Here is a 43,337-nt window from a genome sequence, read left to right as displayed (position 1 = left end):
TTGTGGGGCCTAGTGTGAGGCTCTCGAAGTGTCTAGGAAAGAAGGGGCGATTCAAAGTCCATTCGACGATTTGTGCGATAGCGCTGGCATTCCAGAAGACAAACGTGACAAAATTTTCTGCGAATTGGTGAAAGGCGGTGTTTACCCTGGTGAAGCTGCTTATACAACCCGCCACGGGGCGCAGAACGCCATTGCAAACACGATTCGAAAAATTGAAGAAAAATTAGTCGCCGTCGGATACCCTATTAAACGAGGATAATTTAGGCTTGTCGGCGCGATGCGTCACCGAGCTTTCAGGCTACACCCAGTGTCGAATTTGCTGTCACGGCGATCCGGCATCAATCCTTCGCGCTTGTGACGCTGCGCGCTACCGCTCATGACGATAAAGCACCCTGCCGTAGGGAGCCGGCGCAGGATTTCTATGTCGTGGCTTGCTGCGGCAGGTTGTACCAACGCGTGTCACCTTCGACGATAGCGGTTAAGCGCAACCACGTCACGAAGGACAGGTCACGTACACGTCGCCTGACATTGCTATGGAACATCCGCACTACCTGCCTGCTCCCCAACAATACGTCGGGGGAAGTGACCTGTCGATAGGGATAGCATCGCCCTCCTGCTAGGTGGATTTTTCCTCGTTTTCAAGTCTCCCGCTTGCGGGGAACAGTAAACACTATTTATCGGCCAAATACTGAACCCTGCCTTTTATCTCCTCAATTAAGAATTTCAAAACAGTTTTGAAGCTCTTTCCAGCATCGACGAGAGTGGATTTCCTTGTCTTTGCAAAAAACACCCCATCCACGAAAAAAAATAAGGTCTCCCCATCTTCGCTAACGAAGCCATTGGTTTTGTCAATACCAATAATTCCTCCAATCTCCCATTGTTGCTCCAAGGGGCATGACTGATAATTTCCATTGATGGATTTAAATTCCAGGTTGGATTTTATTTCATTGAAATCAGTTTCTGAAATTTCCCTCAAGAAGCCATCCTTAATGAATATTGATTTATAGTTTTCTATTTCAAAGAATGAGTAGATTCTTTTTTCATTAGGGTCTTTGAATTCCTCTATTCGTTGCATTACGTAAGGGATCGCGTTGTGTTTAAGGCAATTATTTAAATCGATGTAAATGCTAAACTTTATCCCGGAGCTTTTGCAAGGGTTGCAATAAAGAAATTCCATGTAGTGATGATATTCCATTATCGCACTGCAAAATTCCAGACTACTTTCATGGGGATCAAAAACCAACGAAGCTCTTTTGCTCCCTAAAACACCGTATTCACAAAGTGTTTTTGATATAGCATCTGATAGATAGCCAATCCAATAATAATAACGATTGACATCTTCTGCCTTAATGTCGCACTCTGCCAACAATCTCTCTTCGAATCTTTTATGAAAAATATCTAGCGAATATTTTTCTTTTTCTTCTTTTGTTAAGCGACTGCTTTCTATTAATAATTTTTTCCCAATGGAGCGGTATTGAACTTTCTTTATTTTATCTGCACCCACCCCTATTTTAATCATGCAATAAATACAGTAATAATCTATCAGTGATGCCATTGAGTTCAGAATTGCATCACCCAATGCCTGATTTAGAATATTAAGGTTTTTGTCATTGTCCGGTTGGCCGGGACGAAGGAAACATTCAGTGCACCGGTTGTGTATTTGCTCTTTTTGAGTTACTAGGGCATGGATGCCATCTATTTTATTTAATATGTCTGATTTTATTTTTTCAGAGAGATAAAATTTTTCCATTTTTCCATTTTTCCATTTTTCCATTTTTCCTTCTCGGAATGGATGTGTGGTTTTGTTTTGGCACAAATCAGGTGAATAAGGAATTCATCTATCAAAGACTTGTCTGTTTCAATAAGTGGGTGATTCGTAGGCTCAGATGCATTACCTCCCTTTTCATAAGGATGGTGTGCATCAAGTTACTGAATTAGGGTGCTTTGGATAAATTTTCAACCCATTGACATAATGGCATGCGCCATGCATGTCGGCGGATGCCGAGATAAGGCGGCTTGCTTGTAAGTAGCTGCCAATGCAATGAGACATGGCATGCGGCTGCATTGGTCGACAAGCCGAAGTCTGCGTTCTTACCGGGATGTAGCTGTTTTATGGACGGCTACCGCCCCTGAACATGACAAAGGCCCTGCAGATACAGGGCCTTTTCTTTGAGCAAAGCAAGATTTCATGCTTTGAATATCGGAAATTTCAAACTTTGGCTACAAAATTTCAAGCTTTCCGATTTCTGACAAGTTAAATCAATCCCAGCTCAACGCCCCGCCAGTCTGATACTCCGTCACGCGGGTCTCAAAGAAGTTCTTCTCCTTCTTCAAGTCAATCATCTCGCTCATCCACGGGAAGGGGTTGTTCACACCCGGGAACAACTGATCCAGGCCAATCTGCTGCATGCGACGGTTGGCGATGAAGCGCAGGTATTCCTTGAACATGCTGGCGTTCAGGCCCAGCACGCCACGCGGCATGGTGTCTTCGGCGTAGGCGTATTCCAGTTCCACGGCTTGTTTGAACAGCTCGACGATTTCGGCCTTGAAGCTTTCGGTCCACAGCTGTGGGTTTTCCAGCTTGATGGTGTTGATCAGGTCGATGCCGAAATTGCAGTGGCTGGATTCGTCACGCAGGATGTACTGGTACTGCTCGGCTGCGCCGGTCATTTTGTTTTGACGGCCCAGTGCCAGGATTTGTACAAAGCCGACGTAGAAGAACAGGCCTTCCATGATGCAGGCAAACACAATCAGCGAGCACAGCAGTTTCTGGTCGGTTTCCAGGGTGCCGGTTTTGAAGGCCGGGTCGCACAGTACGTCGATAAACGGAATCAGGAATTCGTCCTTGTCACGGATGGATTTGATTTCGTTGTAGGCGTTGAATACTTCGCCTTCGTCCAGGCCCAGGCTTTCCACGATGTATTGGTAGGCGTGGGTGTGGATGGCTTCGTCAAAGGCCTGACGCAGCAGGTATTGGCGGCATTCCGGGCTGGTGATCTGGCGATAGGTGCCCAGCACGATGTTGTTGGCAGCCAGGCTGTCGGCGGTAACAAAGAAGCCCAGGTTGCGCTTGACGATGCGCATTTCGTCTTCGGACAGTTGGCCGGTTTTCCATTGTTCGATGTCGCGCTGCATGTTTACTTCTTGCGGCATCCAGTGGTTGGCGCATTGGGCGAGGTATTTCTCCCAGGCCCATTTGTGTTTGAACGGTACCAGCTGGTTGACGTCGGTGGTGCCGTTGATGACTTTCTTGTCCACGGCGTTAACGCGGCCTGCGTTGTTGCTGTCGGTGGGGGCTACGGCCGGTTTTTGTGCCGGGGTGTCGTCAAAGCTCAACATGTATTGGATTCTCCGTGTTTATTTGCCGGCCACGCCCATGGGGGTGGTCAGCTGGATGGTTTGGCCCGCGCCCGGCATGCGGTGCATGCTGGTTTCTGCGGCGGGCTGGCATGGGGGCTGTTCCAGCAGCATGGCGCTTTGGCGCATGATGCGGATGGCAGTGCGGGGCGTGGCCGGTGTATCTCGCAGCGCGAGCGGCAGGTCTACCAGTACCAGGCCCAGCTTGCGAAAGCGGTCTTGCTCCGGGTGCTGCGCTGCACGGCTGGCGGTGCAGAATAGGGTGGTGCTCATGCCTGTCTCCCCGTTGCTGTTGCGGTTTGCTTCCGAAGCCGGCTGTGGCCAACCGGCTTGAGAAGCTTGTGCGGCTTAGTGGGCTTGTTGCCCGTGTTCTTCAAATTGCGCCAGGCCGTAAATGCGCCATTCGCGGTTTTCCCGTATCAGGTGATAGGCGGTGGAGAACACCCACGGCTCGCCCTGATGGCGTTGTGCTGTCCAGCGCACCTTGACGGTGGCCAGGTCGTTGCCAAAGGGCAGTACTTCAGTAATGTGGCAGTTGGCGCTGCTTACACCCTGGACGCGGTAATACTCCAATATGCCCACGGTGGCCTGGTAGAGCGCTTCGGTTTCATTGCTGCCGAAGGTGGCGATCTGGCCATGGTGTACCGCAGTAAACGGGCGGGTGAACATGGCGTAGACCGCACGCGCATCCAGGGCCGCGTAGGCCTGGCTGTAGCGGTTGAAAAATTCCTGAAGTGTCATATGCATCTCTGATTGTTTACGCCTTATCGGCTGTTTCAGATAAGGGCTGGCCATGCCGGCTGCGCCTTTGTTTGCTTTTACACTTCCCCATTCGGAAACCGCCTGCGGGCAAGCGGTTTGGAAATGGGCTGACCGGGTGAGCGGTCAGCTATTTGCGGTTGTGTTGCTGGCAGTCTTCGCCAGCTTTTCAAGCTGCCCTGTCGTGGGACGACAGGGGTCCGGGTTGTCGCTTCGCGTCAATCCATCCTGCTCGCTTGCCTTACTGGCAAGCTTCGCAGTCTGGGTTGTCAATGCTGCAGAACTTGGCGTCGGTGGCCGGGGTGTTGTCCACTTCGGCTGCCGGTGCGCTTTGTTCGGCGGCGGCGTTGTAAGCCGGGTTCAGGCCACTGGCCACTGCGTTCAGCTCGCCGCCCTTGCCGGTGGATTTCTCGGCACTGGAGGCTGCCAGGGTGCGCAGGTAGTAGGTGGTCTTCACGCCGCGAATCCACGCCAGCTTGTACAGGTCGTCCAGCTTTTTGCCTGATGCACCGGCCATGTACAGGTTGAGCGACTGGGCTTGGTCGATCCATTTCTGGCGGCGGGATGCGGCTTCCACCAGCCATTTCGGGTCGATTTCAAACGCGGTGGCGTAGATGGCTTTCAGCTCGGCCGGAATGCGGTCGATGCGGCCCAGGCTGCCGTCAAAGTACTTGAGGTCGGCCACCATCACTTCGTCCCACAGGCCGGCTTTTTTCAGGTCGCGCACCAGGTATTCGTTGGTAACGGTGAATTCGCCGGACAGGTTGGATTTGACGAACAGGTTCTGGTAGGTCGGCTCGATGCTGGCAGACACGCCAATGATGTTGGCGATGGTGGCAGTCGGGGCGATGGCCAGGGTGTTGGAGTTGCGCATGCCGTGTTGCTTGATGCGTTCACGCAGGGCGTTCCAGTCCAGGCGTTCGGTGCGGTCCATTTCCAGATAGCCGCCGCGTTCGGCTGCCAGCAGGTTGATGCTGTCTTGCGGCAGCAGGCCACGGTCCCACAGGCTGCCCTTGTACGACGGGTAGCGGCCACGTTCTTCGGCCAGTTCGGTGCCAGCCCAGTAGGCGTGGTAGGCCACCAGCTCCATGGCTTCGTCGGCAAATTCCACGGCTTCCTGCGAGGCGTACGGTACGCGCTTCATGTGCAGGCAGTCCTGGAAGCCCATGATGCCCATGCCCACCGGACGGTGTTTCAGGTTGGAATTGCGCGCCTTCTTCACCGGGTAGAAGTTGATGTCGATCACGTTGTCCAGCATGCGCAGGGCGATGCGGATGGTGCGTTGCAGCTTGTCGGCATCCAGCTTGCCATCGGCACCCATGTGGGCGGCCAGGTTGACCGAGCCCAGGTTGCACACCGCGATTTCGTCGTCGTTGGTGTTGAGGGTGATTTCGGTGCACAGGTTGGAGCTGTGTACCACGCCCATGTGCTGCTGCGGGCTGCGGATGTTGCACGGGTCCTTGAAGGTAACCCACGGGTGACCGGTTTCAAACAGCATGGTCAGCATCTTGCGCCACAGGCTGAGGGCCGGAATGCGCTTGTACACCTTCATTTCGCCGCGTTCGCCCATGGCTTCGTAGTGCTGATAGCGCTTTTCGAAGGCAGAGCCGTACAGATCGTGCAGATCCGGCACTTCCGACGGCGAGAACAGGCTCCATTCCGCGCCTTCCATCACGCGCTTCATGAACAGGTCCGGAATCCAGTTGGCGGTGTTCATGTCGTGGGTGCGGCGGCGGTCGTCGCCGGTGTTCTTGCGCAGCTCCAGAAACTCTTCCACGTCGGCGTGCCAGGTTTCCAGGTAGGCACATACCGCGCCCTTGCGCTTGCCGCCCTGGTTTACCGCCACGGCGGTGTCGTTTACCACTTTCAGGAAGGGAACAATACCTTGCGACTTGCCGTTGGTGCCCTTGATGTGGCTGCCCATGGCGCGCACCGGGGTCCAGTCGTTGCCCAGGCCGCCAGCAAACTTGGACAGCAGGGCGTTTTCTTTCAGGCCTTCGTAAATGCCATCCAGATCGTCGGCAATGGTGGTCAGGTAGCAGCTGGACAGCTGGCTGCGACGGGTGCCGGAGTTAAACAGCGTCGGGGTGGACGACATGAAGTCGAAGCTGGACAGTACGTTGTAGAACTCGATGGCGCGGGCTTCGCGGTTCACTTCGTTCAGTGCCAGGCCCATGGCCACACGCATGTAGAAAGCCTGCGGCATTTCAATGCGGGTGCCGTCGATGTGCAGGAAGTAGCGGTCAAACAGGGTTTGCAGGCCCAGGTAGCCAAACTTCAGGTCGCGCTTGGCGTCCAGTGCGGCACCCAGTTTTTTCAGGTCGAACTCGGCCAGACGTTCGTCCAGCAGTTCGGCTTGAATGCCTTTTTTGATGAATTGCGGGAAGTATTCCGCATAGCGCTCGGCCATTTCTTCCTGGCTGACCGATTCATCCAGAATTTCCAGACGGATGCTGTCCATCAGCAGGCGGGCGGTAACGTAGTCGTAGGCCGGGTCCTGCTCAATCATGGAGCGGGCAGCCAGAATGGCCGATTTATTGACTTCGTCCAGCGGCACGCCGTCGTAAATGTTTTTCAGGGTTTCCGACAGGATGGCGTCGATGTCGATGCCAGCCAGACCCTGGGCGGCGGATTCAATGCCGGCGCGCAGGCGGGCAATGTCCAGCGGCTGCTTGCGGCCATCCTTGCGGATGACGTTGATTTGAATCTGGGTCAGTGCCTCGCCACGGGCAGCGCGTTCTTGCGAACGTTGTTCGCGGTACAGCACGTAGGCGCGGGCCACGTCGTGTTCGCCAAAGCGCATCAGGCTCAGTTCTACCTGGTCCTGAATGTCTTCAATGTGAATGGCGCCGCCTTCCGGTTTGCGACGCATCAGGGCGTTGACCACCAGTTCGGTCAGCTGGGCTACCTTGTCACGAATGCTGGCGGAGGTGGCGCCTTGATGCCCCATCACGGCCAGGAATGCCTTGGTCATGGCGATGGAGATCTTGACCGGCTCGAAAGCCACGACGGCACCATTACGGCGAATGGTCTTGTAGTGGCTGAAGTCGGCCTGGGGGGCGGCGGCACGGCCGAGCTCGGCGGCAGTTTGCCCTTCAAAGGTGGTCAGTTGCATGGGGCCCTCTTTGGGTGGTTTGCGTCTTGGCCGATGTGGCCGGCAGGCGGCTGGACATGGGCTGTGGACAAGTCTGTTGAAAAGCTGTGTGTGCCTTGTGAATAAACACAATATATATGTTTGTACTGCACAGAAGACGCAAATTCTAGTGTTCTGTGCGCGATGGGGCAAGTCTTGACAGTGCGCCGGAAAATGTGAAATCCACGCCAGATAAGGCTTGCAGAGGCATAGGATTTTTTTGAGGCAGGGCTGCCTGCATTTGGTGCGGGCAATAAACCCTGCAAAGACAAGCTTTTGGCTGCTGATGCAGGGACGCCACAATATTTGGTATTTGGCTTTTGTTGCGCAGCCGCTACGCCTTTGGCATGAAAAATTAATGACACTTCATCTTTTTCAGCCGCGCCTTGCGCCGGGCAGGGTGGTAATCAGCACAAAAAACGGCAGCCGACACCATGCGGTGTGGGCTGCCGTGGATAGGTGATGGCTTAGTCTTGCGGCTGTAGCCAGATCAGGCTGGCCATGCGCCCGGTTACCTTGTCACGGCGGTAGGAGAAGAAGCGCTCGCGGTCGATGACGGTGCAGAAATCGCCACCAAATACCCGGTCAACCCCCAGCGTTGCCAGGCGCTGGCGCGCTAGCAGATAGATATCGGCCAGGTATTTGTCTTCGCCAATGGCAACGAAAGCGTGGTCGGCGGCGGGGTCGGCTGCCATAAAGGCGGCGCGCACTTCTGCGCCCACTTCGAAGGCATCCGGGCCAATGGCCGGGCCTAGCCAGGCCATCAGGCTGGCGGGGTCTGCGCCGGTGGCGGCCACGCTGGCTTCCAGCACGCCGTCGCATAGCCCGCGCCAGCCGGCATGGGCGGCGGCAACAACCGTGCCTTCATCATTGCATAGCAGTACCGGCAGGCAGTCTGCCGTCATTACCACGCAGACCTTGCCAGGCTGGTTGGCAACGCTGGCATCGGCATCCAGCAGGCTGTCGCCCACTTCGGCGGCATTCACCACATGGGTGCCATGCACCTGGTTCAGCCAGGCCGGTTCGCTTGGCAGCTGGGTGCGCAGCAGCTCGCGGTTGGTGGCAACAGCCTCGGCATCATCCCCGACATGGGTGCCAAGGTTGAAGCTGTTGAATGGCGGCAAGCTGCAGCCACCCTGGCGGGTGGTGATGAGGGTGCGCACATTGGCCGGTGCAGGCCAGTCGGCCTGCAGCCAATGGCTGGCGGGATCAGTCACGGACATAGATCACCTCGATGTCGCCATCGTCGTCGTCATCTTCATCTTCTTCGTCCCACTCTTCGCCGTCTTCCTCCTGGATGGCGGCTGCCTGCTCCATGCGCTCGCCAGCTTCACCGCGCAGGGTGTTGAGCAGATGCATGAAGTCCTCCGGCATGGGGGCCTGCCAGCTGCGCTCCTCACCGGTGCCGGGGTGTACCAGCGCCAGCTTGTAGGCATGCAGCGCCTGGCGGCCCAGCAGCCTGACCGCGTCGGCCACGTACTCGTCCATTTTGTGGCGCGGGTTGCCGTATACGGCGTCTCCGGCCAGCGGATGGCGGGCTTCTTTCATGTGGACGCGAATCTGGTGGGTGCGGCCGGTTTCCAGCTTGCATTCAACATAGGAATGGCTGTCAAAGCGCTCCAGCACCCGTACATGGGTGATGGCCGGTTTGCCGCCAAACTTCAGCACCGCCATTTTCAGACGGTTGTGCGGGTCGCGGCCAATCTGGGTGCTGATGGTGCCGTCAAACGGCACCACGCCATCAGCAATCGCACGGTAGATGCGTTTTACCGTACGCGCCTGCAGTTGGCGTACCAGTTCGGTCTGGGCCGGGATGGTTTTGGCCACCACCATCAGGCCACTGGTGTCCTTGTCCAGCCGATGCACGATGCCTGAGCGCGGCACGTGGGCCAGGGCAGGGCAGTGGTGCAGCAGGCCGTTGAGCAAGGTGCCAGTCCAGTTGCCGCTGGCCGGATGCACCACCAGGCCGGCCGGTTTATTGACCACCAGGATGTGTTCATCTTCGTAAACAATGGGCAAATCCATGGCTTCAGGATGGAAAGCCATTTCTTCATTTGACTGAACAATGGTAACGTCCAGCTTTTCGCCACCCAGCAGTCGGGTTTTCGGGGGGACGACTTTACCGTCCACCAGTACATGGCCATCCTTGATCCATTGGGTCAGGCGGCTGCGGGAGTAATCGGGGAGGAGTTTGGCAAGAGCTGCATCCAGGCGTTCGCTACCCATGGATAGCGGAACCTCCAGCTGTTGTCGAGCAGATACCTCGTTTTCCGAGATATCGCTATAATCCTCCGAGTCAAAGTAAGGATCGGTCATGAAAAGATACGTTGTAGCAGCAATGTTGGTGATGGGGCTTGCCGGTTGTGCAACCACGGAAACCTACGACGAAACGCGCGGCTGGACCGTGGAAAAGCTCTACTCGGAAGCTCGGGATGAACTGAACAGCGGTAATTATACCCGTGCTGTCAAGCTGTACGAAACGCTGGAAGCGCGCTACCCCTATGGCCGCTATGCCCAGCAGGCCGAAATGGACCTGGCCTATACCCATTACAAGGATAACGAGCCGGAGCAAGCCATTGCCGCTGCCGACCGCTTCATCAAGCTGCATCCGGCCCACCCTAATGTGGACTACGTGTACTACCTGAAGGGTTTGGTCTACTACAACGACGATCAGGGCATGCTGTCCAAGTGGGCCGGTCAGGACATGAGCGAGCGCGATCCGAAAGCCGCCCGCGAATCCTTCCTTGCCTTCCGCGAGCTGACCACGCGCTTCCCGAACAGCAAGTATAGTGCGGATGCGCTGGAAAAGATGAATCGTCTGGTGGATGCACTGGGTGGCGGCGAAATGCACGTGGCGCGTTACTACATGAAGCGCGGTGCTTACCTGGCAGCAGCCAACCGTGCGCAGAACGTGGTGAAGGAATACTCCAATACCAAGTATCCGGAAGAAGCACTGGCGCTGATGTCGGCAGCCTACGACAAGCTGGGCATGACGCAGCTTGGTGGCGACGCCAAGCGCGTGCTGGCGCTGAACTATCCCAACAGCAAATATCTGGCGCAGCCGTGGCAAGTGGAAGAAATGCCGTGGTGGAAGGTGTGGAAGTAATCGACTCGCCACGATTGAGTGCAAAAAAGGCCGCATAAGCGGCCTTTTTCATGCAGCTGGCAGCAGGCGGGATGCGGCCAGCTGTTGATCAGATGGCGTCTTCGTTGGTTTCACCGGTACGGATGCGCACTACCTGCTCGACGGCGGTGACAAAGATCTTGCCGTCACCAATCTTGCCGGTACGGGCAGCCGCCACGATGGCTTCGATAGCGCGGTCTACCAGGTCGTCAGCCAGAATCACTTCCACCTTTACCTTGGGCAGGAAATCAACCACGTATTCTGCGCCGCGATACAGCTCGGTGTGGCCTTTCTGGCGGCCAAAACCCTTGACCTCGGTGACGGTCAGGCCGTTGATGCCAAGGTCGGACAGGGCCTCGCGCACCTCGTCCAGCTTGAAGGGTTTGATCACGGCTTCGATTTTTTTCATGCTCAGGTGCTCCTTGCGGTGACTTTATTGTTCCGTAAATGCGCTGTGGACGATTGATAGCCCGACATTCGCCGCAGAATGGCCTTAATGTATGGCCTGTTTTGCTGTATTATGACGCGCTTTCCTGATACTTGTCGCGAGTGTTGCATGTCGACCATTCTCAAGCTGCGGGGCGGTGCCGCCCTGTCCCAGTTTCGTCTTGAAAAACTTCTCGCTGCCGCCAAAGAAGCCGGCCTGCCCGAGATTAGCCTGAAAGCCGAATTCTGGCATTTTGCCGAGAGCGAAAGCGAACTCTCGACCGAACAGCAAGGCATTCTGGGCAAGCTGCTCAACTACGGCGAGGCTCCGTATGCCGAAGTGCCGCAGGGCGAATTGTTCCTGGTGACGCCACGACTGGGTACGCTGTCTCCCTGGGCCTCCAAGGCTACCGATATTGCCCGTCACTGCGGGCTGGAACAAGTGCTGCGGATCGAGCGCGGCACCGCTTACTGGGTAAGCACCGCCGGTGTATCTTTAAGTGAAGAGGCTCGTCAGATTCTGGCGGGCCTCTTGCACGATCGCATGACCGAAACCGTTTTGCCAGCGCTGGATGATGCTGACAAGCTGTTCGTGCACATGGACCCGCAGCCGCTGACCAGCGTGGATATCCTGGCTGGCGGTCGTGCCGCACTGGAAGAGGCCAACCGCGCGCTGGGCCTGGCGCTGTCCGAAGACGAAATCGTCTACCTGGTGGAAAACTTCACCCGCATGGGCCGCAACCCCACCGACGTTGAGCTGATGATGTTTGCCCAGGCCAACTCGGAACATTGCCGTCACAAGATTTTCAATGCGCAGTTCGTGATTGATGGCGTAGAGCAGGGCAAGTCCTTGTTCCGCATGATTCGTGACACGCACGATGCTCATCCGGAAGGCACGCTGATGGCCTACAAGGATAATGCCTCGGTGATTGAAGGTGCCTTCATCGACCGCTTCTATCCGGCACCGGAATCGGCTGAGTACGGCTTCACCACCGAGCCCACCGACATCCTGATGAAGGTGGAAACCCACAACCACCCGACCGCCATTTCCCCGTTCCCGGGTGCGTCCACCGGCTCCGGTGGCGAAATCCGCGACGAAGGCGCTACCGGTCGTGGTTCGCGCCCCAAGGCCGGCCTGACCGGCTTTACCGTATCCAACCTGAACATTCCGGGCTTTGTGCAGCCGTGGGAAGTGTACAGCGAAGACAAAGCCGAATACGGCCGTCCGGGCCGCATTGCCTCCGCCCTGCAAATCATGCTGGATGGGCCGATTGGCGGCGCTGCCTTCAATAACGAATTTGGCCGTCCTAACCTGACCGGCTACTTCCGTACCTTTGAAGAAGTTGTCGATGGCGAAGTGCGCGGCTACCACAAGCCGATCATGATTGCCGGTGGTCTGGGCAGCATTCAGCAGCAACAGATTCACAAGAACGAAATCCCGGAAGGCGCGTTGCTGATCCAGCTGGGTGGCCCCAGCCTGCTGATCGGCCTGGGTGGTGGCGCGGCGTCCTCGATGGATACCGGTGCCAACAGCGAAAACCTGGACTTCGACTCGGTACAGCGCGGCAACCCGGAAATCGAACGCCGCTGCCAGGAAGTGATTGACCGTTGCTGGCAGTACGGCAGCAACAACCCCATCGTGTCGATTCACGACGTGGGTGCCGGTGGTCTGTCCAATGCCTTCCCGGAACTGGTGAACGACGCCGGTCGCGGTGCCATCTTCCACCTGCGCAAGGTGCATCTGGAAGAAAAGGGCATGACCCCGATGCAGATCTGGTCCAACGAATCGCAAGAGCGTTACGTGCTGGCCATCCTGCCGCAGGATCTGGAACGTTTCACCGCCATTTGCGAACGCGAGCGCTGCCCGTTTGCCGTATTGGGCGTGGCTACCGATGACGGCCACCTGCAAGTACGCGACGACCACTTCAATAACAATCCGGTGGACATGCCGCTGGAAGTGTTGCTGGGCAAGCCGCCGCGCATGACCCGCGACGTGAAGACCGTGCCGCTGGAATTCCGCGTATTCGATGCCTCGCGCTTCCCGCTGAAGGAAACCGCCTACCGCGTGCTGCGTAATCCGGCCGTGGCTGACAAGTCCTTCCTGATCACCATCGGCGACCGTTCGGTAGGCGGCATGACCGCCCGCGACCAGATGGTTGGCCCGTGGCAGGTGCCGGTGGCCGACGTAGCCGTCACCACCATGGGCTTTAACAGCCATCGTGGCGAAGCCATGGCCATGGGCGAGCGCACCCCGACCGCCTTGTTCAATGCTGCTGCATCCGGCCGCATGGCTATTGGTGAATCGCTCACCAATATTGCCGCCAGCTTTGTCAGCCACATCGGCAATATCAAGCTGTCCGCCAACTGGATGGCCGCTGCCGGTCACCCGGGTGAAGAAGCCCGCCTGTACCAAACCGTGGAAGCGGTATCGCAGCTGAGCCAGGATCTGGGCGTCAGCATTCCGGTGGGCAAGGACTCGCTGTCGATGAAAACCGTGTGGGAAGAACAGGGCGAGAAGAAGTCGGTGACTGCACCGGTTTCGCTGATCGTAACCGCCTTCTCGCCGGTGGAAGACGTACGCAAGACGGTAACCCCGCAACTGCGTGACGAAAAAGACACCGACATCATTCTGGTGGACCTGGGTTATGGTCGCTGCCGTCTGGGCGGCTCCATCTATGGCCAGGTATGGAAGGCGATGGAAGGCCGTGCGCCGGACGTGGAAAGCCCGGCCCAACTGGCTGCCTTCTTCAATACCGTGCAAAGCCTGCTGCGTGACGACATGCTGCTGGCCTATCACGACCGTTCCGATGGCGGCTTGTTTGCCACTCTGGCGGAAATGATGTTTGCCGGCCATGTGGGCCTGACGGTTGATCTGCAGGAACTGGTGATCGAACGCAAGAACACCCAACGCTTCATCGATGACTTTGTACAGCCGACAGTCGAAGCCGCCACCCATGGCCGCATCATGCGTGTGCTGTTCAATGAAGAACTGGGTGCCGTCCTGCAGGTGAAGAAGGCGCACACGTCCGAAGTGATTTCCCGCTTCATGGCTGCTGGCATTGGCCGCGAGCTGTTTGTGCTGGGCAAGATCAACAACAAGGACCGCCTGATCATCAATCATCATGGCGAAGAGCTGTTCAACGAAAGCCGTATCGATCTGCACAAGGCGTGGAGCGAAACCAGCTACCGCCTGCAGCGCATGCGCGACAACCCGGCCTGCGCCGACAGCGAGCACCTGCTGCTGTCTGACGCCAAGGCCCTGGGCCTGTCGGCCAAGCTGTCCTTCGATACCGAAGAAAACCCGGCAGCACCGTTCATTGCTACCGGCGCGCGTCCGCGCATGGCCATCCTGCGTGAGCAGGGTGTGAATGGCCAGCTGGAAATGGGTGCTGCTTTTGATCGCGCCGGTTTCCAGGCGGTTGACGTGCACATGAGCGACATCATCAGCGGGCGCGTTTCGCTGGCAGACTTCAAGGGCCTGGCGGCCTGCGGTGGCTTCAGCTATGGCGACGTGCTGGGTGCTGGTGAAGGCTGGGCCAAGAGCGTGTTGTTCAACCCGCGTGCCCGCGAGCAGTTTGAAGCCTTCTTCCAGCGCGGTGATACCTTCGCGCTGGGCGTGTGCAATGGCTGCCAGATGATGTCCAATCTGTCCGGCATCATTCCGGGTGCCCAGCACTGGCCGAAGTTCCAGCGCAACGCCTCCGAGCAGTTTGAAGCGCGCTTCACCATGGTGGAAGTCACCGAATCGCCATCCATCTTCCTGGCCGACATGGTGGGCAGCCAGCTGCCGGTCGTGGTCAGCCACGGTGAAGGCCGTGCGGTGTTTGCGCCGGGTGCGCAGGATGGCGTGATTACCGCGCTGCGCTATGTGGACTTCAACGGCAAGCCGACCGAAACCTATCCGCTGAACCCGAACGGCTCTCCGGCAGGTATTACCGGTGTCACCACCGCCGATGGTCGCTTTACCATCATGATGCCGCACCCGGAACGTGTATTCCGTACCGTGCAAAACAGCTGGCATCCGGAAGGTTGGGGCGAAAACGGTGCCTGGTTCCGCATGTTTGCCTCGGCACGCCGCTGGGTGGGTTAAGCAGACTGCGCTACACAGCGCAAAACAAAACGGAAGCCTGAGGGCTTCCGTTTTTTTATGTACCCAGCACAGCTGGCCGGTAGTACTGGCACCGGCGGCAACTAGCTGTCGCTGCTGGCATCACTCAGGTTTTTCGGGCCAAAAGCGTGGGGCAGCAAAACATCCAGCGTAGTGTCGATGCGTTCACTGCCATCGCAGATGCAGCGTACCAGCATGCCGGGGCCAAATTCGTTTAGCACCTGACGACACGCGCCGCAGGGCGAAGTCGGGGTGGCGGTGGGGGTGTAGACGCAGACCGCCACAATCTCCTGCAGCGCGTGCAGTACCCGTGCGGAATAGATGGCAGTGCGCTCGGCGCAGTTGGTCAGGCCATAGCTGGCGTTTTCCACATTGCAGCCGGGGTGTATCAGGCCCTTGTCATCCAGAATGGCGGCACCAACGGCAAAGCGGCTATACGGGACATAGGCCTGAGTGGCTGCGGCGCGGGCTGCTTGTTCGAGCGCGGCCCACTGGGCCGGGGTGGGAGTGTGCTGCGGCATGTTTTCTGAATCCTGAAGCAGGGCGCGTGATCTTGCTCTTGCGGCTGACAGCTGTCAACGCTCGGGCCGTTGCTGGCGCAACACCTGCCGCGCCCAGTTGAGCAGGGCGGCACTCAGGTCTGCGGCCAGTGAGGACTCCACTCGCCAGTGATGCCAATACAGCGGCAGGTCGACATACTGCCCGGGTAGCAAATCCTGCAAGCGGCCACTTTCCAGGTCATCGTCTATCATCAGCTCCGGCAGCAGGCTGTAAGCCAGCCCCAGCCGGGTTGCCTGCACGAAGCCCTGCGGCGTGGGCAGGGTGAGATGGGGTGTGCTGCCGTCATAGCTGGCTACCTGGCGCAGAAACTGGCTGTGCAGATCGTCCTTGCCGCTGAAAATGATGGCCGGTGCTTGCGCCAGGGCCGCGTGGGTAAACCCATCGGCAAAATAGCGGGCGGCAAAGTCTGGCGTGGCCAGACACAGATAGCGCATGCAGCCGAGAAAATGGCACTCGCCACCCTGTATCGGCGTGTCGCGGGTGCCGATACAGCCAGCCACATGGCCACTGCGCATCAGCTCGTGCGTATAGTCCTGATCATCCATCATCACGTCAAACAGCAAGCGGCGGCGCTGCATGAGTTCTTGCACGGCGGGCAGAAACCAGGTGGCCAGGCTGTCGGCATTCACACCGACAGACAGCGTGGTGAAGTCGCTTTGCTCTCCATCCGGCAGCAGGGTATTGAGCAGTTCGCCTTCCATCAGGCTGAGCTGACGGAAGTGTTGCAGCAGCAGGCGGCCTGCTGTGGTGGGGGCCGGTGGGCTGGTGCGGGTGAGCACTGGTTGCCCCAGGTGCTCTTCCAGCTGGCGTATGCGCTGGGAAATGGCCGACTGGGTCAAAAACAGCTTGCGTGCCGCCTTGTCGAAGCCGCCGCTGTCCACCACGGCAGACAGGGCTTCCAGTTGTTTCGGGTCGAGCACGGCAGGCTCCGGCAATGACAGAAGAAAGCCATGCTAATGGCTGCGTGGCCGCATGGCAAACAGCATGGCGGCAAGCAGGGCACCTGCCAGAAACAGCCAGCGTGCCACGCTCCAGTCGGTGGAGCCTGCCACCATGGCTGCCAGCAACAAGGGGCCGAGCAATTGGCCGACATTGGCCAGTTGCACAAAGTAGCCTTGCAAAATAGCCAGCCGCACCGGGCCGCGACTCAGCCCATGCGCAGAAGACAGGGCCGCCGGCGGTACGGCACCACCACAGAAGGAAAGCACCAGGCACAGCAAATAGGCAGCATCCGGCGACAGACCGGGCCAGAAGGCAAGCAGGCCGCTCAGCCCCATCAGCCCTAGTGCGGTGCAAATCAGCGTATCGCGCCCCATGCCTCGACGCAGCAACCAGGCTCCGACGAGATTGCCGGGAATATTGGCTACCACGGCCAGCGCCGACAGCAGGGCAATACGGCTGGTGCTCAAATCCGGCCGACCATGCAGCATGGTTGGCAGCCAGACAAACACCGCCCACAGCATCAGCGTATACAGCATGAAAGCCAGGCCATAGCGCCAGACTGCCGACTGGCGTAGCACGGCAAACGGTGCTGCCTGCTGCGCTGTAGATGACGGTGCCTGCGTGCCGCATTGCCGGAACACCGGCTTGCATGCCAGTAGCAATATCATGGCTAGCAGCTGCAGCGCCATGCCGGCCAGCCAGGCCAGCCGCCAGCCCCCCAGTGCCGCCAATGCGGGCGTCAGCAGCATGCCGATGGCGGCACCCAGCGGCAGGTTTACCGCCCACAGGCTGAGCGCCAGCCGCTTGTCCCGCTCACTGGCCAGGCTGACGATCATGCCGGGCATGGCCACTGATACCAGCAAAAAGCCGATGCCTTCGATGACGCGCGAAGCCAGCATCATGCTTAGTCCGCTTGCTGGCAGGGCCAGTCCGCCGCCAAGCAGCAACAGCAGCAGACCGATGACGCCTGCTTGCAGGGCATTCCAGCGCGCCAGCAGCAAGCCCATAAACAGACTGAGCACAATGGCGAGGCTGTTGAAGGCCGAAGCGATCCAGCCGCCTTGCACCAGCGTCAGCGCCAGCTCATGACGCAACAGTCCAAGCACCGCTGGCACCTTGCCCAGGCAGAAGGCACCGGCAGCGCCTGCGAAGATGGCAATCAGCAAGGCAGGCCAGTGGGTGGCCGCTGTGGCTGAAGGCTGGGCCGGGGGCGTCATGCGGGTTGCCGACTGTTGTGCAGCCAGTCGTCGTTCAATTGGCCGAACTCGCCGCGCTGATAAGCACGAACGCGGTCGTTGATTTCCTCGCTGCTATTCATCACAAAGGGGCCGTGCTTGACCAGCGGCTCGTTCAGCGCCGGGCCGGACAATAAGACAAAGTGACAGCCTGCCGCCGCGTACAGCTGCAGTTGGGCAGATTGCACTGCCGTGGCTTCCAGGCCGATACCGACTGCGCTGCCTGCCGGGATGTCTACTGTCTGGCCTGCGGCTTGCAGTTGCAGCGGGCCATTGATGGCGTAGAGCATGGCGTTCCAGCCGGGTTCCAGCACATGGGCAAAGCGCTGGTCTGGATCCATAAAGCCATCCAGCAAGGTAAAGGCTTCCGGCAGTGCTGCCGTATGGGCGGCATGGATGCCATTGCTGCTACCGGCTGCCACCCGTACCCGCACGCCCGGAGCATGGTACTCCGGGATGTCTGCCGGTTCGGCATGGACGGCAAACGGTGGCTGCATTTTCTTGCTGGCCGGCAGGTTGACGAAAATCTGCAGTGCATGCACGTGCGGATTGCTGCCTTCCGGTTGTTCGGTATGTACCGCGCCGCGCCCGGCGGCCAGCCAGTGCAGGGCACCTGGCACGATGGGGCCCTGATTGCCCATGGAGTCGTAATTGACATGTGGGCTGCTGGCGTCTTCGAACATATAGGTTACGGCAGAGATACCAGCGTGCGGGTGCGGTTCAAAAGTGGGGCTGGTCATGTGGAAGTGGTCCACCATCACCACCGGGTCAATCAGCCCTGCGAACATCTGCTCGCCAAAATGCTGGGCCTGGAAGCCTGTGCCGATGGTGAGCGGCTGGCCGTGGACCGGTGCGGAAATCTTCAGTTGCGTCATCCTGATTGCCGCCGGGCCAAACGGCCGCAGCGTTGTTGAGCGTGGCTGACTAAAAGCGTGCTGCGGCTTTAGCCTTGGGAGTGCGCTATTTTGTTAGCCGCACTAAAGTGGCCGGGGCTGCCAGTGCCGCAGCAGTCGCGCTGCGGCAAACATGCTTTGAACCTTGGCGAAGTAGGGTTGGTAATACGCCCGCTGCAATTGCACCTCTTCCAGATGACGGCGGCTGCTCCAGCCTTCCATGAGCAGGATGCGGCAGGGGTCGTCATCGTTCTGGAAGACTTCAAAGCGCAGGCAGTCTGCCTCTTGCTGCAGGATGAAGCGGCTGAACTGCCCTAGCTCTTGCAGGAATTCCGCCAGACATTCCGGTTCGATGGTCAGCTCCACCGTCAGTACATGCATGTCAGCCTCAGCCTTACAGGGCATCGGTCAGGCCGCCATCGGTCAGCAGGGTGCGGCCGGTAATCCAGCGTGCGTCTTCGCTAGCCAGGAATGCCACCACGTCGGCGATGTCTTGCGGTTGTGCCACCCTCCCCAGTGGCGTGCCATTGGCCACGGCTTCGCGGCGGGCCAGCGGCGTGGCGGCGGTCATGTCGGTTTCGGTCATGGCTGGTGCCACTGCATTGACGGTAATGCCGCGCGGCCCCAGTTCCAGGGCATAGGCGTGGGTCAGTACCGAGACGGCCGCCTTGCTGGCCGAGTAAATGGCGGTGCCAATGCGTGGTGCGTAAATCAGATTGCTGGACACATTGACGATGCGCCCGCCAAGTTCGGGAAAAAACGGCAGGGCATGGCGGGTCATCAGCAGCATGCTGCCCATATTGCCGTCGAACACCCGGGCAATATGCTCGGCATCCACGTCGGCCAGGCTGCGCCCCTCGAACACCCCGGCATTGTTGATCAGGATGTCGATGCGGCCAAAGCGTGTGGCGATGACGGACAGCACATCGCGCACGTCCTGTTCCTGACTGACATCGGCCGCATAGGCTACCGCCTTGCCACCCTGGCTGATGATGTCGGCGACAACATACTCAGCCTGTTGCTGATTGCTGCGATAAACAATCACCACCTGCGCGCCCTGGCTGGCCAGTTTGCGGGCGATGGCTGCACCAATACCACGTGAACCACCGGTTACCACGGCGATCTTGTCTGCTTGTTTCATCATGAATCTGCTCTGTCTGGCTTAACGGAGGGCGGTTTGCAGCCAGCGCCACCAAGCAGGCGCTGGCTGGTTTCAGTGCAATGGCTTACTTCTTGGTGAAGCCGCTTTGCATCTGCCATACCAGGGTGGCAAACGGCATGTCCAGATCGCCATAAACATCGTGTGCCTTGGGATCGGTATTGCTACGCAGCATTTCCACCGCCACCGTGGCATAGTCGGTTACCGGGATGCCAGCACCCAACAGGCGCTGCAGGCCGGAGGTGCGCTTGGTTTCGTTGAAGGTGCCGGAGGCATCCAGTACCACGCGGGTATCATAGCCAGCAGCCTTGGCTGACAGTGCCGGGAAGCTGGCACAGATTTCCAGCGATACCCCAGCCACCACAATTTGCTTGCGGCCAGTTTTTTCAATGGCTGCTCGGACTTTCGGATCATCCCAGGCATTGATCATGGTGCGGCTGATCACCTGTACGCCGGGCAGGGCGGCAGTCAGTTCCGGCATGGTCGGGCCCCACATGCCGTCCGGCATGGTGGCCGTTACGATAACCGGCACGCCCAGGGTGCGTGCTGCTTTGGCCAGTGCCACAACGTTATGCTTCAGATCGCCAACCGTGGTATCACGCACGCCACTGATCAGACCGACTTGATGGTCAACCAGCAGCAGCACAGTGTTGTCACGCGACAGCATGCTGAGGTTGGCATTCTGTTGCACGGCTGCCGGCACAGCAGCGGCGGCGGGCATGGAGACGCTCGCGGCAGACAGGGTGGCAAGGCCGATCAGGGTGGCGGAGAGCAGTTGGCGGATTTTCATGGCTTGGTCCTTTGCGATGTGGTTGAAACAATCTGGCCATGCCCCGTGGTCTGGTTTGGGTAGGGACTGTACGAAAGGCTTGATTGCGTGGAGGTATTATGGGCAAGGGACTCAGGATTAAAATATAGGAAAAATCGTATTTATCGTTCCACTGGTAGAACGATATTCTGCAGGCTGTACGCAAGGAAATACCCATGATTCCGCTCGCACTTGATTTGAACGATCTGTTTCTGTTTTCCCAAGTGGTGCAGCGCCAGGGCTTCAGCGCGGCTGCCCGTTCGCTGGGCCTGCCCAAGTCGCGCATTTCGCGCCGGGTCAGTTTGCTGGAAGAAAGACTGGAAACGCGCCTGCTGCAGCGTAACGCGCGCAATCTGCGGCTGACCGATGCCGGTGCAGCGCTGTATGCCCACTGCCTGGCCATGCTGGCCGAAGCCCAGGCGGGTGAAGCAGCCGTACGCCAGCGCCAGCAGGAGCCCAGTGGCCAGGTGCGCCTGAGCGTACCGATTGCCATTGCCGATGCCGTGTTGTCCCGTCTGCTGCCTGCTTTCATGCAGCGCTATCCCAAGGTCAGATTGGCGGTGCAGGCCAGTAATCGCCAGGTGGATTTGCTGGAAGAGGGCGTGGATGTGGTGGTGCGTGGTGTTGGCTTTGAACAGGCATCTTCCAGCCTGGTGCAGGTTAGTCTGTGTACCGCCCAATGGGGATTGCTGGCCACGCCGGCATGGCTGGCGCAATGGGGGGATGTTCCATTGCCGCAACAGCTGGAGGGGCATGACAGCCTGATGTTTGGTCCGCTGGACGGTGGCGCTGATGTCTTGCTGTTGCGCCACGAATCTGGCAGCTACCAGGATGTACGAGTCAACGTACTGCTACGTAGCGACAATGTTCAAACACTGAAGCAGGCGGCACTGGCCGGGCTGGGGGTGGCTGGCCTGCCCCTGTATAGCTGTGCCGAGGAACTGGCAGATGGTCGCTTGCAGCTGCTGCTGCCGCAGTGGCGACCAAAGGATGGGCGGCTCGTCATGCTGTACCCGACGCGACGTGGCTTGTCACCGGCAGTGCGGGTGTTGATTGACTTCTTCAAGAGCGAGTTGCCAAGCATATTGGAGTATCGTGCTTGCCAGGGAGAGGATTTTGATTAGAATTTCTAATCATATATAAAAATTATTAGCTTAACTTCTATTCAAATTAACTCTAAGCTACGCGCCTATTCATGGCTCACGTTGCCACCCGGCAAAGCGGCCGCTTGTATGGCGAGAAAATCATGTTCAACTGGAATGTCTATCTGGCTGCACTGGGGCTATCCACCAGCCAGATCGTGGGCATTGGCCCACAAAATGCCTTTATCATCCGCCAGGGAATCGGGCGCAGCCATATCCTGCCCATCGTGCTGATTTGCATCGTGGCGGATGTACTGCTGATCAGCTGTGGTGTGCTGGGTATGGGCAAGGTCATCGGGTCTATACCGGGCTTCGTGCAGACCGTGGCCTGGCTTGGAGCAGGCTTCTTGTTGTGGCTGGGCTTCAAGTCGTTTCGCGCTGCCGCCCACCCTGGGGCGCTCAAGCTGGAAGGCGCAGTGGAGCGGGACCGGGAAAAGGCCATTCGCACCATCTTGCTGGTGACACTGCTTAATCCCTATGTCTGGCTGGATACCGTGATACTGATTGGCAGCGTGGCATCGGTGTATGGCAGCCATGCTGCGCCATCCTTCATTTTGGGAAGCATTACCGCCTCGGTCATGTGGTTTACCGGCATCGGTTTTTTTGCCGGTAAGCTGGCACCATTTTTTCAGAAAGAAAGCAGCTGGCGCGTACTGGACTGCGCCATCGGCTTGATCATGTTGTTTACCAGCAGCCTGCTGTTATGGAATTACGGCTTCAGTCATTGAGACTTGGTGCTGAAATGCAAAAAAGCCGGACAGTTGTCCGGCTTTTGCTATTGGCGTAGGCGCAGGCCTTATTCGGCGGCCTCGTCCAGTGCCAGACCATTGATCAGGTCTTCGCGAGTCAGCAGGAAGACAAAGCCGTCGCCGCTGGCGGTTTCCATCCACATGAAGGGCAAGTTGGGGAAGCATTCTTCCAGCATCTCGCGATTGTGGCCGATTTCCACCAGCAACACGCCGTGCTCGGTGAGGAGGTCCGGTGCGCGGCGCAGGATTTCACGGGTGGCATCCAGGCCATCTTCGCCCGAACCCAGCGCAATTTCCGGCTCGTGCAGGTATTCCTGCGGCAGGGCATCGACCGATTCGGCATCCACATAGGGCGGATTGGCGATGATCAGGTCGTAGGGCTCTTCCAGGCCTTCGCACAGGTCGCTATGAATCAGCTGGATCTGCTCTTCCAGGCCGTAGTTCTGCACATTGATGGCGGCTACTTCCAGCGCATCCAGCGAAATGTCGACGGCGTCGATTTCGGCATCCGGGTAGTGGTGAGCCAGCTGGATAGCCAGGCAGCCAGAGCCGGTGCACAAGTCCAGCGCGCGGTGTACCAGTTCCGGATGTTCAATCCACGGCTGCAGCGGCTCGCCCAGCAGTTCGTAGATAAAGGAGCGCGGTACCAGTACGCGCTCGTCAACATAAAAGCTAAATTCACCCTGCCAGGCTTCATGGGTGAGATAGGCCACCGGTACTTTTTCTTCGGCACGACGTTCGATCAGATCAATCACGTCCTTAACCTCGGTCGGCAGCAGGCGGGCATCCAGATAGGGCTCCAGCCGGTCGATCGGCAGCTTCAGCGTGGTGAGGATGAGGTAGGCGGCTTCATCGTGAGCATTGTCGGTGCCATGGCCATAGGTGAGGCCGGCCTGGTTGAAACGCGATACCGCAAAACGCAGCAGATCGCGTACGGTGCTAAAGCTGCTGGCAGCCTGTGCGTACATGCATATCCTTTCAGAACAAGGCAGGGTTTTGTCTTGTCGATAATGACAAGGGACATGGCATGCCATGTCCCTTGCAGTCTGGTTTGGTCGCCATTATAGCCAAGCGACCGTTACCGTACTACGTCTGTATCTTGCCGATGGCGTGGAGGGCGAGTTTCAGGCCGCAGTCACGCAATCAGGCCGGCTCAGAACGGCAGCGCTGCGTCGGTGGCGGTGGCCAGTACGCGGCGGAAGTCGGCCTTGATGCGCTCCAGTGCCTCAGCATTATCGGCTTCAAAGCGCAGCACAATCACCGGTGTGGTGTTGGACGCACGTGCCAGGCCAAAGCCATCGGCGTATTCCACGCGCAGGCCGTCCAGCGTATTGATTTCGTCAGCACCGTCAAACTTGGCTGATTTTTGCAGTTTGGCGATCAGTGCGTGGTTTTCGCCCTCGGCCTTCATCTTGAGGTTGAGTTCCGGAGTGGAAATGGCGTTGGGCAGTGCGTTGAGAACGGCGCTGGGGTCTTCCACGCGCGACAATACTTCCAGCAGGCGCACGCCAGCGTACATGCCGTCGTCAAAGCCATACCAGCGTTCCTTGAAGAACACATGGCCGCTCATTTCACCGGCCAGCAGGGCGCCGGTTTCCTTGATCTTGGCCTTGATAAAGCTATGGCCGGTACGGGCCATTACCGGTTCGCCGCCATTTTCCAGAATCCACGGCTTGAGCAGGCGGGTGGATTTGACGTCGTAGATGATCTTGGCTTTGGGGTTGCGTTCCAGCACGTCGGCAGCAAACAGCATGAGCTGACGATCCGGCCAGATGATATTGCCGTCCTTGGTTACCACGCCCAGGCGGTCGCCATCGCCATCAAACGCCAGGCCCAGTTCGGAGTCAGTCTTGGCCAGCGCTTCAATCACATCCTGCAGGTTTTCCGGTTTGGCCGGGTCCGGGTGGTGATTGGGGAAGGTGCCATCCACGTCGCAGAACAACTCGCGCACGCGGCAACCCAGACGACGGAACAGTACCGGGGCAAAGGCACCGGCCACGCCGTTGCCGCAATCCACCACAATGTTCATGTTGCGATCCAGCTTGACGTCGCTGGTAATGCGATCCAGATAAGCTTCCACGATGTCGTGGGTGCGATAGCTGCCTTCGCCATGGCTCAGGTCTTTGTTCTTGATGCGCTGGAACAGGCCCTGGATATCGTCGCCAGCCAGGGTATCGCCAGCCAGCATCATCTTGAAGCCGTTATAGTCGGGCGGATTGTGGCTGCCGGTTACCATTACGCCGGACAGGGTGCCCAGCTCGTAGGCGGCAAAGTACAACATGGGGGTGGCCACGCGGCCTACGTCGATCACATCCACGCCGGCGGCACGGATGCCAGCCCCCAGCGCTTCGCTCAGGTCCGGGCCGGACAGGCGGCCATCACGGCCAATCACGATGGCTTTTACCTTGCGCGCCTGTGCTTCGGAACCGATGGCGTGGCCGATCTGCTGGGCAACTTCAACCGTCAGGGTTTTGCCGACGATGCCTCGGATATCGTAGGCCTTGAAAATATCTTTTGAAGGTGTGCTCATGATGGTAGTCAAAATCTCGTAAGCAGAAATCAGTAGAAATCAGCCCGCCAATGATGACGGGCGCAAAATGGCGGCTATCAGCTTGCCAGCGACTGGCTCAGGCTGATCAGCTGTTCCAGCTTCTGCCGTGCCTTGCCTGCGGCCAGCACCTGTCGGGCAAGCGCAATCCCTTGCGGCAGGGTGGCGCAAAGGTCGGCAGTATAAATGGCCGCACCAGCATTGAGTACGACTATGTCGTGAGCCGGACCGGGCTGGTTATCCAGTACCGACAGCAGGATGTCGCGTGAGGCCGCTGCGCTGGTGGCCTGGATGTCCTTCAGCTCGAAGAAGCTGAAGCCCAGCTCGCGCGGGTCCAGCAGGTATTCTTCGATCTGGCCGTTTTTTAGCTCCGCCACCATGGTGCGGTCGCTAAGGGTGATTTCATCCAGCCCGTCCAGCCCGTGCACGATCATCACATGCTTGCTGCCCAGTTGCTTGAGCACGCGTGACTGAATGCCGACCAGGTCGGGGTGGAAGACCCCCATGATCTGGTGATCAGCATTGGCTGGGTTGGTTAGCGGCCCCAGGATATTGAAGATGGTACGTGCACCCAGTTCCTTGCGGATGGGCGCGACATGCTTCATTGCGCTGTGATGATTGGGGGCGAACATGAAACCGACACCGATTTCATCAATACAGTGCGCCACTTGCTCTGGTGTCAGGTTCAGATTGACACCCAGCAGCTCCAGCACATCGGCGCTGCCAGAACTGGATGACACCGAGCGACCGCCGTGCTTGGCCACGCGGGCCCCGGCTGCCGCCACCACGAAAGCCGCCGTGGTGGAAATATTAAAGGTATGGCTTTTGTCCCCGCCCGTACCGCAGGTGTCAATCAGGTGTTCGTGCTGACTCACCGGCACTGGCGTGGCAAATTCGCGCATTACCGTAGCGGCGGCGGCAATTTCGGAAACACTCTCCACCTTGGTGCGCAGGCCGATCAGGATGGCCGCAGTCTGGGCCGGTGTCAGTTCGCCACGCATGATCTGGCGCATCAGATCCAGCATTTCGTCAAAAAACAGTTCGTTGCCGTCAATAAGCCGGTTCAGCGCGGCTTGTGGGGTAAGCATGATGGGGTCCTTGAGGCTCGGGTACGTTGCCGCTTGTTGATGGGCACTGCAAGCAAAAACCTGCCGCAAGGGCAGGGGGCTTGGGCAGGCTCAGGCAAATTCCTTGAGGAAGTTATCCAGCATCTGGTGGCCATGCTGGGTAAGGATGGATTCAGGGTGGAACTGTACCCCTTCGATGGGCAGCGTTTTATGACGCACTCCCATGATTTCACCGTCATCCGTCCAGGCGGTGATTTCCAGGCAGTCCGGCAGGCTGGCCCGCTCAATCACCAGCGAGTGGTAACGGGTGCAGCTTACCGGGTTGGGCAGGTCGCGGAACATGCCTACATTATGATGATGAACCGGTGACACCTTGCCATGCATCAGCTGCTGGGCGTGGATGATTTTGCCGCCAAACGCCTGGCCAATGCCCTGATGACCAAGACAAACCCCCATGATGGGCAGCTTGCCGGCAAAGTGCTTGATGGCGGCAACCGAAATACCTGCCTCATTAGGCGTGCATGGTCCGGGAGAAATCACCAGATACTGCGGCTGCAAAGCCTCTATCTGCTCCAGTGTGATTTCGTCATTGCGAAACACCTTCACCTCCTGCTTCAGCTCGCCGAAGTATTGCACCAGGTTGTAGGTAAAGGAGTCGTAGTTATCAATCATGAGCAACATATTTAGCCTAACGCCTTGTATCCATTGACTTGTACTGTCGATATTGCAGCCCGTTACTCACAACATCACTCATCGTGCTGCGCGATGGGCCTGCTCTTTCATTGGAGGTCGCTCTCTTCTGACCATCGAAATGAGAATTCGTACTTAACCGGGGCCGGGAAAGTTTTGTCCTCAATCTTACGGTAGATGGTGCTCTTGTGCCAGCCGGTCAGCTTTGCACTTTCCCTGAATGCAAGTGGCTTTTCACGCATTTTTTACGCCTTGGCAATGTCATTTTGGTCATCTGTCACCGGGTACCGAATGCTGGCTGTTACGGATGTGGCGCAGGCCGGGTCTGATATCGGGAAGGTTTTCCCGGCCAGATGGGATGGGCAAGGACGAGGTATTACTTGCAAATCGCTCCAGGCAGGCTGCTGAGGCCGGATCGGTTTGATCTGCGGGGTAGGCGCGGAGCGGCGGTAAAGGCCGTATCTAGTTCGCTCGATTAAGCGCCGCTTGTCGGGCTGATTCAGCCAATAAAATAAAACTCATGCAAGTTGTTGAATTTGCTATAAATCACTACAGGATCAGTCATTTGATGCCTGTGAAGCGGCCTGCTTCTGCCTGGTAGTTAAGGCGGCTGAGTGGGTAGGTAAAAAACCGGCTGCCATGCGGCACCGACAAGCCCGCATAGGTGTTAAAGCTGATGCACAGAAGATGGGGTGCCAGCCCTGTTGGTGCAGTAGGGATGCACCATAAATAGTCCTGCGCAATACATAACAAACCGTAGCGCCCAGCTTCCAATTTGGTCCGCGCTTGCACGTGATTGTCAGCGCCGGAAAAACAAGGCGGTTAACGCCAATCATACCTATCCACCGAAGGAGATGAGACATGGAACCTGTCTACGCCATGATGGCTACCCCCGCCTATCTCGGCATCGGTTTTCTGCTGGCACTGGCTGTGCTGAGCTACGTTGCTTATGAGGACTACTTCTATGTAGTGGGCGATACGATCAACGCTGCCATTGTGATGATGTTCTGGCCGTTGGTGCTGGCTGTTCTGATTTACATCAGATTGCAGTCCCTGGCAGAACACAGGATGACGCCTGCCCATCACGCTGAGTGATGGTTGGTCTTGCCGCTTTCCCTGCGCGGGGTTGGGCTGCCGCCAGCTCCGCGCTCACCAGCACAGTGCAAGGGCCGCCATGCCTGACGCACCCAACACCACAGCCGCCTGCGGGCGGCTTGGTTTATTACCAGCACGGGCAGCTCAACCCCAACCTTGCCTGCGCGGGCAAGATTTCACTACTTCAACGCCTGCTTTCCCCGGCATGCGCACTCCATGCATAGTCGCTTGGCAATCTTGTTGCTCTGCAATGTCTTTCATTGAAGATGGCCGCCATTTCCACTGCTTTCGGGATGTACTGTTATATTGATTTTAATCAATAGCAGTCCGGTTTTGCCGCAGGGAAGGGGCGAAACCATATTATGATGCGCCGGAAAAATAGACCAATGTACTAAGCAGCAAATCCTGGCTGCCCACCCATACCCACCGGCTATCAATATGTCAAAACCATCTGCCGCATTGCGCGGCTCACTCAGTATTGCCACCAAGTTAAACCTGGTTCTTTCCATTTTACTGATTGTCTTTCTCGGCATTGCTGCCACTTGGCTTACGCATTGGCAGGGCGAGCGCATGCAGATTCAGATGCAGCAGGAAATGCAGCAAGCCAACCGGCAGGTCATCGACATGATGGATGCCTATGCGGCTCAGCTGGAGCGCTCTGCCGTGCTGGGGGAAGCGGCCCTGCGAGCAGGCTTGCCCGGTGCCGTGTCCGTTTTGCCGGAACGTGGCGACACGGGTGGCAAATCCTTGCCCCTGCTGCGCATTGGCGATCGGATTATCAACAATAGCCAGGTGGAGGTTGATCGTTTTACCCGCAGTACCGGCTCGCTGGCGACCATCTTCATCAAGGATGGTAGTGAATGGGTGCGCATTGCCACCTCAGTCAAAAAGGAAGATGGCAGCCGCGCGGTGGGTTCGCCGCTGCGCCATGACTCTCCGGCCTATGCCAGCCTGAATGCTGGCCGTGCCTATACGGGGCCGGCCCAGTTGTTTGGCCGAGATTTCATGACCTTGTACACCCCGTTGAGCAATGAATCCGGTCAAGTGGTAGCTGCCCTGTTTGTGGGCGAGGAGTTCACTGCCAGCCTGGCGGCACTCCGCCAAAAAATCATGGCGGTGCGGTTTGGCGAATCCGGCTATGTCTATGCCTTTGATGCCCGCAGCGAGCCGGGCCGCATGATGATTCACCCGCACTCGCAGGGCAAGAATCTGCTGGATTTCAAGGATAGGGATGGTATCGCCATCAACCGGGTAATGGTTGAGCAAAAACGCGGACTGCTGCATTACCACTGGGCAAAGCCGGACAGCAACGAGGCCGTACGCCCCAAGATTGCAGTGTTTGATACGTTTGAACGCTGGGGCTGGATTGTCGCTGCCAGCAGTTATGAGGATGAGTTTGCTGCCCAACTGATGGAAATGCGCATGCGCTTGGCTGTTGGCACGTTGATCATTATCGCACTGTTGTTTGGCACCACATTCTGGGCCAGTCGCACCTGGGTTGCCCGCCCACTGGCGCAAGCGGTTGAGGCGATCCGCTGTGTTGCCAGTGGTGACTTGACGGTACATTTTGCGGCCCGGAGCCAGGACGAAGTAGGGAAGCTGCTGCAGGCGGCAGATGAGATGAGTAGCCGTCTGCGCAGCATGATAGGCGATGTGGAGCGCAGCCTGGTTTCCCTGTCCACTCAGGCGAAGTCGCTGGTGAACATATCGGAAGATGTTTCTGCCGCATCGGGCGATCAGAATGCCGCAGCCAGCGCCATGGCTGCCTGCGTGGAGGAGATGAGCAGTAGCATTAATCAGGTTGCCCGCCATGCCGAACTGGCCAGGCAGATGGCAGCGGATGCCAGCCATCGCGCGGAAAACGGTGCGCAGGTTGTCGGGCAGGCCACGGATGCCATGGGGCAGATTGCCGTGGCCGTCCGGCAGGCAGGGCAAACCGTACGCCAGCTGGATGGGCTGTCGGAGCAGATTGCCGAAGTGGTTACCGTGATTCGTGACATTGCCGACCAAACCAACCTCTTGGCCTTGAATGCGGCCATCGAGGCGGCGCGTGCCGGTGAGGCCGGGCGTGGTTTTGCTGTGGTGGCGGACGAAGTGCGCAAGCTGGCTGAGCGAACCACCCAGTCCACGCTGCAGATTACCGATACCGTCAGCAAGATCCAGCAAGGTGCCCGCCTGGCCGTTGAACACATGGAAAACGGCGTGCTGCAGGTGGATAGCGGCGTAAGCAGTGCCAGTGATGCCGCCAACAGCTTGCAGGCCATCCGCGACGGTGCCGGCCAGGTTGGTCGTGCGGTCAGTGGAATTTCCGAAGCCCTGAGCGAACAGGATTCCGCCAGCCGGGACATCGCACTGAATGTAGAGAAAATCGCCCAGCAAGCTGATGGCAATCATGGCAAAGCCAGGGCAGCCGCCACGTCTGCCACCACGCTGGCCGGCCTGGCCGATGCACTGCGCGCCAGCATCAGTCGCTTCAAGGTGTAAAGACAGCCGCACGGCAAGCCAGTCCGTGCTGCGTCATCCAAGGCCCGGCTTGTCCGGGCCTTATTGCTTGCATGGGCGGGAAAAAGCCCGCTTGCCTTGCCGCCATTGGACGAGGTGGCAGATAGCCGTGGCAGCGCTGCTGCGCACAGCACAATATTGTCGGCTGATGTATCCTGCGCACTATAAATAATGAAGTGCAGCACCTGACTGCAGCGCCGGAACCCCTGCCGACACTATGAATGATACCGACACTATCCTGGATGGATTGCTGCATGAAGCTGCACCACTACTACGCGGGCTGTGCAGCAATGCCCTGATCGGCGTGTACGTAATTCAGGATGACCAATTTGTTTTCGTCAACTCAAGGCTGGCAAATCTCTTCGGCTATACCCAGCAGGAACTGTGCGGTGGCATGGGGCCGCAGCAACTGACGGCACCGGACGATCGCGTTGTGGTGCGCGCAGAAATTGACCGCAGGTTGTCAGGCGTCAGTCAAAGCAGTCACTATGCCTTCCGTGGCATCCGCAAGGATGGTACACAGCTGGATGCTGAGGTGTTTGGCGTGAGCACCAGCTTTGGCGGCAGGGCCGCCATCATTGGCATGTTGCTGGATATTTCCGAGCGCAATGCTGCCGAACGCGCGGTCAAGGATCAGCTCCAGTTCATTTCCCGGCTGATCGATACCATTCCCAATCCGGTTTTTTACAAGGACGAGGCAGGCCGCTATATCGGCTGCAATATCGCCTTCGAGCAGTTCATCGGCAAGCAGCGCGAGCAGCTGGTGGGCATGTCCGTGTTCGATATGTCGCCACCGGACTTGGCGGAGCGCTACCACGCTGCCGATCAGAAACTGTTTGATGCGCGCGGCACCCAGGTGTACGAGGCTCAGGTGCAGTATGCCGATGGCGTGCGACGCGATGTCATGTTCTACAAAGCCACCTTTGACAAGGCCGATGGCAGCCTGGGCGGACTGGTGGGCTTGATTCTGGATATCAGCGAGCGCAAGCGCATGGAGCAGGCCATCTGGCGGGAAGCCAATTACGATGCGCTGACCGGGCTGCCCAATCTGCGCCTGCTACGCGACCGGTTGGCCGAGGAACTGGAGCGTTCCCGGCGCAAAAGCAGCATCCTGGCACTGTTGTTTATCGATCTGGACCGCTTCAAGGAAGTGAACGACACACTGGGTCATCATGTGGGCGACCAGTTGCTGATCCAGGCTGCCGAACGCATCAACGCCGTAGTGCGCAGTGGCGATACGGTGTCACGCCAGGGCGGCGACGAATTCGTCGTCATCCTGCCTGAAATCAGCGATGCGCAGTCCGCAGGACTGATCGCCAGCAAGATCATCCGCCTGCTGGGGCTGCCATTCCTGCTGGGCAGCAATCAGGTTTATGTATCGGCCAGCATCGGCATTGCCTTGTGTCCTGACGACAGTACCCAGCTGGAAACCCTGGTCAGCTTTGCCGATCAGGCCATGTATGCCGCCAAGGCAGGCGGGCGCAACTGCTTCAGTTACTTTACGCCCTCACTGCAAGAGGAAGCCCTGCGCAGGCAGCGTGTGGGTAACCGCTTGCGCCAGGCACTGGCCGGCAATCAGCTCGAAGCCTGGTTTCAGCCCATTGTCGAGGTGGCCAGTGGACGTGTGGTCAAGGCCGAAGCCCTGCTGCGCTGGCAGCACCCGGAACTCGGCATCATCATGCCGGGTGAGTTTATTGCCGTGGCCGAAGAAATCGGCATGATTGGCGATATCGGCAACCTGGTGTTCCAGCAGACGCTGGACATGCTGGAGCAATGGCCGGACGGGCAGGCCAGCGTCAATATCTCTCCCCGGCAGTTTATCAGCGGTGACTGTCGCCACTGGCCGCATGAGCTGCAGGAGCGCAAGTTGCCAGCATCCTGTCTGGCCGTGGAAATCACCGAGGGCATGCTGCTGGACGAGCGACCGCTGGTAGTGAACACTCTGTTGGGTTTTCATCAGGCGGGGGTGGAAGTCAGCATCGATGACTTCGGCACAGGCTACTCGGCCATGTCCTATCTGAAAAAATTCAATATCGACTACCTGAAGATAGACCGCAGCTTCGTCCAGGGCCTGGCCACAGACAACACCGATCGGGCCATTGCCGAAGCCATCATTGCCATGGCGCACAAGCTGGGCATGCGGGTGATTGCCGAAGGCGTGGAGACGGACGCACAACTGGGTTTGCTGCGCGAGGCCGGCTGCGATTATGTGCAAGGCTACCTACTGGCTCGCCCCATGCCCCGTCAGGCGTTTCTTGCCTTTCTGCAGCAGCAGGCGGCCAATTCAGCGCATTGACTCGTAAAACTCGATCGGCAACTGATCCGGATCCTGGCAGAAGAAAAAGCGCTTGCCAGTCACTTCATCCAGCCTGATTTCCTCGCAGCTTACCTTCTCACTCAACAACGCCGCGCGCAAAGACGCAAGACAATCACTCGCCAGTGCCAGATGGCGCAAACCGCATGCTTCCGGCCTGCTTGGTCGTGACGGCGGGGCTGGAAAGCTGAACAGTTCCAACTGGCAGCCATCCGGCAGTGCCAGATTCAGCTTCCATGATGCCCGCTCTGCGCGCCACGTTTCACTCACAATCGGCAGACCGAGAATGCGATGGTAGAAATCGCGCGAGCGGGTGTAGTCAGCGGCGATGATGGCTACGTGGTGAATGCCAAGAATAGGGAGCGGAGGATTGTGCATGTCGATAGGTAATTTATATCAAGCACAAAATATCAATCAATTGGACGAATGAGGCAGCTGCCGCCAGAATGGCAGCACTGACTGACACTCAGTGCCCACGGAAGCAGATCCGGCCCCGGATTTGCCTCCACCGTTAGCATGGTTCTGCGCAAGCGGTCCCTTGCTGGCGACCCTCCCGCTTTCGGCGGTTTCGGGCCTTGACGCCGCCGAATGCTCTTGGGGCCGATGCCACTTAGGTGGCGTCGGTCTTTTTTTATGCCTTATCCGTCAATGCAGCCTTCAGCCAACTGCTGCGCTGCTGCCAGATGACGGGTGCCTGCCATAGCAGGTGCACCGTGGCCAGAATATTCAGCAGGGCAGTACCCAGCAATAGATAGGCAATGCTGCCAAACTGCTTGAGCACCACTACGCTGGCCAGTGCTGCCGCCACCATGTAAAAGCCATTGATGATGTTGTTGGCGGCAATGGCTTGCGAACGGAAGCTGTCCGGGCTGGAAACCTGCAGCCAGGTATACAGCGGCACGGTAAAGAAGCCGCCAAAGAAACCCAGCAGGGCAACATCCAGCATGTGACGCCAACTGGCGGCCTGCGCAACAAACTCGCCCAGCGACATCAGCGCGCCCTGATAGTGCTGCATTGCGCCCAAGGCCAGATCGCCACCGAAGAGCGTCATGCCGCCGCTGCCCAGCAGTACCAGCCCCAGTTGCAGGCGGCCATGAGACAGCTTGGCGCAAATGACAGACCCCAAACCGATGCCGATGGAAAACAAGGCCAGCATCACGGTATACACCTGTGCATCCCCACCCAGATGCAGACGGGTAAAGGTGGGCAGCTGCGTGGTATATACCGCGCCCATCAGCCAAAACCAGGAAATCCCCAGAATGGCGCTGCGCACATCGCGAATGCGCCAGGCCTCGCCAACCAGCCGTATCGAGTCGCCAACAAAGTTAAAGGACAGCTTGAGGTGTGGTGCGCCGGGTGGGGCCGGCGGCATGCTGCGGCTGGATAGCCAGCCGCCAACAGCCGTGACCAGCAATAGCGTAACAATCAGCCAAGGGCCGCCCTGTGTCATCAGGCTGCCGATGATCTGGCCAATCAGGATGGCCAGAAAGGTTCCCATTTCAATCATCCCGTTGCCGCCCACCAGCTCATGTTCCTTCAGGTATTGCGGCAGCACCGCGTACTTGAGCGGGCCAAAAAAGGCTGAGTGGCAACCCATCAGAAACAGTGCAGCCATCAGCAAGCCGGCAGCATGCAAGGCAAAACCGGCACCCGCCAACAGCATGATGGCAATCTCGGCCAGCTTCACGCCTCGGGCGATGACGGCCTTGTCGTAGCGCTCGGACAGCTTGCCGGCAGTGGCGGAAAACAGGAAAAACGGCAGGATGAACACGCCGGCCGCCATGTTGACCAGCAGCTCCGGCGACATGCCATTCAGGGTAAGTCCGTGATAGCTGATCAGCACCACGATGGCTGTTTTCAGCAGATTGTCATTGAAGGCGCCAAGAAACTGCGTGCCAAACAAGGGCAGAAAGCGGCGAGAGCCAAAGAAACTGAAGTCTGTTTTCACGGTGGGTCAGCACTGAGTGTGGGGTAGGGCATGCTAGCCTATTCGCCCAAGCCTGTCAGCCCGGATCCATCCCCGCACCAAGCGGGCTTAGCGCTCTTCGCTGGCTTTGGTCGGTTTGTCTTCTGCCGGACGATCGTCGTCCATCAGAATGCGGTGTGCCGGGCCTTCCATATCATCGAACTGGCCAGAACGGGTGGCCCACCAGAACACCACCGCGATGACGAAGGCCAGCACAATGCTGAGCGGAATAAGCAGGTAAAGACTTTCCATCAGGATTTCCGTTTGACGAGTCGCAGGGCATTGCTCACCACGATGAGCGAACTGGCAGCCATGCCAAGACTGGCCAGCCAGGGGGTCAGATGACCGCTCATGGCCAGTGGCAGGGCCAGCAGATTATACCCGGTGGCCCACCACAAGTTCTGCCTGATTATGCCCAGTGCCTTTTTGGAAAGCGCCAGCGCCTGCGGAATCAGCGCCAGTTGATCGCCCATCAGCACCATATCGCCGCTGGCCCGCGCCACATCGGTACCGCCACCCATGGCCAGAGACACGTCGGCACGCGCCAGTACCGGAGCATCATTGATACCGTCGCCCACCATCAGCACCCGTTTGCCATGCTGTTGTAGTTGGCCGACAAAATCCAGCTTGTCCTCTGGCGTGGCGCGGGCATGCCAATCGGCAATCCCCAGGCTGTCGGCCAGGCTTTGCACCGCACCGGCACCATCACCGCTAAGCAAATGCACATGAATGCCGCGCAGCTGCAGCTGCTTGACCATGTCCGCAGCATCCGCCCGTACCGTATCGCCAATGGCAAAGGCTGCCTGGGCTGCTTGTCGATTAGCCAGCACCACCAATGTGCAGTCTGCATGCCAGTCGGCAGGTAGCGTCATTGCAACGGTGAGCCATTGATTGATGAATTCCGGCGAGCCCAGTCGCCATATCTCGCCATCAATCTCGCCCTCCACCCCCTGGCCGGCAATGCTGACCAGCCGGGTGCTTGCCAGGACGGGCAGTTCGGCTGCTGCCAGGCGAATGGCTTGTGCCAGCGGATGTTCCGATGCCTGCTCCAGTGCCGCAGCAATGGCCAGAGACTGCGCGGCAGACTGCGAACCCAGCTGCAGCTGTTCACGCAGACGCATGTCGCCGTGCGTCAGGGTGCCGGTTTTGTCGAATACAACATCACCCACCCGGGCCAGGGTTTCCAGGGCATGGCCTCGGGTGGTGAGCAAGCCCAGTGCAGCCAGATGGCCGGTGGCGGCAGTCAGGGCCGCCGGGGTGGCCAATGACAGCGCGCAGGGGCAGGACACCACCAGCACCGCCACCATAATCCACAGCGCACGGGCCGGTTCGATGAAGTGCCATGCCAGATAGCTGCCCGCAGCCGCCAATAGCAGCAAGGCAACAAACCAGCTGGCAAAGCGATCGGCAGCCACGGCAAGGCGCGGCTTTTCCGCCAGTGCCTTGTCCAGCAGGCGGACAATACCGGCCAGCCGGGTTTGCTGGCCGGTCTGGCTGATCTGTATATAGAGTGGGCTGCTGGTATTGACGCTGCCGGCAATCACGCTGTCACCAGCCGCTTTGCTGATGGGCCGGCTTTCGCCGCTGATCAGCGCTTCATTGGCAGCACTATTGCCGTCCAACACCACGCCGTCGCCAGGAATGGTTTCGCCAGGCTTTACCAAAATCACATCGCCCGGATTGAGCATGGCGACGGTAGTTTCTTCAGTGGTGCGGCTGTCTGGCCAGTTGGCGGCGCGGTGGGCAAACGCCGGAATCAGCTTGACCAGGCTCTCGGTGGCCTCGCCAGCCTTGCGCCGGGCAATGCCTTCCAGATAGCGGCCACCCAGCAGCAGAAAGACAAACATCGATACCGAGTCAAAATAGACGCCGTGCGGAATCTTGTTGATCAGCGCCCATAAACTGGCAAAGAACGCCGTGAAAATGCCGATGGTGACCGGGGTGTCCATGCCGACGCGACCGGTTTTCAGGTCGCGCCAGGTGTTCTGGTAAAAGGGGACGGCGGAATACAGCATCACCGGCAGGGTGAGAATCAGGCTGGCCCAATGCAGCAGCCACAGGAAGTCCGGGTCGATATCCCCATCCGGTGCCAGATACACCGGCACCGCATACATCATCACCTGCATCATCGACAGCCCGGCCGCCCACAAACGGCTGATGGCCTGCTTGCGCTGCTTTTGCGCCAGCGCTTCCTGCCGTTCGGCATCGTAAGGGTGGGCGCGATAGCCAATGGCGGCGATGGCTTCCAGAATCTGCGACAGCCGGATGCGGCTGCTATCCCAGCAAACCCGTGCCCGGTGGCTGGTATAGTTGATATCCACCGACAGCACGCCCGGCAGTTGGCGGATATGCTGCTCGTTAAGCCAGACACAGGCCGCGCAAGTGATGCCTTCCAGAATCAGTGCAGCCTCGCGGCTGTTTTCGTCGCGCTGATGGACAAAGCTTTTTTGCAACTCTTCCGAGTCATACAGCCTGATCTGCTGCAAAATATCAGCCGGCAGCGCCTCGGCCTGTCGCGCCCCCTGGGTGCGGTGGGCGTAATACTCGGACAAGCCGGAATCGATGATGGTTTGGGCTACTGCCTGACAGCCTGCGCAGCAGGTGGCCTCGGTCTTGTCACGGTAACGCACCGGAAAGTCGACGGTTTCAGGAACGGGCAGGCCGCAGTGGAAGCAGTTATCAGTCATGGCGCGCCATTGTAAACAATACTCGACTGCATTGCTTGATCTGGCTCAGTTTCATGCAGTGCAAATTCCGTCGCCAAGCAGGCGGCACAAGGAAAGGCAAGCAATATCATGCAGGCAATCTTGCAAGATGCACCAGGTGGTGCCGATACGCTTTATGTTGGAGAGGCGGCCATGCCACAGCGGCAGGCCGGTCAGTTGCTGGTGCAGGTGATGGCAGCGGGCATCAATCGGGCGGATATCATTCAGCGTGATGGTCATTATCCGCCACCACCCGGTGCCAGCACCGTACTGGGCCTGGAAGTGGCTGGCGTCGTGATGGAGGCTGATGCAAATAGCCGATTCCAGCAGGGTGATGCTGTGTTTGGCCTGGTGGCTGGTGGCGCTTATGCTGAATTCGCGCTCCTGGACGAGGCCCTGGCCATTGCCAAGCCAGACAGTCTGTCGTGGGTGGAAGCCGCCAGTCTGCCGGAAGCCTGGATGACGGCGTGGTTGAATCTGGTGCAGGTCGGCAAGGTAAAGGCGGGTGACAATGTGCTGATTCACGCTGGCGCCAGTGGCGTGGGGGGCTGCGCCATTCAACTGGCAAGGCTATTGGGGGCGCATCCGTTTGCCAGTGCCGGTAGCGCGGACAAGTTGCAATTCTGCCGCGAGATGGGGGCAGAGCAAGTGTTCAATTACAAGGAAACCCCTGCCTTTGCCCGCATGATCAAGGACTGGGGCGGGGTGGATATGATTCTGGACCCGGTTGGCGCGTCTTATCTGGCGGAGAATATTGCCAGCCTGAAGCAGGATGGCCGGCTGGTGAATATCGGCATCATGGGCGGCGGCAAGGCCGAACTCAATCTGGGGTTGGTGCTGATGAAGCGCCTGTCGATTATCGGCTCCACCTTGCGTTCCCAGCCGCTAAGCGCCAAAGCCCCGCTGGCGCAAGCGCTGGCCGATTGCATTCTGCCGGCCATTCTGGATGGATCATTGAAAACCACGGTAGATAGTTGCTTCCCGTGGCAACAGGCGGCGGATGCGCATGCTTATATGGAGTCCAATGCCAACCTGGGCAAGGTGGTGCTGACTTTCATTCCTGTCATGACGGCGTAATCTGCCCGCCCTAATGTGTGCGGGTGGGAGGTGTTGCACCTCTGACTGGTATGGATGGGATTCGGGACGATGCGGCTATCGTCCCCTTTTTTTGTCCGGCCGATTTTCACCCAGATGGCCGGGCCATGAAAAAGCCCGCCGGTGATGGGGCGGGCTGCAGCGCTCATCTACTCGTCTGCTTATTCGGCGGCAGGCTTGCTTTGCAGTGGAGACAAGGCCTCGATCAAGGCAACTTCCTGCGCGTAGGACAGAGCCTTCATCTTGTGCAGCAAAGCCTCTCCATCCAGCTTGAAGTGTTGATCCAGCTCTTCGTCAATCATGCAGGCCTCTACCGCCAGCCATACACCACGGCAGGAGGCGGCCTCCTCAAAGCGCACGTTTTGCAGCACATGGGCAATCAGCTGCAATTCGGCATCGGAAAACTGGCGTGATAGCACAGCCTGTTCGCGGCGCACGATTTCGGCGTAACGGTCGCACATCTGCTGCACCCGGGCTTCGTCACCGTAATGATGAGCCTCCACCTCGCCAGTATGCGATGTGTGATCAAACCAGGCATCAATCAGCGGGCGCAGGCTGGGCAAATCTTCTTCCCATATCCGATGCAGCTCGTCGCGGAAGCGGGCGTTATCGGTGAAGGACAATTCATCAAACGGCATGGCGGGCATCACCTGCTCGTCCAGGGTGCGATTACCCACCCAGATGCGGCCTTCCTCGTCACGGCTCACTGCGCCGCGCCACACCGATTGCTCTTCGGTGGCCAGGTTGTCGACATGGATTTCTACATAGGGCAGGGCGGGCTCTTGCAAACCCTCATCCTCAGTCACCAGACGCAGGGTAATGTCGAACATGCCGTGCTTGAACACTTCCAGCAACTGCAAGCCATCATCGTGACCCGCCAGGATGAACTTGTCTGCAGTCTCGTAGACGGCCACGTCGGTGGGGTGCTGCGCTGGCTTCATCAGCTTGGCCGACAGTTCGTCAGCCAGCAGATTGGCGTCGTTATGATGCACGGCAAAGCCGGTGCGATAGCCTTCATGTTCATGCCACAGGGCGTCCCAGTCATACATGGTCGACTCCTCGAGAATCAGTGTTTGCGTGGATTTCGGCGCGCAGTGTAACCAAATCATCATGCCTTGTCGCGATAATGCTTTGGGTTAAGCCCGTGCTACGTGATAGAATCGTACGATTTTTCCGCTTCAACCGACCGAATTCCGAAACATGACACGACAGATTCGTAATATTGCCATTATTGCCCACGTGGACCATGGCAAAACCACCCTCGTTGACCAGTTGCTGCGCCAGTCCGGCACCTTCCGCGAGAACCAGCAGGTAGATGAACGCGTAATGGACAGCAACGATCTTGAAAAAGAGCGTGGCATTACCATTCTGGCCAAGAACACCGCCATCGAATACGAAGGCGTGCATATCAACATCGTGGACACCCCGGGACACGCCGACTTCGGCGGTGAAGTGGAACGTGTACTGGGCATGGTAGACGGCGTACTGCTGCTGGTGGATGCCGTTGAAGGCCCGATGCCGCAAACCCGTTTCGTAACCAAGAAAGCCCTGGCTCTGGGCCTGCGTCCGATCGTGGTGATCAACAAGGTAGACCGTCCGGGCGCACGTCCGGACTGGGTGGTAGACCAAACTTTCGATCTGTTCGACAAACTGGGCGCCACCGACGAGCAGCTGGACTTCCCCATCATCTACGCTTCCGGCCTGAATGGCTTTGCCAAGCTGGAACTGGATCAGGAATCCGACAATATGCGTCCGCTGTTCGAGACCGTGCTCAAGCACGTTCCGACCCCGCCGGGCGATCCGGAAGCGCCGCTGCAACTGCAAGTTTCCGCACTGGACTACTCCACCTACACCGGCCGTCTGGGTGTTGGCCGTGTACTGAATGGCCGCATCAAGCCGGGTCAGCAAGTTGTGGTGATGAACCACGAAGTGCAAGTAGCCTCTGGCCGTATCAACCAGGTGCTGGGTTACCAGGGCCTGGAACGCGTACCGGTTGAAGAAGCCGAAGCCGGCGACATCATCATCATTTCCGGCCTGGACGATATCGGTATCGGCGTCACCATCTGTGACAAGGAACAACCGGTTGGCCTGCCGATGGTGGCAGTGGATGAACCGACCCTGACCATGGACTTCATGGTGAACTCCTCGCCGCTGGCCGGCACCGAAGGCAAGTTCGTTACCAGCCGTCAGATTCGTGACCGCCTGACCAAGGAACTGCTGACCAACGTGGCGCTGCGTGTTGAAGAAACCGAAGACTCCGACGTGTTCCGCGTATCCGGTCGTGGCGAACTGCACCTGACCATCCTGCTGGAAAGCATGCGTCGTGAAGGCTTCGAAATGGCCGTAGCCAAGCCGCGCGTGGTGTACAAGGAAATCAACGGCGAAAAATGCGAGCCGTACGAAAACCTGTCCATCGACCTGGAAGATGATCACCAGGGCGGCATCATGGAAGAAATCGGTCGTCGCCGTGGCGAACTGACCAATATGGAATCCGATGGCCTGGGTCGTACCCGCCTGGAATACCATATTCCGGCACGTGGCCTGATCGGCTTCCAGTCCGACTTCATGACCATGACCCGTGGTACCGGCCTGATGAGCCACGTATTTGACGACTACGGCCCGGTTAAGCCGGATATGCCGGGTCGCCACAATGGCGTGCTGGTTTCGCAAGAAAACGGTGAAGCCGTTGCCTACGCACTGTGGAAGCTGGAAGATCGCGGCCGCATGTTCGTTTCCCCGGGCGACAAGCTGTATGAAGGCATGATCATCGGCATTCACAGCCGCGACAACGACCTGGTGGTTAACCCGGTCAAGGGCAAGCAGCTGACCAACGTGCGCGCTTCCGGTACTGACGAAGCCGTACGCCTGACTACCCCGATGAAGATGACGCTGGAATCCGCCGTGGAATTCATCGACGATGACGAGCTGGTGGAAATCACGCCCAAGTCCATTCGTATCCGCAAGCGTTACCTGCAAGAGAACGAACGTCGCAAGATGAACAAGCAAGCTTCCTGATCTTTCAGCGGAGTGACAAAAGGCAGCCAATGGCTGCCTTTTTTTTGTGGGCACTTGCTATATATAAGCAAATATTATGTTGACTAGGAATTATTTGATAGATATAAATACAAATGCGAGGTTTCCCGCCTCGCATCTATCCCCGCTAAACGTTTAATCCCGGTTCCCGCCGGGATTTTTTTTGTCTGCGAAGAAGATAATCTTGCCGGGAAGTAAAGGATTTGCCTTGCAGGCGCCTGCGGCAAACTCAAGATCAGCCGGGTAAATTCAGGAAATGACCGACGCCACTACAGGATCAAAGCAGGCCGCGCCGACGATATCATTGCTTTTTATCAGACAAATACGGCCACGGCAAGCTGGATAGTGCAACTTGCCCTATGATCATGCTCTGCCACCCTTGTTGTACTGTCGGCCTTGTTCGTGCAATGTCGCCCGGAGAATAAAAATGAAACCAACCCGTCTTTTGCTTGCGGCCATGCTGGCCAGCGTGTCGCTATCCTGCCTTGCCGCACGACCCTTGGTTTTCTGTGCCGAAACGGCACCAGAGGGCTTTGATCCTGCATTGTGGGACAGTGCCAGCACCTACAACGTCACACGCCAGATATTCCAGGGCCTGGTGGCCTTCAAGCGTGGCGGCACGGATATTGTGCCGTCCCTGGCCAGCAAGTGGGAGTCATCCCCCGACGGGCTGAGTTACACCTTTCATTTACGCAAGGGTGTCAGTTTCCAGAGTACTGACTATTTCAAGCCGAGCCGGCAGTTCAATGCCGATGATGTGATGTTCACCGTCAAGCGCTGGATTGATCCTGACACCCCATTCAACCGGGCATTCAAGACCCAGTTGCTAGGGCCGGCCAATTCCGGCCTGGCCCAGTCGGTGCAAGGGATTGAAAAGCTGGATCCCTACACGGTCAGAATCCACCTGAAAGAACGCAATGCCACTTTCCTGACCTTCCTGGCCATGGGCTTTGCCGGCATGCAGTCGGCTGAGTATGCCAACCAACTTCTGCAGCAGCACCGGCCATCCGACATCAATCAGTTCCCGGTCGGAACCGGGCCTTATCAGTTCAAGAGTTATGCCAAGGATTCGGCTGTGCGCTTTGTCGCCAACCCATCGTACTGGGGGCGTCCACAGCAAACGCGCAGCCTGATCTTTGCCATCGTGACGGATCCGCAGGTGCGCATCCAGAAGCTCAAAGGCAATGAATGCCAGCTGGCAGCTGCCGTGCGCGAAGCGGATCTGGACGGATTGCAGGCTGATCCCGCGCTAAAAGTAAGCAGCACCGGTGCCATGAACATTTCCTACCTGGCGTTCAATCTGAAACGCCCGCAGCTGGCAAATCGGGATGTCCGCACTGCACTGGACATTGCCATCGATCGCGATACCTTGTTCAAGGCGATGTTTCCCAAGGGCGGGGCCATCCAGGCCATCAACCCCTTTCCGCCTACGGTTTGGGGCTGGAATGGTCGCAACCGCAATGAATACAATCCCGCACGGGCACGGCAGTTGCTGGCAAAAGCGGGCTACCCCAAAGGCTTCGACATTGTCTTGTGGGCATTGCCTGTGCAACGGCCAACCAACCCCAATGGCAAGTTGATGGCGCAGATGATTCAGCAGGACTGGGCAAAAATTGGCGTCAAGGCCACCATACAAAGCTATGAGTGGGGCGAGTATCTGCGCCGGGCGGGGCAGGGTGAGCACGATGTTTACATGAGCGGCGTCACCAGTGACTCAGGGGATCCGGATGACTTTCTGTCTACCTCCCTGTCTTGCGCAGTCAGCAAGCAGGGGCAGCGCTTCTGCAACCTCGGCTTTGACCAGCTACTGCTAAAAGCCCGTCAGACCAGCGATCGCAAGCAGCGGGCCGCTTACTACATGCAGGCCCAGGAAATCTTCAAGCGCGAACGGCCGTGGATCACCATTGCACATTCGCGGATTTATAT

The 43,337-nt window shown here is 58.2% G+C and carries 36 protein-coding genes (1 of these 36 running past the window's edge); 11 read left to right on the top strand and 25 right to left on the bottom strand.

What is annotated here, in order from left to right; all coding sequences use genetic code 11:
• The first annotated feature begins 28 nt into the window (after positions 1 to 28).
• Entirely contained in the window at positions 29 to 259 is a 231-nt protein-coding gene (locus ACODR9_RS01740) for a hypothetical protein (RefSeq protein ID WP_488807280.1), read from the top strand.
• Positions 260 to 670: 411 nt separating this feature from the next.
• On the opposite strand, the gene ACODR9_RS01735 is transcribed toward ACODR9_RS01740, so the two are convergent.
• From ACODR9_RS01735 to rluD, 7 genes are all read right to left on the bottom strand, one after another.
• Complete coding sequence (locus ACODR9_RS01735; protein WP_488807279.1) at positions 671 to 1,774, bottom strand: hypothetical protein; 1,104 nt, start codon at positions 1,772 to 1,774, stop codon at positions 671 to 673.
• 485 nt (positions 1,775 to 2,259) lie between these two features.
• On the bottom strand, positions 2,260 to 3,339 hold the full coding sequence (locus tag ACODR9_RS01730; protein ID WP_488807278.1) for a ribonucleotide-diphosphate reductase subunit beta: 1,080 nt from the start codon (positions 3,337 to 3,339) through the stop codon (positions 2,260 to 2,262).
• A gap of 18 nt (positions 3,340 to 3,357) precedes the next feature.
• Positions 3,358 to 3,630 (bottom strand): hypothetical protein, encoded by a 273-nt coding sequence (locus tag ACODR9_RS01725; protein WP_488807277.1) that lies wholly within the window; start codon positions 3,628 to 3,630, stop codon positions 3,358 to 3,360.
• A gap of 75 nt (positions 3,631 to 3,705) precedes the next feature.
• Positions 3,706 to 4,098 (bottom strand): DUF6841 family protein, encoded by a 393-nt coding sequence (locus ACODR9_RS01720; protein ID WP_488807276.1) that lies wholly within the window; start codon positions 4,096 to 4,098, stop codon positions 3,706 to 3,708.
• A gap of 259 nt (positions 4,099 to 4,357) precedes the next feature.
• Positions 4,358 to 7,231, bottom strand: coding sequence for a ribonucleoside-diphosphate reductase subunit alpha (locus tag ACODR9_RS01715; protein ID WP_488807275.1), 2,874 nt, complete (start codon positions 7,229 to 7,231; stop codon positions 4,358 to 4,360).
• A 485-nt stretch (positions 7,232 to 7,716) separates the two neighbouring features.
• Positions 7,717 to 8,472, bottom strand: coding sequence for a peptidoglycan editing factor PgeF (gene pgeF, locus ACODR9_RS01710; RefSeq protein ID WP_488807274.1), 756 nt, complete (start codon positions 8,470 to 8,472; stop codon positions 7,717 to 7,719).
• Positions 8,459 to 9,565, bottom strand: a complete 1,107-nt coding sequence (rluD, locus tag ACODR9_RS01705) for a 23S rRNA pseudouridine(1911/1915/1917) synthase RluD (RefSeq protein ID WP_488807273.1) — start codon at positions 9,563 to 9,565, stop codon at positions 8,459 to 8,461. The genes pgeF and rluD overlap by 14 nt, the downstream gene beginning before the upstream one ends.
• Here rluD and ACODR9_RS01700 point away from each other — a divergent pair.
• Complete coding sequence (locus ACODR9_RS01700; RefSeq protein WP_488807272.1) at positions 9,564 to 10,355, top strand: outer membrane protein assembly factor BamD; 792 nt, start codon at positions 9,564 to 9,566, stop codon at positions 10,353 to 10,355. The two genes, rluD and ACODR9_RS01700, sit on opposite strands and share 2 nt — an antisense overlap.
• 88 nt (positions 10,356 to 10,443) lie before the next feature.
• On the opposite strand, the gene ACODR9_RS01695 is transcribed toward ACODR9_RS01700, so the two are convergent.
• On the bottom strand, positions 10,444 to 10,782 hold the full coding sequence (locus ACODR9_RS01695) for a P-II family nitrogen regulator (RefSeq protein ID WP_045846995.1): 339 nt from the start codon (positions 10,780 to 10,782) through the stop codon (positions 10,444 to 10,446).
• 147 nt (positions 10,783 to 10,929) lie between these two features.
• Here ACODR9_RS01695 and purL point away from each other — a divergent pair, with 147 nt between their 5' ends.
• Positions 10,930 to 14,889 carry a phosphoribosylformylglycinamidine synthase gene (gene purL, locus ACODR9_RS01690; protein WP_488807271.1) on the top strand — a complete coding sequence of 1,320 codons (3,960 nt, stop codon included), beginning with the start codon at positions 10,930 to 10,932 and terminating at the stop codon, positions 14,887 to 14,889.
• A gap of 101 nt (positions 14,890 to 14,990) precedes the next feature.
• On the opposite strand, the gene ACODR9_RS01685 is transcribed toward purL, so the two are convergent.
• From ACODR9_RS01685 to ACODR9_RS01655, 7 genes are all read right to left on the bottom strand, one after another.
• On the bottom strand, positions 14,991 to 15,428 hold the full coding sequence (locus ACODR9_RS01685) for a cytidine deaminase (RefSeq protein WP_488807270.1): 438 nt from the start codon (positions 15,426 to 15,428) through the stop codon (positions 14,991 to 14,993).
• A gap of 54 nt (positions 15,429 to 15,482) precedes the next feature.
• Positions 15,483 to 16,388, bottom strand: coding sequence for a LysR family transcriptional regulator ArgP (locus ACODR9_RS01680; protein ID WP_488807269.1), 906 nt, complete (start codon positions 16,386 to 16,388; stop codon positions 15,483 to 15,485).
• A 33-nt stretch (positions 16,389 to 16,421) separates the two neighbouring features.
• Positions 16,422 to 17,627: an MFS transporter gene (locus ACODR9_RS01675; RefSeq protein ID WP_488807268.1), complete on the bottom strand. Its 1,206-nt coding sequence runs from the start codon at positions 17,625 to 17,627 to the stop codon at positions 16,422 to 16,424.
• Entirely contained in the window at positions 17,624 to 18,520 is an 897-nt protein-coding gene (locus tag ACODR9_RS01670; protein ID WP_488807267.1) for a pirin family protein, read from the bottom strand. Before ACODR9_RS01670 ends, ACODR9_RS01675 begins: the two co-directional genes overlap by 4 nt.
• 102 nt (positions 18,521 to 18,622) lie before the next feature.
• Positions 18,623 to 18,919, bottom strand: coding sequence for a putative quinol monooxygenase (locus ACODR9_RS01665; protein ID WP_488807266.1), 297 nt, complete (start codon positions 18,917 to 18,919; stop codon positions 18,623 to 18,625).
• A 13-nt stretch (positions 18,920 to 18,932) separates the two neighbouring features.
• Positions 18,933 to 19,682 carry an SDR family NAD(P)-dependent oxidoreductase gene (locus tag ACODR9_RS01660; protein WP_488807265.1) on the bottom strand — a complete coding sequence of 250 codons (750 nt, stop codon included), beginning with the start codon at positions 19,680 to 19,682 and terminating at the stop codon, positions 18,933 to 18,935.
• Positions 19,683 to 19,764: 82 nt separating this feature from the next.
• Complete coding sequence (locus ACODR9_RS01655) at positions 19,765 to 20,487, bottom strand: isochorismatase family protein (RefSeq protein ID WP_488807264.1); 723 nt, start codon at positions 20,485 to 20,487, stop codon at positions 19,765 to 19,767.
• Positions 20,488 to 20,681: 194 nt separating this feature from the next.
• Between ACODR9_RS01655 and ACODR9_RS01650 the strand changes: the two genes are divergently transcribed.
• Together ACODR9_RS01650 and ACODR9_RS01645 are read left to right on the top strand one after the other, a co-directional pair.
• Positions 20,682 to 21,629: a LysR substrate-binding domain-containing protein gene (locus ACODR9_RS01650; RefSeq protein WP_488807263.1), complete on the top strand. Its 948-nt coding sequence runs from the start codon at positions 20,682 to 20,684 to the stop codon at positions 21,627 to 21,629.
• A gap of 71 nt (positions 21,630 to 21,700) precedes the next feature.
• Positions 21,701 to 22,375 (top strand): LysE/ArgO family amino acid transporter, encoded by a 675-nt coding sequence (locus tag ACODR9_RS01645; RefSeq protein ID WP_488807262.1) that lies wholly within the window; start codon positions 21,701 to 21,703, stop codon positions 22,373 to 22,375.
• Between the two features lie 68 nt (positions 22,376 to 22,443).
• On the opposite strand, the gene prmB is transcribed toward ACODR9_RS01645, so the two are convergent.
• The 5 genes from prmB to ACODR9_RS01620 form a co-directional block, all read right to left on the bottom strand.
• A complete protein-coding gene (gene prmB, locus ACODR9_RS01640; RefSeq protein ID WP_488807261.1) occupies positions 22,444 to 23,364 on the bottom strand; it encodes a 50S ribosomal protein L3 N(5)-glutamine methyltransferase in 921 nt (306 codons plus the stop codon).
• Between the two features lie 185 nt (positions 23,365 to 23,549).
• Complete coding sequence (locus tag ACODR9_RS01635) at positions 23,550 to 24,926, bottom strand: phosphomannomutase/phosphoglucomutase (protein ID WP_488807260.1); 1,377 nt, start codon at positions 24,924 to 24,926, stop codon at positions 23,550 to 23,552.
• A 77-nt stretch (positions 24,927 to 25,003) separates the two neighbouring features.
• Positions 25,004 to 26,032: an anthranilate phosphoribosyltransferase gene (gene trpD / locus ACODR9_RS01630; RefSeq protein ID WP_488807259.1), complete on the bottom strand. Its 1,029-nt coding sequence runs from the start codon at positions 26,030 to 26,032 to the stop codon at positions 25,004 to 25,006.
• Between the two features lie 90 nt (positions 26,033 to 26,122).
• Positions 26,123 to 26,692 carry an aminodeoxychorismate/anthranilate synthase component II gene (locus ACODR9_RS01625; RefSeq protein ID WP_488807258.1) on the bottom strand — a complete coding sequence of 190 codons (570 nt, stop codon included), beginning with the start codon at positions 26,690 to 26,692 and terminating at the stop codon, positions 26,123 to 26,125.
• A gap of 98 nt (positions 26,693 to 26,790) precedes the next feature.
• On the bottom strand, positions 26,791 to 26,943 hold the full coding sequence (locus ACODR9_RS01620) for a helix-turn-helix transcriptional regulator (protein WP_488807257.1): 153 nt from the start codon (positions 26,941 to 26,943) through the stop codon (positions 26,791 to 26,793).
• Between the two features lie 619 nt (positions 26,944 to 27,562).
• On the opposite strand from ACODR9_RS01620, the gene ACODR9_RS01615 reads away from it, so the two are divergent.
• From ACODR9_RS01615 to ACODR9_RS01605, 3 genes are all read left to right on the top strand, one after another.
• On the top strand, positions 27,563 to 27,796 hold the full coding sequence (locus ACODR9_RS01615; RefSeq protein ID WP_488807256.1) for a hypothetical protein: 234 nt from the start codon (positions 27,563 to 27,565) through the stop codon (positions 27,794 to 27,796).
• Positions 27,797 to 28,234: 438 nt separating this feature from the next.
• Complete coding sequence (locus ACODR9_RS01610; RefSeq protein ID WP_488807255.1) at positions 28,235 to 30,280, top strand: methyl-accepting chemotaxis protein; 2,046 nt, start codon at positions 28,235 to 28,237, stop codon at positions 30,278 to 30,280.
• Between the two features lie 235 nt (positions 30,281 to 30,515).
• Positions 30,516 to 32,594 (top strand): putative bifunctional diguanylate cyclase/phosphodiesterase, encoded by a 2,079-nt coding sequence (locus ACODR9_RS01605; protein WP_488807254.1) that lies wholly within the window; start codon positions 30,516 to 30,518, stop codon positions 32,592 to 32,594.
• Here the strand turns inward: ACODR9_RS01605 and gloA2 are convergent.
• From gloA2 to ACODR9_RS01585, 4 genes are all read right to left on the bottom strand, one after another.
• Positions 32,583 to 32,990 (bottom strand): SMU1112c/YaeR family gloxylase I-like metalloprotein, encoded by a 408-nt coding sequence (gene gloA2, locus ACODR9_RS01600; RefSeq protein ID WP_488807253.1) that lies wholly within the window; start codon positions 32,988 to 32,990, stop codon positions 32,583 to 32,585. The genes ACODR9_RS01605 and gloA2 overlap by 12 nt on opposite strands.
• Positions 32,991 to 33,243: 253 nt before the next feature.
• Positions 33,244 to 34,560 (bottom strand): MFS transporter, encoded by a 1,317-nt coding sequence (locus tag ACODR9_RS01595; RefSeq protein ID WP_488807252.1) that lies wholly within the window; start codon positions 34,558 to 34,560, stop codon positions 33,244 to 33,246.
• An 87-nt stretch (positions 34,561 to 34,647) separates the two neighbouring features.
• Entirely contained in the window at positions 34,648 to 34,830 is a 183-nt protein-coding gene (ccoS, locus tag ACODR9_RS01590) for a cbb3-type cytochrome oxidase assembly protein CcoS (RefSeq protein WP_488807251.1), read from the bottom strand.
• Positions 34,830 to 37,265: a heavy metal translocating P-type ATPase gene (locus ACODR9_RS01585; protein ID WP_488807250.1), complete on the bottom strand. Its 2,436-nt coding sequence runs from the start codon at positions 37,263 to 37,265 to the stop codon at positions 34,830 to 34,832. Before ACODR9_RS01585 ends, ccoS begins: the two co-directional genes overlap by 1 nt.
• 108 nt (positions 37,266 to 37,373) lie before the next feature.
• Between ACODR9_RS01585 and ACODR9_RS01580 the strand changes: the two genes are divergently transcribed.
• Positions 37,374 to 38,360, top strand: a complete 987-nt coding sequence (locus tag ACODR9_RS01580) for an NAD(P)H-quinone oxidoreductase (RefSeq protein ID WP_488807249.1) — start codon at positions 37,374 to 37,376, stop codon at positions 38,358 to 38,360.
• A gap of 179 nt (positions 38,361 to 38,539) precedes the next feature.
• Here the strand turns inward: ACODR9_RS01580 and ACODR9_RS01575 are convergent, their stop codons facing one another.
• Positions 38,540 to 39,427 (bottom strand): hypothetical protein, encoded by an 888-nt coding sequence (locus ACODR9_RS01575; protein ID WP_488807248.1) that lies wholly within the window; start codon positions 39,425 to 39,427, stop codon positions 38,540 to 38,542.
• Positions 39,428 to 39,578: 151 nt separating this feature from the next.
• Here ACODR9_RS01575 and typA point away from each other — a divergent pair, with 151 nt between their 5' ends.
• Both typA and ACODR9_RS01565 read left to right on the top strand, forming a co-directional pair.
• A complete protein-coding gene (typA, locus tag ACODR9_RS01570) occupies positions 39,579 to 41,393 on the top strand; it encodes a translational GTPase TypA (protein ID WP_488807247.1) in 1,815 nt (604 codons plus the stop codon).
• 445 nt (positions 41,394 to 41,838) lie between these two features.
• Positions 41,839 to 43,337 carry the 5' portion of an ABC transporter substrate-binding protein gene (locus ACODR9_RS01565; RefSeq protein ID WP_488807246.1) on the top strand. It continues 79 nt past the right edge of the window, so the window shows 1,499 of its 1,578 coding nt (coding positions 1-1,499); it begins with the start codon at positions 41,839 to 41,841; its stop codon lies beyond the right edge, outside the window.

The organism is Aquitalea sp. FG25 (assembly GCF_057809375.1).
The sequence above is the reverse complement of the archived record's forward strand: the minus strand, read 5'-3'. Positions and strand labels throughout refer to the sequence as shown.

Excerpts from the sequence above, each read along its gene's own strand:
- ACODR9_RS01675 (WP_488807268.1), bottom strand. The coding sequence starts at position 17,627 with ATGACGCCCCCGGCCCAGCCTTCAGCCACAGCGGCCACCCACTGGCCT.
- ACODR9_RS01635 (WP_488807260.1), bottom strand. The coding sequence starts at position 24,926 with ATGAGCACACCTTCAAAAGATATTTTCAAGGCCTACGATATCCGAGGC.
- ccoS (WP_488807251.1), bottom strand. The coding sequence starts at position 34,830 with ATGGAAAGTCTTTACCTGCTTATTCCGCTCAGCATTGTGCTGGCCTTC.
- ACODR9_RS01655 (WP_488807264.1), bottom strand. The coding sequence starts at position 20,487 with ATGAAAATCCGCCAACTGCTCTCCGCCACCCTGATCGGCCTTGCCACC.
- purL (WP_488807271.1), top strand. The coding sequence starts at position 10,930 with ATGTCGACCATTCTCAAGCTGCGGGGCGGTGCCGCCCTGTCCCAGTTT.
- pgeF (WP_488807274.1), bottom strand. The coding sequence starts at position 8,472 with ATGTCCGTGACTGATCCCGCCAGCCATTGGCTGCAGGCCGACTGGCCT.
- gloA2 (WP_488807253.1), bottom strand. The coding sequence starts at position 32,990 with ATGCACAATCCTCCGCTCCCTATTCTTGGCATTCACCACGTAGCCATC.
- ACODR9_RS01670 (WP_488807267.1), bottom strand. The coding sequence starts at position 18,520 with ATGACGCAACTGAAGATTTCCGCACCGGTCCACGGCCAGCCGCTCACC.
- ACODR9_RS01685 (WP_488807270.1), bottom strand. The coding sequence starts at position 15,428 with ATGCCGCAGCACACTCCCACCCCGGCCCAGTGGGCCGCGCTCGAACAA.
- ACODR9_RS01650 (WP_488807263.1), top strand. The coding sequence starts at position 20,682 with ATGATTCCGCTCGCACTTGATTTGAACGATCTGTTTCTGTTTTCCCAA.
- ACODR9_RS01605 (WP_488807254.1), top strand. The coding sequence starts at position 30,516 with ATGAATGATACCGACACTATCCTGGATGGATTGCTGCATGAAGCTGCA.
- ACODR9_RS01735 (WP_488807279.1), bottom strand. The coding sequence starts at position 1,774 with ATGGAAAAATGGAAAAATGGAAAAATGGAAAAATTTTATCTCTCTGAA.
- ACODR9_RS01575 (WP_488807248.1), bottom strand. The coding sequence starts at position 39,427 with ATGTATGACTGGGACGCCCTGTGGCATGAACATGAAGGCTATCGCACC.
- ACODR9_RS01620 (WP_488807257.1), bottom strand. The coding sequence starts at position 26,943 with ATGCGTGAAAAGCCACTTGCATTCAGGGAAAGTGCAAAGCTGACCGGC.
- ACODR9_RS01585 (WP_488807250.1), bottom strand. The coding sequence starts at position 37,265 with ATGACTGATAACTGCTTCCACTGCGGCCTGCCCGTTCCTGAAACCGTC.
- ACODR9_RS01615 (WP_488807256.1), top strand. The coding sequence starts at position 27,563 with ATGGAACCTGTCTACGCCATGATGGCTACCCCCGCCTATCTCGGCATC.
- prmB (WP_488807261.1), bottom strand. The coding sequence starts at position 23,364 with ATGTACGCACAGGCTGCCAGCAGCTTTAGCACCGTACGCGATCTGCTG.
- ACODR9_RS01715 (WP_488807275.1), bottom strand. The coding sequence starts at position 7,231 with ATGCAACTGACCACCTTTGAAGGGCAAACTGCCGCCGAGCTCGGCCGT.
- ACODR9_RS01725 (WP_488807277.1), bottom strand. The coding sequence starts at position 3,630 with ATGAGCACCACCCTATTCTGCACCGCCAGCCGTGCAGCGCAGCACCCG.
- ACODR9_RS01665 (WP_488807266.1), bottom strand. The coding sequence starts at position 18,919 with ATGCATGTACTGACGGTGGAGCTGACCATCGAACCGGAATGTCTGGCG.
- ACODR9_RS01730 (WP_488807278.1), bottom strand. The coding sequence starts at position 3,339 with ATGTTGAGCTTTGACGACACCCCGGCACAAAAACCGGCCGTAGCCCCC.
- ACODR9_RS01580 (WP_488807249.1), top strand. The coding sequence starts at position 37,374 with ATGCAGGCAATCTTGCAAGATGCACCAGGTGGTGCCGATACGCTTTAT.
- ACODR9_RS01625 (WP_488807258.1), bottom strand. The coding sequence starts at position 26,692 with ATGTTGCTCATGATTGATAACTACGACTCCTTTACCTACAACCTGGTG.
- ACODR9_RS01645 (WP_488807262.1), top strand. The coding sequence starts at position 21,701 with ATGGCTCACGTTGCCACCCGGCAAAGCGGCCGCTTGTATGGCGAGAAA.
- typA (WP_488807247.1), top strand. The coding sequence starts at position 39,579 with ATGACACGACAGATTCGTAATATTGCCATTATTGCCCACGTGGACCAT.
- ACODR9_RS01700 (WP_488807272.1), top strand. The coding sequence starts at position 9,564 with ATGAAAAGATACGTTGTAGCAGCAATGTTGGTGATGGGGCTTGCCGGT.
- rluD (WP_488807273.1), bottom strand. The coding sequence starts at position 9,565 with ATGACCGATCCTTACTTTGACTCGGAGGATTATAGCGATATCTCGGAA.
- ACODR9_RS01660 (WP_488807265.1), bottom strand. The coding sequence starts at position 19,682 with ATGATGAAACAAGCAGACAAGATCGCCGTGGTAACCGGTGGTTCACGT.
- trpD (WP_488807259.1), bottom strand. The coding sequence starts at position 26,032 with ATGCTTACCCCACAAGCCGCGCTGAACCGGCTTATTGACGGCAACGAA.
- ACODR9_RS01720 (WP_488807276.1), bottom strand. The coding sequence starts at position 4,098 with ATGACACTTCAGGAATTTTTCAACCGCTACAGCCAGGCCTACGCGGCC.
- ACODR9_RS01695 (WP_045846995.1), bottom strand. The coding sequence starts at position 10,782 with ATGAAAAAAATCGAAGCCGTGATCAAACCCTTCAAGCTGGACGAGGTG.
- ACODR9_RS01610 (WP_488807255.1), top strand. The coding sequence starts at position 28,235 with ATGTCAAAACCATCTGCCGCATTGCGCGGCTCACTCAGTATTGCCACC.